Source organism: Anaerotignum sp. (assembly GCF_051877975.1).
In the GTDB taxonomy this organism is placed as follows: Bacteria; Bacillota; Clostridia; order Lachnospirales; family Anaerotignaceae; genus Anaerotignum_A.
In genome coordinates this window covers 1-51249 of the sequence record NZ_JBJEJK010000018.1, presented here as the reverse complement: position 1 = coordinate 51249, position 51249 = coordinate 1, and the positions used below count along the sequence as shown (strand labels likewise).

Below are 51249 nucleotides of genomic sequence, written 5' to 3'. Positions count from 1 at the left end.
TGCAAAAAGCTGCTCTTTTAATGACATATCATCATCCCTTTTCGCCTAAGTAAACTATCAATCATCTGAATTTACGTTTTCTAGCGGCTTCGGATTTCTTTTTGCGTTTTACGCTGGGTTTGTCATAATGCTCTCTTTTGCGTACTTCGCCCATGATACCGTCTCTGGCACATGTTCTTTTGAAACGACGCAGTGCGCTGTCCAAGGATTCATTTTCTTTAACTTTTACCTCTGACATTGAATTTCCCTCCCTCCCAGTGCGAGATTCGTTGATGGCAAGAAAAGTGCTTTTGCGCCTTTTTTTACCATACATCTAAGAATTATACACAAAAACTTTCGCAACGTCAATAAGAACAAAGAGAAATTCTTCAGAAAAATCATGCCAAATCTTCTTTAGCCGCGGATTTCTTTGTTTTTTTTGCAGTGCCCTTCTTTTTTACAGGAATTTTTTTAGGGATTTCCCGTTCCAAAATGATCATCCCCAAAGGAGGAACATCCACATGAATGCTAAACTGGCAGCGGTTGCAGGGGGCTGCGGTGCTTTCCATAGGAGATGTATTCACCACATTGCTGCCGCCGAAGCGTTCTGCATCGCTGTTCAGGATCTCCCGATAAACGCCTTCCTTGGGTACCCCCAAGGGGAAGCCTTGATGTACCACCGGCGTAAAGTTGCAGACAAAGATCAATTCCTTCTCCCTGCTTCTGCGGATAAAGGATACTACAGAGCTGTCCGCGTCATCACATTCGATCCACATAAAGCCATCAGGGTCGAAATCTTCTTCCCAGAAGGCGCTTTCTTTGGCGTACAGATGGTTCAGCTCTTTCACATAGGCCTGCATATGCTGATGATCGGCATACTGCAGCAGATGCCAATCCAAAGAACGGGCCTCGCTCCATTCCTGATACTGTCCAAATTCACCGCCCATAAACAGCAGCTTCTTACCGGGGTGCCCCATCATAAAGCCATAGGCCAGGCGCAGGTTGGCAAAGCTCTGCCAGGTATCCCCGGGCATTTTGCCGATCATGGAGGATTTCATGTGTACCACTTCATCATGGGACAAAACCAGAATAAAGTTTTCGGAATAATGATAAGCCATGCCGAAGGTCAGCTTATTATGGTGATACTTCCTGTAGATCGGGTCTTTCTTGATATAGAACAGGAAGTCGTTCATCCAGCCCATATTCCATTTCAGAGTGAAGCCCAGGCCGCCTTCTTCCGCATCCCTAGTGACGCCTTCCCAAGAAGTGGATTCCTCGGCAATCATAACCGCACCGGGCTCTCTTTTTGCCATGATGGAATTCATGTGCTTCAAAAATTCCACTGCTTCCAGATTTTCTCTGCCGCCGTATTTGTTGGGCAGCCATTCCCCGTCATTCTTGCAGAAATCCAGATACAGCATGGAAGCCACCGCATCTACCCGCAGGCCGTCGATATGATAGGCATCTACCCAGAAAAGGGCATTGGCCAGCAGGAAATTCATGACTTCCTTTCTGCCATAATTGAAAATATAGGTACCCCATTGCAGGTGTTCGCCCATGCGAGGGTCTTCATGCTCATAGAGGGCTGTGCCGTCGAAACGGGCCAGGCCAAAATCATCCTTGGGAAAATGAGCAGGCACCCAGTCCAGAATGACGCCGATGCCGTTCTGGTGACAGGTATCGATAAAATATTTAAATTCATCGGGACTGCCGTAGCGGCTGGTAGGGGCATAATAGCCCGTTACCTGATAGCCCCAGCTGCCATCGAAGGGGTGTTCCTCCACCGGCAGGATTTCGATATGGGTATACCCCATTTCCTTGACATAGGACACCAGCTGTTCCGCCAATTCTGTATAAGTCAGGAATCTGTTTTCCTCTCCCCGCTTCCAGCTGCCCAGATGCACCTCGTAAATATTCATAGGAGATGTTTTGAAATCATATTTCTTTCTGGCAGTCATCCAGCGGCGGTCTTTCCATTTATACCGCTTCAAGGGATACAGCACAGAGGCCGTCTTAGGTCTCAATTCGGCAGAAAGACCATAGGGGTCTGCCTTATCCACATGCCTGCCGTTGCACTGTACCACATGGAATTTGTATTTATCCCCTTCCTTCAGGCCGGGAATGAAAATTTCCCAGATGCCGGAATTGCCCAGCCTGCGCATCAAGTGTCTGCGGTGATCCCAATTGTTGAAATCCCCCACCACGCTGACTGCCTTGGCATTGGGCGCCCATACGGAAAAGGCTGCCCCCTTGACACCGCCATGGGTCATCAGCCTGCCGCCCATCTTTTCATAAATTTCATAATGGGTACCGGCACCGAAAAGATGTCTGTCAAATTCAGACAGGGTCGGCGCAAAGGAATAGGGATCGTATGCCTTCCAGCTATGGTCGCTGTAATCGGTATATTCCAGCTGATAGCGGAACCACTCTTCCCGGTCTTCGATGGTCACTTCAAAGAAGCCATCCTGATGGAGCAGCTCCATGGGATATTTTTTTCGCTTGTTGGTTTGATCGATCACGGTGATGGCTTTGGCGCCGGGCAGGAAGGCACGGACAGTCACCATTTTTTTGCCGTCCTGTTCCACCTCATGCATCCCCAGCACCGTATGCGGGTCACCATGTTCCCCATTTACAATATGGAAAATATCATAAAGTTTTGTGGTTGTGAGCATATTCTCATCCCCTTTGCTGTCTTTCTTCGTCGAAATCAGGATTTCGAATTAAAATGGATATTTCCCCATTTTCCAGTATCTTTATTATAGCATATTTTGCCTATATTGCCACACCAAAAACCAAGCCAGATTTTGCCATAAAAAGGACTTATTTTACGAAAAAAGAAAGAATCCTGCAAGGGCTTGTCATAAGAAAAGAAAACAGATATACTGTTTACATAAAGACATTTGTCCATATTGCTAAAAAATCACATCTCTAAGGAGGGAATCTCTATGAAACTGATGTTTTTAGGCGCTGCCCATGAGGTAACCGGCAGCTGCCATTATATCGAAGCCTGCGGCAAGAGCATCCTTTTGGACTGCGGCATGGAACAGGGACGGGATACCTATGAAAATCAGGAAATCCCCGTATCCGCATCGGATATTGACTATGTTTTCCTCTCCCATGCCCATATCGACCATTCCGGGCTTCTTCCTTTGTTATACAAAAACGGCTTCAAGGGTGAAATTTACGCCACCGAAGCCACCACAGACCTTTGCCGCATCATGCTGCTGGACAGCGCCCATATCCAGGAATTTGAAGCCCAGTGGCGCAACCGGAAAAACAAGCGTGCCGGCAAAGAGCCCTTTGAGCCCCTTTACACCACAGAGGATGCCATCGCCGTGCTGGATCATTTCGTGGAATGTGATTATATGAAGAAAGTACCTGTCTGCGACGGAATCCAGATACGTTTTACCGATGTGGGGCATCTTTTGGGGTCCTCCAGCATAGAGATCTGGCTGACGGAGGATGGTGTCACGAAAAAAATCGTTTTCTCCGGGGATATCGGCAACATCAATCAGCCCATCATCCACGATCCCCGCTATACCTCCGAAGCAGATTACGTTATCATGGAAAGTACATACGGCGACCGCTACCATGCAGCACCCCCCGATTATGTGGCAGAACTGGCCCGGCATATTCAGGAAACCTTCGACCGGGGCGGCAATCTGGTCATTCCTTCCTTTGCCGTGGGGCGTACGCAGGAAATGCTTTATTTCATCCGGGAAATCAAAGAACGGAAGCTGGTGCAGGGGCATGATGGTTTCAAGGTCTATGTAGACAGCCCCCTCGCCATCGAAGCAACAAAGGTTTTCGTGGAAAATTACTTAGACTGCTATGATACCGCTGCCATGGCACTGGTAAAACAGGGCATCAACCCGCTGGAATTCAACGGCCTGGAAGTGGCAGTCACTCCTGATGATTCCATGGCCATCAATTTTGATAAAAGCCCGAAGGTCATCATTTCCGCTTCCGGCATGTGCGAAGCGGGGCGCATCCGCCATCATCTGAAACACAATCTCTGGCGGCCGGAATGTACCATCCTCTTCGTTGGCTATCAGGCAGTGGGTACGCTGGGCAGAAATATCATCGACGGCGCCCGTGAGGTACGGCTTTTCGGCGAGACCATTTCCGTCAATGCCCATATCGAAGAACTGGCCGGGGTCAGCGGTCATGGAGATAAAAAAGGTCTGCTGAACTGGGTAAACCATTTCGAGCAGAAGCCCGAAAGAGTTTTTGTTGTCCACGGGGAAGATATGGTTTGCGAGGATTTCACCAAATGCCTGCAGGAGGAATATGGCTACAATGCCTTCGCCCCCTATAGTGGTGCCTGCTTCGACCTGCTGACGAACCAGATGATTTCCGAAGGGGTCAAGATTCCTGTTGCGCCCAAGGAATATCCCAAGGCACGGGCTCAATCTGAAGGAGGCAAGCGGGCCATGTATCTGGCAGATCAGCTGGACGAAGCCGGCAAACGGCTGCAGCGCATCATCAGCCAGAACAAGGGCGGTGCCAACCGGGATATGGAAAAGCTGCTGAAGCAGATCAACGAGCTGTGTGATAAATTAGAAAGCTAAGTTCTCGGGGCTTTCCAGCAGGGGATCATCCCCTGCACTCGATATAAAAAAACAGACCGTACTATGTACAGTCTGTTTTTTTGTTTAGTTGCCTGCAATATCAAGACTAGGAACCAGAACAGAAGGCGAACCCACGCCGCCGGAGCCGAAATACAAATCATCTGCAAGTTCCTCCACCATTTCCAGCAAATGATAGAAATTCCCCGCAATGGTAATCTGCTCCACAGGCCTGCCAATCTTGCCAGCCTCCACCCGGAAGCCCTCCGCCGAAAGGGAGAAATCCCCGGAAACGGCATTGGTGCCTGCGTGAAGCCCCATCAGGCTGGTGATAAACAGGCCATTCCCCATCCGGCGGAACAAATCTTCTCTGCTGATTTCACCCTTTTGCAGATAAAAATTGGTGCATCCCGTTTTCACAGAGCCCGTCAGCCCTGCCTTGAAGCCATTGCCCGTGGATTGGACGCCGTCTTTCTTCGCAGAGGCTCTGTTATACAAAAGGGTTTTCAACACACCCTTTTCAATGACAGCCTTATTTTTCCCGGAAACCCCTTCGCTGTCAAAGGGGATAGAGGCATAGCCCCCTTGCAACAGGGCATCATCCCGCAAAGTTACCTTTTCCGATGCAATTTTTGCACCCGTTTTCTCCTTTAATAAAGAAAAGCCCTTCTGCACATTTTCCCCGAAAAAAATGCCGCAAAATGCCCCCAGCAGAGCAACCATGGCTCTGCCATCCAGCACCACATCATATTTTCCACTGGGCACAGAGGCTGCCCCCAGATGAGCCGCCGCACGGATGGCTGCTTCTCTGCCCGTTGCTTCCGGGTCGAAGCCCTTCCAATCCTGATCCTTCCAGAAATAAGAGCCTGTTTTCGTTTCCTCGCCTTTTTTGGCGATGGCGGAAACATATGCGGTAGCAAAGTTTTTCGCAAAGGAAACATCCAATCCCTTTGTATTTTTGATCGCCAGCTCCGCCAGGCCTGTCCCCAGGGCGCAGTAATCCAAAGAAGCCACTTCCTCCGCCCCCGCCAGAGCCGCCTGCTCCATCCGCATAGCCGCATGGATTTTTTCTTCTACCTGCAGCTGCTCCAGTTCTTCGTTGACGCCTTCCAAAAGGGGATAACTTTCTTCCCCTTCATAAAGCTCCTCCATATCCTCCGGGGAAAGGAGGGCCGCATTTTCCTTGGCCGTTTCCACCAGATAAGGGATGGCCGCTTCTGTCAGCTGCTCCGTATAGGCATAACCTGTCCGTCCATGGATATTACCACGGAAGGAAAGCCCCTCCTGTCGGCTGTTTTCATAATTGGCGACCTCGCCTTCCAAAACCAGCACCTCGAAGCTTTTGCCGCCCCGATAAAATACTTCACATTCGGCGAAACCTTCCTTCGTGCCATAGGCAAGGACTTTTTCCAAAAATGCATTTCTATCCAAAGTGCTTACCCCCTTCCGCCTACGGTCATACTGCTGACACGGATCATGGGCTGCCCCACATCGGTGGGAATAGAGCCACTCTTGCTGCCACACATGCCCTGAGCCCGTTTCAGATTATTGCCTACCATATCAATATCCCTGAGGACTTCTGCCCCCTTGCCGATAAGGGTCGCCCCTCTGACAGGCTCGGCAATTTTGCCATTTCTTATCATATATCCTTCCAGTACAGCAAAGTTGAATGAGCCCGTGGCAGGGTCTACACTGCCGCCGCCCATCTGCTTTGCGTAAAGGCCAAATTCCGTATTGGCGATGATTTCCGCCGGCGTGCTTTTGCCGTTATCGATGAAGGTATTAGTCATACGGCTGGTGGGAGCATAGTGGTAATCCTGCCGGCGGGCAGAGCCGGTGATGGCTGCCCCCATCCGTCTGCCGTTCATGCGGTCTACCAAGTAAGATTGCAGAACGCCGTCTTTAATAAGGATATTTCTGGCGGTGGGTGTGCCTTCGTCGTCCATTTCTGCGGAACCCCAGCCGTTTGGAATGGTGCCATCATCAATGGCTGTCACCAAGGGAGAGGCAATCTGCTGCCCCAGCTTTCCTGCGAAAACGGAAGCATTTCTTGCCACTGCCGTTGCCTCCAGGCCATGGCCGCAGGCTTCATGGAAGATGACCCCGCCGAAGCCATTATCGATAACAACAGGCATCTTCCCCGCAGGGCAGGGCTTTGCCCCCAGCATCGTGACAGCAATGCGGGCCGCCTCCCTTGCCGTATCCTCTACGTTGATGCGGTCGAAGAGCTCATACCCTTCGGAGCCGCCGGGCCCCAGATGGCCGCTCTGCTTTTCCGTAGCGGAAGAAGCCACCGCTTCCACCGTAAAACGGCTGCGGGTGCGGTCTTCTTCCCCCCAGATGCCTTCACTATTGGCAACCAAAACGTGTTTCATCACTTCCAAGTAGCCTGCTCTGGTCTGGGTGATCAAAGCATCAAACTCCTTCGCCGCCTGAGAAGCCAAGCGAAGCTGCTCCGCCTTGGCGGTTTTGGCGATACTGCCAGGCAGGATGCGGATGGGGTTGATACATCTTGCCGCCATCTCCTTCCAGCCCTTCACCTGATAGATGCGGTCTCCCTTCAATGCCGCCGCCCCTTCTCTGGCGATGCGGATGAGGTTTTCCTCGGAAAGGTCGTTGGTAAAGCCGTAAATGGTCTGATTGCCAAAAAACAGGCGCACCCCCGCACCATAATCCATGCCGCCTAAGGCTGTTTCCACCCTGCCGTTGACCATGGCAATATTGCTGCGCTTGGTTTCTTCTGCATAGATCTCCGCAAAATCCGCGCCGCTTTCCAATGCCGCCGTCAGTATATTTTCCACTGCTGCTTTTTTCAGCATGTTTTCTCACTTCCTTGTTTCTTTTTCTGTTTCCTCCAAATACAGGCTGACTGCCTCCAGATAATGGAGGAGGCTGCCGTTCTGTCGGATACGGTATTTTTCCTCAAATGCTTCATAGGGGATGGATTTCCGCCCCCCTTTTTCCGCATTTTCCCAGTATAGTTTCAGTGTTTCAAAGGGCAGCAGAAAATATTCATCCCCTGCGGAAAAATGTACCAAAAGGAAGGAAAGCCCCCGCTGCTGCCTGAATTCCTCCATAAATGCCATCTGATGGGCATGGATATTCTGCAAAGGCAAGCTTTTCCCCGCCGTTTCCTTGGCATCGAAGGCCACAGGAACGCCCTGGGCCACGCCGATATAGTCGATGGTGGACTGTTTTTCAAAATAGGCCAACGTAATGGTCTTTGTCTCCGCATCCATCCGCACAGGGGTGATAGGAGTGGGGATTTTCTGGAGCAGCGCCAGCCCCTCCTGCCTGTAGCGTTCATTTGTAAAATTGATGATTTCTTCAAAGGTGCTGCCCCGCAGCCCTCTGGAATTCCAATGGGACATTCTGCTTCCTCCAAAATACTTACTTAAAAAATAAGTATAGCACACTCTGTCCTATTTTGCCAATTCGGATACGGTCACAAAGGTGATGCCCGCCTGCTCCAATTCGGGAATCAGCTCTTTGATGGCTTGGGCAGTCACTTTCCCGCCCTCGGGCCCCACATGGCCGATGGCAAGGGCCTCCCCTTTTTCCAGAGCTACCTCCGCCGCCTTGCGGAGATTGGATTTCACCTGTTCCAGAGAATCGGTGCTGTCCAGAAATACATCCCGCCCCAGGAAGGGTACGCCCTTTTCCTCTGCAAGGGTCTTGCCCAAGCTTTTCGCCGTCGTCATGCTGTCCACAAAAAGAACACCTTTTTCCTGCAAAACATCCATGACGGCGGAGAGGCTTCTCTCATCCTCCATGATGGCAGAGCCCATGTGGTTATTCATCCCCACAGCATCGGGCAGGATGGAAAAGGCCTCCTCCACCCGCAGACGAATTTCCTCATCGGTCATGGTGCGGAACACCCCCTTCTTCCCCACCCATTCTTTTTTCCCCGTCAGGGATTCCATGGGCATATGTATAAAGATTTCCTTTCCCGCCTGCCGCACCATTTCCGCATCGGAAACTGTGCAGGCGGAAAAGGGCATGATGGCCGCCGTGAAAGGGATAGGCAGCGCCAGCATTTCCTCCGTCCCCTCTCCGCAATAGCCGAAGTCATCAATCAAAATCGCCAGTTCGCCCCTTTTTTCCCCGCTGACGGTCACAGCTTTTTCCGCCTGCTTTGCCGCCGCCGTTCTGCCCCCCAAAAAGCACAGGCTGAACAGCATCAAATAACCGACACCCTTTTTCCAGTTCCATTTCATTCAAATCGCCCCTCTTTTTTCCGTTACTCTATTCCTATCCCCTTTTCTTGTCCCCTATGTGAAAAACTATTCGTAAGGCTTCGCCTTACGCATGTGTTTGCTCCGCAAACTTTTTGAGGGATACTATAGCCCATAAACCTGTAAACCGTTTCATAGACTACAGTATCCCTCAATTTTTCTCCGCTATATCACACATCGAAAACCGATGCCTGAACACTGTATATTTTCTTTTAAGAAACCATTCCTTTTTCCTTCCAGCCTTTCAATTCTTTGCCCAGCAGTGCTACCGCCAGCAAAAAGGTCAGCCCATCGGCAATGGGCGCCGCCCCCAAGGCACCATCCAGCCCAAAACGGGAGGACAGCAGCAATGCCAGGGGAATCAGAAAAAAGACCTGACGGGACAAAGATACTGTCAGTGCCTTTGCAGGGCTGCCAATGGCCTGAAAGAAAGATGATGTCACATTGGGCAGGCCATAGACGAAAAACCCCAGCATATACAAACGGAAGCAATGCACGGCAAATTCCTGATACAGAGGTTCTTCTTCCACAAACAAAGCCGCCAAAAAGCCACCGCCAAAACGGAATACACAGAACCATACCACAGAAATGATGATAGAAGCCTTGGCCCCCATTTTGATTGTCTGCTTCACCCGTTCAAACTGCTTTGCCCCGAAATTGTAGCCATTGATGGGCTGTGTGCCGGAAGCCAGCCCCACAAACATGGCATGGGCAATCTGATAAATTTTCATCATCAGCCCATAACAGGAAAGGGCAATATCACTGCCGTAAATAGTCATGGCACCATAATGACGCATCAGGTTATTCATGACGATCTGCGTTGCCGCCGTTGCCGTCTGGGTACAAAAGCTGGGAAACCCCAGCTGCACGATATCCCGCACTGTTTTGCCCCTCAAACGAAGGTTTTCCTTTTTCAGGCGGAAATGCTGAAATCTGGGCAGGTATGCCAAGGCGATACAGCCGGAAACAATCTGCCCGATGATGGTTGCCAAGGCCGCCCCCGTAATGCCCCAATGGAACCCGAAAATAAAAATAGGGTCTAAAATAACATTCAGCACTGCCCCAATCATCATACTCCGCATCATATATTGAGGGTTGCCATCGGCACGGATGATGGCAGTAAAGGCCATATTGCACATGCCAAAGGGCTGCCCCAGCAGGATGATACTCATATACCGCACCGATTCCGCCGCCACCCCGGGGGATGCGCCAAAAAATATCACCAGTTTTTCCGCAAACAGCCGGCCAAAAAAAGCCAGCAATATTCCTGTGCCAAATAAGAGAACGACCCCATTGGCAAAGGCACGATCCGCCTCTTCCTGCTCTTTTCTGCCAAGGTGCAGGCTGATATTTGCCGCACAGCCATCGCCGATCAAAAGGGCCAAAGAGGCCGCTATGGTAGAAATGGGAAAGGCGACATTGGTAGCCGCTATCCCGGCGATGCCCGCAGCATGGCCGATAAAAATCTGGTCTACAATATTATAAAGGCAATTCACCATCAGCGTGAGGGCTGTTGGAATGGAAAATTTCAACAGCAGCCGGCCGATGGGCTCTGTCCCTAAGATATTCTGTTTTGTTTCTGTCATGCTGTTTCCTCCTTCCAAACGGTCCGTCTTCAGGGAAAAGCAAAAAAAGCGCCCCGCAAGTCACGAAACGCTTTTCCTTTCTTCTTCCACAAAAAACAGTTTCCTAACCGCTTTTCTTCTCCCATCCAGACCGTCTGTCGGCTTCGTAATCGAAACGAATTCTGCAGGAAAGATTCCTGCTCGCGGGCTATACCGCCGGTAGAGATTCCCTCTCGTTTCCGAAGAAATTCTTTATCCGAAAATCAATGCATTATGCCACGGGCTTACCACAGGAGCCGCAGAATTTCTGGCCTTCCGCCAAAACTGCGCCGCATTCCGCACAGACAGGAACGGGATCTTTTTCGATGCCTGCCTTTTCCGCCGCCTGTTCCGCTTCTGCCGCCTTTTCCGCTGCCTTACGTTCTGCTTTTTCTGCTTCCCGTTCAGCTTTTCTGGCTTCGCCTTCCGCTTTGATCTGGTCGATCTGTCCTTCCAGATCCCGGATTTTATCCTGCGCGGCAACGATCTTATCGCAAATCAGCATTGCTTCTTCTTCCAGTTTTTCACCAACTGCAAATTTCGCCCAGTAAAATTCCCCTAATTCTCTCTGATATGCCTGAATATTGCCTTTGGTCAAATTGATTTCGCTGATCAGTTTATTGGTTTCCAGGCTGTCGTTCGCCTTTTCCGATACAGTTTTTGCCATTTCGCCTAATTTGTCAAAGAAAGCCATCCTTATTCCTCCTCGCTGTTCCGTTCGTTATCTATATGATATATTTTCGCTTTTTTTCCTAAAATTCCTTTTTCTGTCCGCCTTTTTTCTGCATGAAAAAACAAAATCTCTTCATATTAAAAAGGAGGTGATAGCTATGGATTGGTTTCGCAAATGGGACACTTTGCCGGAGGAAGTTGCACAGCTGATTCTGCATAACAGCAGGGATATGAACCGTTTTTACACCCTTTCCACGGAAGAACGGCAGGAAGTGCTGAATCGGATCCACATGGCAAATACCCCAGATGAACTGGAAAAAACAGCCAAGCGAAAATAGGCGTGCCCTTTGGCACGTCTATGCTTTTAAAAAAATTTTTTTCTTTGCACGCAAAATTCCCAAAACTTTTTTAAAAAAAAGAAACTTTCTATTCAAATTCCCAATTCTCCCAGAAAACAGACTTTTTGGCAAATCCCTTATTTACATTGGTAAATGCAAGCCGTATAATAAACGAAATGTCTTTTTGAGATTTGAGAAGGAAAGAAGTAGAGAGGAAGCCGCAGCATGGATTTATTAAAGAGAAGAATTGTCCAAGACGGGACAGAAGTGGGTACAGAAGTCGTAAAAGTAGATTCTTTTTTGAATCACCAGCTTGATATTGGTCTTTTTATGGCTATCGGGAAAGAGATCCATCGTCGTTTTGCACATCTGGGCATTAATAAAATCCTGACCATCGAATCTTCCGGCATTGCTATCGCTGCCATCACATCCATGTATTTCGATTTGGTTCCCGTTGTATTTGCAAAAAAAACACAGCCCAATACCATGTCTGATGATTTCTACGGTGCCTCCGTAAAATCCTTCACCAAAGGTACCGTTTCCATTGCCCGGGTGGCAAAGCAATATTTGAAGGAAACAGATAAAGTCCTCATTATCGATGATTTTCTGGCCCACGGCGAGGCTGCCATGGGGCTTTGTTCTCTGGTGGAGCAGGCCGGCGGCACTGTCTGCGGCATCGCAGCTGTGATCGAAAAGGAATTTCAGGGGGGCAGCGCAAGGCTGAGAGAAGCCGGCTACCATGTGGATTCTCTGGCTGTCATCACCAAAATCGAAAATGGTCACATCACATTCAAGGATTGATCTTCCGTAAAAAATATTTTTCCCTGCCGAAACGGCGGGGTTTTTTATTTATTTTTTTCTATTTTGACATTTTCACACAAATTTTGCACAAAAAACTATTGGAAAAATCTGCATTTTCACGATTGAGAACTGGCATCCGCTTTGTTATGATAAGCAGGCGTGCTTTGTCTCGCCAAAAAGCTGCAGCAAAATGTGATATTTGCTGCTTTCCATAAAAATCAGCTACAGATATGAACGATACGAAAGGGGATTTTGAACATGCTGAGCGCTTTCATCAGCAGCTTGAAAAATGAATTCCGCGGCTATAATGCAGCCGCATTGACAAAAGACTTGATGGCCGGGCTGACCGTTGCCGCCGTTGCCCTGCCTTTGGCGTTGGCCTTCGGTGTCAGCAGTGGTGCCGATGCTGCCGCCGGGCTGATTACTGCCATTATCGCCGGCCTGTTTATGAGCTTGCTTTCCGGCGGATATTATCAGATTTCCGGCCCTACCGGTGCCATGTCTGCCATTTTGATTCCTTTGGTAGCTTCCTACGGTATCGATGGTGTGTTTATTGCTACTCTGATCGCCGGTATCATCCTGCTGCTGGCAGGCATCCTGCATCTGGGCAAGCTGACATCCTTTATCCCTGCCCCTGTTATCACCGGCTTTACCTCCGGTATCGCTATCATCATCGCACTGGGGCAGATTGATAACTTCTTTGGCACCTATTCTGAAGGTTCTTCCAATATCGCAAAGCTGTTCAGCTATGCCCGCCTTGGCTTCTCTCCCAATATGACTGCTGTCGGGATCGGTGTCTTTGTCGTTCTGTTCATGGTATTTTTCCCGAAAAAGTGGAATGCGGTAGTTCCCGCTTCCCTTTTGAGCATCATCATCGCCACAGCTGCCTCCATCTCTATGAAGCTGGATGTTGCAGTAGTTGGGGAAATCCCTAAAACACTGACACCGGAAAATCGCCTGCTGTTCAGCGCCTTGGATTTGAAAACCATCAGCGCACTGGTAACCCCTGCTTTCTCCATTGCCATTTTGGGCATGATCGAAAGCCTGCTCTGCGGCGCTTCTGCAGGACGAATGACTGGGGTGCGTCTGGATGCCAATCAGGAATTGATCGCCCAGGGTATCGGCAATATCTTCCTGCCCTTCTTCGGCGGTATCCCTGCCACAGCGGCCATTGCCCGTACCAGCGTAGCCATCAAATCCGGCGCAAAAACAAGACTGACCGGTGTATTCCATGCTGTCGGCCTGCTGATCTCCATGTTCCTGCTGGCTCCTGTTATGTCTAAAATCCCTCTGGCGGCTCTGGCCGGGGTTTTGATGGTAACTGCCTGGAGAATGAACGAATGGGAATCCATCCGCTATATTTTCTCCCATAAATTCAAAGGTGCCATGCTGGAATTTGTTGCAACTATGCTGGCAACCATCGTATTCGACCTGACCGTAGCCATCCTGATTGGTGTTGTAATCGGTCTGGTATTTCTGGTATCCCGCCTGTCCTTCATCGAAATCAACTATGAAGATGTGGATATGAACCGTATGCATGTAACAGATCCCGTTCTCTGCGAGCGCTACAGCAATGCGAAGGTTGTTTACATCACAGGCCCTATGATCTTCGCAAACACACAGTCCATTGCGGATATCGCCCTGAAGGTGGAAGGCTATGACACGGTCCTGTTCTCTATGAGAGGGGTATCCAACATTGATATCTCCTGCGCCCAGACTTTGCGGGAACTGGTGGAAAGCCTGCGGAAAAAAGGCGTGGACGTTGTTCTCTGCGGTCTGCCCACCCATGCAATGAAAATGATGGATCGTACCGATCTGCATGATATCATCGGTGACGAAAACTTCTACTGGAGTGTAGAACGGGTTTTGCTGACAAACAGACCCAGACCCGCTGCAAAAGCATAAAATCAGAAAATCAGCCCGTATCCAAAAGGATGCGGGCTTTATTGATGCTTCCCCAACCGTTCCGATATTAGAAAAAACAGTGTTTTTGTTTATCCGAAATCGTGTCTTTCCATTACACCCCTCCCCCAATTTCTCGAAAACAGAAATGATCTTTTCGATACGCTCAAAACAATCGATGTCATCTAAAGCTTCCTCATCCAAAATTTTTTTGATTTCATTCAATGCCTGATAACATTTTAGTTTCATCATTTTTTCAACGTCCATTTTCCACTTGGGCAGTAAACTCTCAAATTCCTCCGACTCCAATATTCTGCATAACATATCACGGTACAATTCCATCTTCATCACCCCAAACAAATAACATATATTATAGCCAAATTGCAATCATAAACTATGTGCAGGGAGGCGGTTTTGTGAAAAACGAAAATTTGATTGTGCGGCCGAAAAAACCGAAGGGGGAAGATGGGCATAAGGTATTTTCTATCCGTGTAAAAGATGAAATCGTAGCACAGTTGGAAGAAATTTGTGCAAGAACGGGGCATAACAGAAATGAATTGATTGGCATGCTTTTGGAGTATGCATTGGAAAATTGCGAAGTTGAGGAAACGGATGAAGAAGAATCCTAATTTTTTTAAAGACAACGCCCCTGCATCATGCGGCAGCTGTTTTCATTTATGGCTATTTCGGTAGACCTGCAAGCTATGACAAAAACGACAGGCAGAAATTTATCTGCGATGCCCCTGCAAAATTGGTTGTGCGGAGAGCGGCAAAAAGAAAAGACCTTGCATTTGCAAGGCCCTCATATTTATGAAAACGATTTTATTTTTTGGTTTTATCCAGTTCTTTTAAATGTTCAGTCAAAACCAAATTGACATACTGAGAAAAGGAACGTTGCTGTTCTTCGGATAATTCCTTCACTCTTTTTACGATGTCCTCATCTAACGTAACACTTACTTTCTGTTTTAGTGGTCTCATTTCCTTTTCACCTCTAGTAAAACAATACTACATTATCCTTCTTCGTATTGACAATTCGCTTAAAGTAGTATAAAGTAGGATAAAATTATGGGGTGATTCTATGTCGGATTTTGCAAAAAATCTAAAAAAATATAGAAAACAGAAAAAGTATTCTCAAACAAAATTGGCGCAGTATATCCACTATGGCTATACTGCAATCGCAAATTACGAAAGCGGCAGGAACGAGCCTTCTATAGATGTTCTGATCCTGCTTGCAAATGCTTTGGATGTAACAGTTGATGAACTAGTTGGTGCCGAGAAAAACGAAATCGAAGGGGATCCCCATCAAAATAGAATTTGAGGGGGATTTTCGTTCAACTTAGATGTATAAAAGCCACAGGATTTCCTGTGGCTTTTATACATTATTATTTTATACATTAAATATTACTTTAAATTTTCCGGATTCAGGCATTCCAATTCAGGCACAACGAAGATGCCATCCTTGCGGATCAGTTTATCATCGAACCAAATCTCTCCGCCGCCGTATTCCGGTGTCATAATCAGCACCAAATCCCAATGGATGGCAGATTTATTGCCGTTGGGGGCATCATCATAGCAGTTGCCGGGGGTGAAGTGGATAGAGCCGGCGATTTTTTCATCAAAGAGGATGTTATTCATAGGCTTAGTGATATAAGGGTTCACGCCAATGGCAAATTCCCCCACATATCTCGCCCCTTCATCGGTATTGAATACCTTTTCCAGACGTTCTTTGTCATTGCCGTCGCATTCCACAATTTTCCCATCCTTAAAGGTCAGCTTCACGTTTTCAAAGGTGAAACCATTGTATTCGGAAGGGGTATTATAGGTAATCACGCCGTTGATGGAATCCCGTACAGGGGCAGTATAGACCTCGCCATCGGGAATATTGCAGGCACCGGCGCATTTGATAGCGGGGATATCTTTGATGGAAAAGGAAATATCTGTATCCTTTGCCACCAAACGCACTTTGTCGGTCTTGTTCATCAGTTCCACCAGATTATCCATGGCTTTGCTCATTTTTCCATAGTCCAGATTGCAGACATTGAAGTAGAAGTCCTCAAAATCCTCCAGAGAGGTCTTTGCTGCCTGTGCCATGGAATTGGTGGGGTAGCGCAGAACGACCCATTTGGTATGGGGCACGCGGATCTGATGGTGGACAGGGTCATCATACAGGCGGTTCTGCATATCGATTTTATCGGTTGGCACATCGTAATGTTCTGTCAGGTTATCCTCGCCCCGTACGCCGATGAAGGCATCCATCTGTTTCATCAGGTGGCAGTCCACCTCTGCCAGCATTTTCTGCTGTTCTTCTGTTGCACCCAGAAGCAGTTCCCGTTCCAGAGAGTTTGTCATCAGCTGTACAAAGGGAATGGCCCCAACCTGATAGACTTCTTTGATGATCTGTTTCACCAAAGGCATGGGGTGGATGCCGTTGCAGGAAATCCAAACCTTTTCTCCTTTTTCCAATCTACAGGAATAATGCACCAAATTATATGCCAGTGTTTTGATTCTTTCGTCCATTTTCAATTCTCCTTTCAAGACCTTGGGGGTTTTACCCCCAATACCCCCACAAGGGACTTGTCCCTTAACCCGATTTGAAAATCAAATTTCTTTGAAATTTGATTTTCGTATAAAGTTACGGTCAAGCCTTTTTAAAGGCTTGCAGGGTTTGGGACAGAGTCCCAAGGTTTTCTTCCATAGTATTGTACACCGTTTTGGAAAAATACGCAAAAAAATTGACAAAGAGATACGGTTGATTCTAAAATATAAGAAAGTATGTTACAATGGGGTGAGTTTTTATGCGTGTCGCCATTCCTACAAAAAATGGCAGGATCGACCAACAGTACAGCCGTGCGACAGAATTTACGGTTTATGAAGTGGAGATCGAGCTGGTGAAGAAAAAAGAGATCATCCCTCTAGGAAAGACCACTGTGTCGGATTTCCTGACGGAGCAGGATATCAACGCCGTCATCTGCGGCAATATCCGTTCCTCTGCCCGCAATACGCTGCGTACAAAGCGCATCGAGCTGACCTATGGCGTCATGGGCGAGGCGGATGATGTGATGATCCGGTATCTCAGCGGGGAACGGCTGGGGGATATTGATGAAAACGCCTACTGGAGAGCAGGCAGAGAAGAGGAGTAATTTATGGCATTACTGGAACGTTTTTTTCCTGATATTTATGTGAAATCTGTATTCGAACTGCCTTTGGATGATCTGAAAAAGCTGGGCATCCGCGGGCTGGTGTTCGATATTGATAATACTGTTGCGCCCTTTGATGTGGCAGAGCCTGATGAAGCGATCGTAGAGCTCTTCGAATATCTGCGGAAACAAGGGTTTAAACTTTGCATTTTGTCCAATAATACAAAGGAGAGAGTGCATCTGTTCAACCAAAAACTGGGGGCTCTGGCCATACATAAGGCAGGCAAGCCCGGCATCAAAAAGCTGAACAGAGCCATGGAGATCATGGGGACAACGCCCAAAAGCACCGCCATGGTGGGCGATCAGGTTTTTACAGATATGTGGTGCGGCCACAAGGGCGGTCTGCTCTGCATCATGACGGCGCCCATCTGCGATAGGGATCAGCTCATCACCAAAGTGAAGCGGGGCGCGGAACGGCAGGTTATGAAGGTATATTTCAAAAAATATGGCGAATAAAAAACGAATTTATGGCGATTTTTTAATTTTTTATTGAAATATATAGCCTAATCTATTAAAATATAAAAGGATAAGCAGGCTTGGCGCAGCCAAACTGCGATGGCGGCTTTTGCAGGAAACCGTCATAGGTGCTTGTTTTAATAGAAAAAAGCATTGAAATTTGGAATTATAAAATGATAAAGCATTTGAGGAGGAAATACTATGATTTCTGCAGGTGAATTTAGAAACGGCGTAACAATGGAATATGAAGGCGATCCCTATGTAATCGTGGAATTCCAGCATGTAAAACCCGGTAAAGGCGCAGCTTTTGTTCGTACAAAAGTGAAAAACCTGAAAACAGGCGCAGTTCTGGAAAAAACATTCAGACCTACTGAAAAAATGCCCAGAGCTCACATCGACAGACAGGATATGCAGTATCTGTACAGCGATGGCGATCTGTTCCATTTCATGAACTCTGAAACATTCGACCAGATCGCAATCAATGCGGCAGATGTTGGCGATTCTCTGAAATTCGTAAAAGAAAATGATGTTGTAAAAGTTCTGTCCTACGCTGGCAAGGTGTTCGGTATCGAACCTCCCCTCTTCGTAGAACTGGAAATCACAGATACAGAACCCGGCTTCGCTGGCAATACAGCACAGGGCGCAACAAAACCCGCTATTGTTGAAACAGGCGCACAGGTACAGGTTCCTCTGTTCATCAACCAGGGCGAAAAGATCAAAATCGACACAAGAACAGGTGAATACCTGGGCAGAGCATAATCCGTTTATTTGCTGAAACAGCAGGGAGGCGTGACCAATGGAATATTTTGAAAAGAAGATCACTTATTTAAGAGGACTTTGCGATGGAAGCGGTTTCCCCGAAGAAAGCAAAGAGGGAAAAATCTTCCATGGTATTCTGGATGTTCTGGATGACATGGCTTTCATGCTGGAAACATTCATGGATGATGAAGACATGGTGATGGAGGAAGAAGATCTGGATGAAGCAGATGAACCCATTTTCTTCTATTCTTTCATTTGCCCCAACTGCGGCGAAGAAATCGATGTGGATGAGGAGACCATGGAAACGGAAACGGAAATCGAATGTCCCGGCTGCGGCGGCAGCATCCCTATGGGGACAGCCGATATTGACGAACTGAAATTTTGATTTAAAAAAGATGGCTTGCAGAAATGCAGGCCGTTTTTTTGTTTTCTTCCGTTTTTAATAAATGTAAATTTTTGAAAAAATAGATTTAAAAAATTCAGTGATAAGAACAAAATATAAAAAATATCGTCATTATTTTTATGAAAAATATACCAATACAGCCGCATTCATAAGAAAAAGAAACAGACGTTTCTGCCAAAATTGCCCATGGTGTATTGACAAATGTCCTTGAGAGAGATATCATAAGCCCATCAAAAATAAACCAACGAAGGAGAGGAAGTACTTCCCTGACGGAAACAACAGAGAGCCGCTGGTGGTGGAAATGCGGTGTGGATGCAAGGAAGGAATGGGCTCCCGAGGGCGAGCGGAAATGCAAGCCGGAGAAGGCTCCGTTATCAACGAAGTGTATGTCAGTACACATGAGAGGGTACATTCGTACCAAGCAGGGTGGCACCGCAGGAGTGAGCTCTTGTCCCAGCAGAGAAAGATGTTGTTGGGTCAGGAGTTTTTTGTTGTTTAAAAAAAGTTCCGCCCGCCAGATGAGACAGACGAGAAAAAAGAAAAGACGAGAGGAGAAATGTAAAATGAAACAGGACAAAAATATCCCCTATAAAATTTATCTGGAAGAACAGGAAATGCCCAAACAATGGTACAATGTGCGGGCAGATATGAAAAATAAACCCGCTCCCCTGCTGAACCCCGGCACATTGCATCCCATGACAGCGGAAGAATTGGGTGCGGTATTCTGCGATGAACTGGTACAGCAGGAACTGGATAACGAAACAGCTTATTTCGATATCCCCCAGGAAATTCAGGATTTCTATAAAATGTACAGACCATCTCCGTTGGTTCGCGCTTACCGTTTGGAAGAAAAATTACAGACACCCGCAAAGATTTATTATAAATTTGAAGGCAACAATACCAGCGGCAGCCATAAGCTGAATTCCGCCATTGCCCAGGCTTACTATGCGAAGAAGCAGGGGCTGAAAGGCGTGACGACAGAAACCGGTGCCGGCCAGTGGGGGACAGCCCTTTCCATGGCCTGTGCATATCTGGGGCTGGACTGCCATGTATATATGGTAAAAGTATCCTATGAACAGAAACCCTTCCGCAGAGAAGTGATGCGTACCTATGGCGCAGATGTAACTCCCTCCCCTTCTATGACAACAGAAGTGGGCAAAAAGATTCTGGCGGAACATCCCGGCACTACTGGCAGCCTTGGCTGTGCCATTTCTGAAGCCGTAGAAGCGGCACTCAGCAAGGAAGGTTATCGTTATGTTCTGGGCAGCGTGCTGAATCAGGTATTGCTGCATCAGTCTATCATCGGTATGGAAACGAAAGCGGCTCTGGATAAATACGGCATTGAGCCGGATGTGATCATCGGCTGCGCCGGCGGCGGCTCCAATCTGGGCGGTCTGATCTCTCCCTTCATGGGTGAAAAGCTCCGCGGCGAAAAGGATTATCAGATCATCGCTGTAGAACCTGCATCCTGCCCCAGCCTGACAAGAGGGAAATTCGCTTACGATTTCTGCGATACCGGTATGGTAACGCCTCTGGCGAAAATGTATACCCTGGGCAGCGGTTTCATCCCTTCTCCCAACCATGCAGGCGGTCTGCGGTATCACGGCATGAGCCCCGTGGTTTCTCAGCTGTATCATGATGGCCTGATGGAAGCTCGTTCTGTAGAACAGACAGCCGTATTTGAAGCGGCAGAACAGTTTGCCCGTATCGAAGGCATCCTGCCGGCACCGGAAAGCTCTCATGCCATCCGTGTAGCCATCGATGAAGCCTTGAAATGCAAAGAAACCGGCGAAGAAAAGACCATCGTATTCGGTCTGACCGGTACAGGCTATTTCGATATGGTAGCTTATGAAAAATTCAATAACGGCGAAATGGGCGACTATATCCCTACAGATGACGATTTGGAAATCGGCTTCAAGGGTCTGCCTAATGTCCCTGAAAAATAAAAAATGAGAACACTCCGCTCATTCAGCGGGAAAAACCAATCTATCAAACAGCCCGGACAGTTAACTGTCCGGGCTGTTTGCTTTTCGCAAAGGCGCTCTCGGCCTGTCCTTTTTCCCTTCCAGCGTAAATTCCATATTTTGGAAAGCAAGAACTCTTACGGAAAGCCAAAATCTCCCCAATAATCCCTTCTTTTTCCCCTGTATCCATTGACAGAAAAGCGGGAAATATAGTAAAATATTTTCTATTAAAACAAACAGCTATGAAAAGGAGAGTACGTGATCTCCTTCTGCTGACAGAGAGCCCCGGCGGCTGAAAAGGGGCGCAGAAGAATCACCGAAGATGGCCTTGGAGCTTCGCCCCGAGTGTCTGCCCCGGCAGGCATTAGGCTGCGACGGGTTCGCCCGTTATTGCGTGGAGGTAAATATCCTTTTGGGTATTTACTCGCTGAGGTTTTTTTCGTGAGAAAAAAGCGAAGTTAGGTGGTAACACGGCAAATCAGTCCGTCCTTTCAGAAGGATGGACTTTTTTTGTAACAAAACCATTTTCATTCAATCCTTAACTTACAAAGAATGCCGGTTAAGGCTTGAATGAAGGTGATTTGCGGAGCAAATACATTCCTCATGCTGTGCATGAGGAATGGTTTACCTATATATTTACCTAATTATAATCAAAAAGGAGAGATAATTGTGGCTAAAGAAAAATTCTACATCACCACACCCATTTACTATCCCAGTGATAAACTGCACATTGGTCATTCCTACTGCACAGTAGCAACAGACACAATGGCTCGTTACAAAAGACTGCGCGGCTATGATGTTATGTTCCTGACAGGGACAGATGAACATGGTCAGAAAATCGAACGTATCGCAACCAGCCAGGGCATGACTCCCAAGCAGTACACAGATAAAGTCGTTGCAGGCATCAAAGAACTGTGGGAAACCCTGCATATTTCCTATGACAGATTTATCCGTACCACAGATGACTACCATGTAAAAGCTGTACAGAAAATCTTCAAGCAGCTCTACGATCAGGGTGATATCTACAAAAGCGCCTATGAAGGCTGGTACTGTACCCCCTGTGAATCTTTCTTCACAGAAACACAGCTGAAAGACGGCAAATGCCCCGACTGCGGCCGCGATGTTGAACTGCTGAAAGAAGAAAGCTACTTCTTCCGCCTTTCCAAATACGGCGACAGAATCATTAAATATTATGAAGAAAACCCCGAATTCCTGCAGCCCAACACACGCCAGAATGAAATGATCGCAAACTTCCTGAAACCCGGTCTGGAAGATCTGGCTGTTTCCCGTACCTCCTTCAAATGGGGCGTACCTGTAGAATTTGACCCCGGTCATATCGTATATGTTTGGATCGACGCATTGTCCAACTATATCACTGCTATGGGCTACGGCAGCGATGATGACAGCGACTTCAAAAAATACTGGCCCGCAGATGTACACGTTGTCGGGAAGGAAATCGTTCGTTTCCATGCCATCATCTGGCCCGCAATGCTGATGGCTCTGAATATTCCTCTGCCCAAAAAGGTATTTGGCCACGGCTGGCTGGTTATCAACGGCGGCAAAATGTCCAAATCCGTTGGCAACGTAGTAGACCCCAACGTATTGGTTGATAAATACGGTGTAGATGCTATCCGCTACTTCCTGCTGAGGGAAATCGCTTTCGGTCAGGATGGCAACTTCAACAACGAAGCCCTGATCCAGCGCATCAATTCCGACCTGGCAAATGACCTGGGTAATCTGGTTTCCAGAACCGTAGGCATGATCGAAAAATATTTCGGCGGCAAGCTGCCTGCGGACAGAGCTGCAACAGCATTTGATGCAGACCTGCAGGCAATGGCAGCAAACACCATTCCCAAAGTAGAAGAAAAAATGGATAATATGCTCTTCTCCGATGCCCTCATCGAGATTTGGAACCTGATCCGCCGTACCAACAAATATATCGATGAAACACAGCCTTGGGTTCTGTGCAAGGATGAAACAAAGAAAGCAGAGCTGGCAAACGCTCTGTATAATGTGGCAGAAAGCATCCGTATCATTTCTATCCTGATCCAGCCCTTCATGCCTCTGACCCCCGAAAAGATCTGGGCGCAGCTGAACATCACGGCCGGCGAACTGACAGAATGGGAAAGCACAAAGAAATGGGGCCTCCTGCCCGCAGAACTGGCTGTACAGAAAGGCGAAGCCCTCTTCCCTCGTATCGATATGGAAAAGGAACTGGCAGAACTGGAAGCTGCGATCAAGGCTTCTCAGGCAACTTCCATTGCAAACCAGCAGAAGAAGGAAGAAGCGCCCCAAAAAGAGGAACCCAAAAAAGAAGAAGCCAAGAAAGGCCATGAAGAACCCGAATACCCCGCGGAAATTACCATTGATGATTTCTGCAAGGTGCAGCTGAAAGTGGGCGAAGTGCTGGAAAGCAAGGAAGTGCCCAAGTCTAAAAAACTGCTGCGGAATATCGTAAAGATTGGTGATGAAGAAAGAGTCATCTTCTCCGGCATCAAACACGCCTATGCCCCCGGCGAATTGGTTGGCAAACGTGTTGTCGTTGCTTACAACCTGAAACCCAGAAAGATGATGGGCGAAATGAGCTACGGCATGCTCCTGTGCGCAGAAGACAGCGACGGCAACCTGTCCATTCTGACCACAGATGATAAAGACTTTGAAAGCGGCAGCGGCATCAGCTAATGAACTATTTTGAATCCCACGCGCATTACGATGATAAGCGATTCAAAGAAGACAGAGAGGAGCTCCTGCGGGAGCTTCTCCCTGCTTCCGGGGTCAATCATGTCATCAATATCGGCTGCGACGTAAAAAGCTCTGAAATGAGCATCCGTCTGGCGGAAAAATATGACTATATCTACGCTGCCGTCGGCGTACACCCCCATGAACTCTATGATATGTCCTCTCAGACCATCGCCAAGCTGAAAAAGCTCAGCGAACACCCGAAGGTAGTTGCCATCGGGGAAATCGGCCTGGATTATTATTACGACACCCACCCCAGAGAATTGCAGCGATTCTGGTTTCGGCAGCAGCTGCGCCTAGCGGAAGAAGTAAATAAGCCTGTTGTCATCCATTCCCGGGAAGCTTCCCAGGAAACCTTTGACATCATCCAATCCACCAATATCCGCCGGGGTTCCATCCACTGCTATTCCGGCTCTGCCCAAATGGCGCAGGATTATGTGAAAATGGGCTTTCATATCGGCGTTGGCGGTGTGGTGACTTTTTCCAATGCGAAAAAACTGGTGGAGACAGTGGAAGCCATTCCCATCGAAAGCATCCTTATCGAAACAGACTGCCCCTACCTGGCGCCCAACCCCAACAGAGGCAAACGGAATGACTCTACCAATCTGAAATACATCGTGGAAAAAATCGCGGAAATCAAAAATATGACGCCCGAAGAAGTGGCAAAAATCACAGAGGAAAACGCAAAATCTTTATTTTTCAAATAAAAAATCAAAAAAATTTTGCTCCCTTTCCAGAAAAAGTATAAACCCCGAAAAACCCTGTAAAATCAAGGCTTTCCGGGGTTTTTTATTGCAAAATAATTGCATTTTTTTGCCATTTATTTTAAGAAATTCCGTTAAGATTTTTAAAAAAGGTTGCGTAATTGTTACAAATGTGTTAATATATTCACTGTACGAAGCATAAAGATATATCAGAAATGATATGTCTTTTCTTATGCGATGAAAGCATTGGCAATGAACGCAGACAGGATGGCTACTTGCAGATCATCCTCCGCGGACACCAGAAAGGTTGCTTTCATGGCATACATGCAGTCAAAAAAAGAAAGCGTAATCATTATGCGGAAGTGACGACTCCCCGTGTAAATACGACTGCGACCGTCCCCCATTCAAGGACGGGAGAAAGGCATAAAATCTAATGTCTATCATCTATTACTAACAGGAGCGACATCCCCTGCCATTCCCACAAAAACGGCAGTACGGCTCGTTCAAGGAGGAAAAAATGAAAACACATCTTAGAGTATTTGCTATCGTGGTATTTATATTGGTAATCGGCTGCGGAACAGCATCTGCTTACAGCAAAACAAATATGCAATCTGTAGTCATCAACATCGACGGTGCTCCCAGAATGGTCTCCACAGATAAGGAAACTGTGGGCGAACTGCTGGAAGATCTGGCAAACACCATCGACACAGACTATATCCTGGAGGACGCAGAGGAAAGCGACCCCATTGAAGCAATGATGACACTGTCTCTGACATCTGTAACAGAAAAGACAGTCGCATCTACAGAAACTGTCCCTTACAAAACCATCGAACGGGAAAACGCCAACCTGGAATACGGCGAAACAAAAGTGGTTCAGGAAGGGAAAGATGGTGTATCCACCATCATCAGCAAAGAAATTTATCATGGCAATGAACTGATCGATACAAAATTCGTGGAAGAAAAAGTGGTAACAGCAGCGCAGGATAAAATCGTTGAAGTCGGCACAGCCCATACCATCAACGGCATGAGATATTCCAAAGCCATCAACGCAAAGGTAACTGCTTATACCCCCTACGACGCAGGCTGCAGCGGCATCACAGCCTCCGGCACAAAAGCTGGCTATGGCACCATCGCTGTAGACCCTAATGTCATCCCCTTAGGCTCTAAAGTTTATATCCCCGGTTATGGTGTAGCAACGGCTACAGATACCGGCGGTGCCATCAAGGGCAACCGTGTAGACGTTTGTTATGGCTCCCAGAGCGAAGCTTTCGGCTGGGGCGTCCGGAATGTAACTGTATATGTTTTGAGCTGATCGAAGCATAGAAATATTGAAAGCAAAAACAAAACCACGACAAAGCAAAAGCCATCCCGATGGGATGGCTTTTTTCATTGCAGAAAAAATTTTTTCTCTATTAAAACAAATATTATCTGGCATTCACCTTTCCGGAAAGGGTCTCTATATCAATGCGGACAACACCGGTCTTATCCATTTTCGGCAGGATATACTCGTCAGAATCCTTGAAGGAATGGGGCGCATATTTCCTGCAAATCAGCCGCAAGGCATGCAGCTTTTCTTCCCTGTCCGCAACAATAGCTGCCATTCCCTCCGCCAAGGCGCTTTCATAGCGATGGGTAAACTTTTCCTGATCCACATAAGCATTGGAAACAAAGCTCATGCAGACCTTCGGGTTTATGCGGATATTCTCCAGCTTTCTGCCCTCCAACGCACAGTGGAAATAAATCCGATCCCCTTCCATAACAGGAGACACCGCGACCCCGTAAGGCTGCCCCTCCCCATCGGCTGTCATAAGGATGCCGTATTCTGCATTTTTCATAATTTCTCTCGCCCGTTCTTCAGAAACCAGCCTGTCCTGTCGGCGCATTTTCTGTCCTTCTCTCATCTTTTTCCCTCCCGATTCGTTTTTTTCAGTCTAACATAAAATTCCGCAGGAAAAAAGGGTATACTAATCCCATCAGCAAAGCGTCCCCCATTTCTGCGGATTTTCATTGTGCTTGCCGCAAAAAAATGATAAGCATTCGCAAAAGTATGGATTTTCTGAAATCCCACGCCCCTTTCTGCTTTTTCTTGCCCTGCTCATCTCATTATTGACATTTGTCATAAAACGGTCTATACTGCAATAGAATAGAAAAGTTTACCTAAACTAACTATAACGATTCACCGGAGGTGTTCCAACGTGAAACAAAAATTCGACGTGACAGGGATGACCTGCTCCGCTTGCTCTGCCCATGTAGAAAAGGCAGTGAGAAAGTTGGAAGGGATCCAGACTGTCAATGTCAACCTTTTACAAAACAGCATGGTCGTGGAATACGACGAAACAGCACTGCATACAGAAGATATCATTAAAGCAGTGGAAAGCGGCGGCTACGGCGCATCCCTGCAGGGTGCCAAGGCAGCATCCTCTGCCGCGGAACCGCCGAAAAACGTAGCTTTAGAGGAAATGGCAGTCATGAAAAAACGACTGATTTCTTCCTTTTGCTTCCTCATCCCCCTGTTCTATATCTCCATGGGGCACATGATGGATGCACCCCTGCCGGCTATTTTGCTGGGGCATGAAAATATGATGATTTTCGCTCTGACCCAGCTGCTGCTGGCAACGCCTGTTCTTATCATCAACAAAAAATTCTTCATAGTAGGGTTCAAAGCCCTCTGGAACCGTGCGCCAAATATGGACTCCTTAGTGGCGCTGGGCTCCGCTGCTTCCTATCTATACAGCCTCTTTGCTATCTATGCTATGGCATATTACATGGGCCATGGTGATCTGGAAACAGCCCATCAATACGCCATGGAGCTGTATCTGGAAGGGGCAGCCATGATTCTGACCCTCATCACCGTAGGGAAATATATGGAGACCCGCTCCAAAGGCAAGACTTCCGAAGCTATCAGCAAACTGATGGATCTGGCGCCGAAAATGGCAACTGTCCTGCGGGGCGGCGCAGAGCAGGAGATTCCTATAGAGCAGGTCATCGTGGGCGATATCATCCTCGTTCGCCCTGGGCAAAGTATCCCTGTGGACGGGAAAGTCATCGAAGGCTTCTCTGCCGTGGATGAAAGTGCTATCACCGGGGAATCTATCCCTGTGGACAAGCAGGTAGGCGATACAGTCATTGGCGCAACGGTAAATAAAAATGGCTTCTTCAAAATGGAAGCCACCCGTGTGGGCAACGACACCACCCTTTCTCAAATTATCACGCTGGTAGAGGAAGCTGGTGCCTCCAAAGCGCCCATCGCCAAGCTGGCAGATAAGGTCAGCGGCATTTTCGTGCCTGTGGTCATTACCATCGCCATCATTGCCACCATCGTATGGATGCTCCTGGGGCAGCCCTTCTCCTTTGCCCTTTCCATCGGTATTGCCGTTCTGGTCATTTCCTGCCCCTGTGCTTTGGGTCTGGCAACGCCTACGGCGATCATGGTTGGTACCGGGAAAGGCGCAGAATATGGGATTCTGGTAAAATCTGCAGAAAGTTTGGAAATTGCCCATCAAATTGATACAGTAGTTCTGGACAAAACAGGCACACTGACGGAAGGACATCCCGTTGTAACAGATATTCTCCCTGCTCCCGGCGTTTTGCGGAATCCCTTCCTGCGGATGGCCGCTTCTCTGGAAACCCTTTCGGAACACCCTCTGGCAGAGGCTGTGGTCAGCTATGCCAAGGAAAAGGAGATCAGCCTGAACCCTGCGGAAAACCTTTCGGCAACGGCAGGACAGGGCATCGAAGCCGATGTGGATGGCAAACATATTTTAGGCGGCAACCTGAAAATGATGCAGGAACAGGGCATTGATCTGCAGGGCTTTGCGGAAAAAGCAGAAACCCTTGCGGAAGAAGGCAAAACCCCCCTCTTCTTTGCCGAAGGGAAAAAACTGCTGGGCGTCCTTGGTTTAGCCGATACCTTGAAGCCCACCAGCAAGGACGCTGTCGATGCCTTTCATCAAATGGGCATTGACGTAGTCATGCTGACGGGGGATAATAAACGTACAGCCAACGCCATTGCAGATAAACTGGGCATCCATGCCATTGCAGAAGTTTTGCCCCAAGATAAGGAAATGGAAATCCGCCGCCTGCAGGAAAGCGGCAAAAAAGTAGCCATGATCGGCGACGGCATCAACGATGCCCCTGCCCTGACCCGGGCGGACGTAGGCATCGCCATCGGCGCAGGCACAGACGTTGCCATGGAATCGGCGGATATCGTTTTAATGAAGAGCGACCTGCTGGATGCGGTAACAGCAGTGCAGCTGAGCCACGCTACTATCAAAAACATCAAGCAAAATCTATTCTGGGCATTCTTCTATAACGTCTGCGGCATTCCCTTGGCGGCGGGGGTATTTTACTCCGTTCTGGGCTGGAAACTGAATCCCATGTTTGCGGCGGCAGCCATGAGCTTCAGCTCCGCTTTTGTAGTAGGCAATGCCCTGCGGCTGAAATTATTCAAGCCCACCTATGCAGAATACAACGCTGCACCGGCGGCACAAACCATACAGGAAAATAACAATGTTCCAAATAAGGAGGAAATCAAAATGAAAAAGGTATTGAAAATCGAAGGCATGATGTGCAGCCACTGCACAGGCAGAGTGGACAAGGCTCTGAATGAAATGGACGGTGTATCCGCAACCGTTTCTCTGGAAGGCAAATGCGCAGAAGTGGAACTGAGCAAGGATATCAGCGATGAAGAACTGGTGAAAGTGGTAACAGACGCTGGGTATGAAGTGGTAGATATTCAGTGATTTTCTTGAGGGTTTCACCCTCAAACTCCCACAAGGGGAATTGGTCAAGCATCTTCCCTGCAGGAAGACGGCTGCGCCGCCGCCTTCGTCTTGGCGGTGCACAAATCCCTTTGACCCCGATTTTTGCAAAACTATGTTTTGCACGATAATAAAAAATAAAGGGTTTCTCTCATATTCTTGTAGAGAAGCCCTTTATTTTTTTCTAAGATAGTTCATTTTTCCGCACAAAACTTTGTTTTGTGCAATTCGGGTTCCAAGGGAGTGACTCCCTTGGCAGGGTGTGGGACAGCGTCCCACGGTCTTACAGCCGTTTTTCATAATAGCGGAACAGCACGATCCCCATCACATACTGGGCCACCCACAGCAAACATACAATGGCCGTAATCCACCATTCCACCCGCAGCAGGGCAAACAGAAAGCTCGCCGCCAGCAACAGAAAAAACATGATCTGATAGGACTTGTGCCCTGCCATCTGCCGCAGCATGATCTTTCTTTCGTCTTTCAGGCCGATGCGCCGCTCTGTCTGTTTTTCCTCATATTCCGCCTGATGCTCCGGTTTGGAATAGTAAAAATATTGCCTCAGCTGCAGGAAGCCGTTGACCACCCACGCAATGCCCCACGCCCGCAGCATGTTTGCGTAATACTCATCCTTTAAAAAAAATGACCCGAGCACACAAATCGCTCCCGCAATGAAAATCACAAAACTGCCTTTTCCTTTTGGTTTCATCCCTTTTCCTCCTCTTCATAAATAAAAATCTCTTCAATAGACATTCCAAAATAACGGGCGATTTTAAAGGCCAGTATGATGGACGGGTTATATCTGCCGTTTTCCAAAGACCCGATGGTCTGTCGGGACACCTCCAACGCCGCCGCCAGCTCTTCCTGTCGGATGCCCCGTGCCTTTCGGATCTCCTCCAATCTATTTTTCATGGGCTTTCTCCTCCAAAATGTAAAGCTTACTTTCCATAAACCAAATATAGCACCCCCATAGTAAAATGTCAAGCACGCTTTCCATTTTTACAAAAAAGAAGCCCTCAACAGGCAACATTGAAACATATCACCTATCGAGAGCCTTATTTTTATCTATGATTTTCCAAATATCCCTGCAAAAGGGCTTCCATTTCCGCCATGGTCTCGGCATAGTTCAGCTTGCCCCGCAGTTCCGCCGCGCCAGGCAGCCCCTTCATATACCACGCCATGTGCTTCCGCATTTCCCGGATGCCGATATATTCCCCTTTATAGGCAATCAGCATTTGGGAATGGCGCAGGGCCTTTTCCACCCGTTCCTCAGCAGTGGGTTCCGGCAGCAATTCCCCTGTTTTCAAGTAATGAAGAATACGCTTGAAAATCCAGGGATTCCCCTGGGCCCCACGGCCCACCATGATGGCGTCACAGCCCGTATGTTCCAGCAGAGCTTTGGCATCCTGGGGGGTAAAGATATCCCCATTCCCGATGACAGGAATGCTGACCGCCTCCTTCACCTGACGGATAATATCCCAATCGGCTTTCCCGCTGTAATACTGCTCCCTGGTGCGTCCATGGACAGCCACAGCGGAGGCACCATTGGCCTCGGCCACCTTGGCAATCTCCACAGCGTTCACATGATCATCATCGAAGCCCTTTCGGAATTTGATGGTCACAGGCTTACGCTGGCTTTCTACCAGAGATTTGACGATTTTCCCCACCAGTTCCGGGGTTTTCATCAAGCAGGAGCCTTCCCCGTTTTTCACAATTTTCGGTGCAGGGCAGCCCATATTGACATCGATGATATCAATGGGATACTCCTCAATCTTTTTCGCCATATTCCCAAGGATTTCCGGGTCGGAACCGAAAAGCTGCACCGCTACCGGGCGTTCCTCCGGGGATACTTCCAGCAGTTCTGTTGTATTTTTATTATCATATAAGATACCCTTGGCACTGACCATTTCGGAATAGACCAGACCGCAGCCCATTTCCTTGCAGAGCAGGCGAAAAGGAAGGTCGGTCACCCCTGCCATAGGTGCCAGAAACACGTTATTTTCCAATTCCAAATTTCCAATTTTCATATTTACACCTTCTTTCTTTGGGGCGTTGCACCAAACCCCCACTCGCTTTTTGAAAAAAGCGAGCCAAAAACTTTTATACGAAAATCAAATTTCTTTGAAATTTGATTTTCAAATGGGGGTTGAAGGGAATCATTCCCCTCACAGGATGTGGGACAGCGTCCCACGAAAGAAAAAACAGGCGAGGAATCGCCTGTTATTTGTTTTTCTCATAAAGTATGCGTAACCCCTTCAAAGTTAATACAGGGTCCAGCACATCAAAAATCTCATTATTGGGGTCGATGACCTTTGCCAAGCCCCCCGTAGCGATGACCTTCATATTGGGCAGATTCAGCTGCTCCTTCAGCTGCTCAATGATATATCTGGTCTGGCCGATATGCCCCAGCACCAAGCCCGCCTGAAAGCTATCCACCGTATTTTTTGCAATGATAGACTTGGGTGCTTTGATTTCGATTTTCGGCAGCTGTGCCGCTTTCTGATACAGCGCATCGGCGCAGGAAGAAATCCCCGGTGTGATAAAACCGGTGATAAACTCATTCTTTTCATTGATGACATCAAAGGTATTGGCTGTGCCATAGTCGATAACGATGGCAGGGCCGCCATAAATTTCATTGACTGCCACCAGGTCGACGATACGGTCTGCCCCGACAGTTTTTGGATCATCCCGTTTGATGATGATGCCTGTTTTCATTCCCACTCCGACAATCATAGGTTCTATCCCAAAATATTTGCGAATTCCCTGGGTCAAAGAATACATAATATCCGGCACAACGGAGGAAATGATGACTGCTTCTACCTTTTTGGCATCCAGCCCGGATGCATCGAACAGGCCATGGATGAAAATTCCTGTTTCATCGGCTGTGCGATTATCCCCTGTCGTCATGCGCCAGCAATTGATCAGGTTCTCCCCTTCGTATACGCCTAAAACAAAGTTCGTGTTTCCCACATCGATTACCAAAAGCATCTGCTTTCCTCCTACTTACCTTCTGTTCTTGTTCTTCTCATAAATCAGGCGCAGACCATGGAGCGCCAGAACAGGGTCATATACATCAAAAATACCTTTTTTCTCTTCATAAATTACTTTTCCCAGACCGCCTGTGGCGATTACTTTCATATCGGGGCATCGAAAGTGTTCTCTGATCTTTTCGATAATATACTTGGCTTCCCCAATATGACCTACCACAAGCCCCGCCTGCATGCTTTCCACGGTATTTTTCGTGATGATGCTGCTGGGGTTAACGATCTCAAATTTCGGCAGGTTTGCCGCCTTTTGATACAGCGCATCGGCACAGGTCTGCAAACCGGGAGCCGTGATGCCTGTCAGAAATTCACCGGTCTTGCTGACAACATCAAAGGTTGTCGCCGTGCTGTAATCCACCACGATGGCCGGGCCGCCATACAATTCATGGGCTGCCACCAGGTTGACGATACGGTCAGTCCCCATTTCTTTCGGGTTTTCCATCCGCAGGTTGATCCCTGTTTTGATGCCCGCCCGCACCACGATAGGGTCTTTTTTCAAAAATTTCTTGATACCGTTGAGGGTGGAATACATCACATTGGGCACAACGGAAGAAACAATGATCGCTTCGATCTCCTCTACAGAAACTTCGGAATATTCGAATAAACTGCGGATCAAAAGCCCCGTTTCATCGGAGGTTCGCCCGCTTTGGGTAGAAAGGCGCCAGTTTGCCACCAGCTCGTCCCCATCGAACACACCAAAAACCATATTCGTATTGCCTACATCAATTACCAATAACATTTGCCTTCTCCTATTCGGAATGGATTTTAAAAAGCATTTGCTTTTCTTGCTATGCTTCCCTGCATCGCTCCCGGCGAGCAAATCAATATAAGTACAGAAGAAAAATGCTTTTTCCGCTTTTATAAAAAAACGCGGGAAAATCCATCCCGCGCCGTATGCATTTCTGATTTATGTATCTTAAACTACCTTTTTATATAATGTTCTGCTGACTGCCTTGGAAACCACCCCGCCGACAATACAGCTTGCGGGCATTTCCAGCGCACCATTCACGCCGACAAAAGCAACCACAAACAGCAGAGGGTTCAGGCTGCCCAGTGTTTCATTGATGCCCTGGATAAATTCTGTGTTCCAGTAACAAAGAATGAGGACGGACATAAAGAACACCGTATTCAAAAACGCAGCAAAGAAACCGCCAATGAAAAAACATGCTGTTTTCTTTTTATCCAGCTTGTGTACTGCCTTGAAAATCACCCCTGTCAAAAAACCCATCAGCATTCTGGTGGGAATGCAGAGCAGGAAGGTATAAAAGGGGTTGATATTGAACAGCATCGTGCTGAAGGGGGAAGAACCGGACATGGACTGATAAAAGCTGGTGGCCCCAAAAATAAAGCCCAGCCACGCGCCCGCCTTCGGCCCCAGAAGCATTGCCCCAATGCCGACAGGAATCATCATCAGGGAAATATCCAGCCCCAGTGTGCGGAAATACCCCAGCGGTGTAAAGCTCATCAGAAGCAGAACCCCCGTCAAAAGCCCCAATGTCGTCAGATCACGGGCTGTCATGCCCTTCTTTTTCTTTTCAGCAGTTGTGTTTGTTATTTCGCTCATTTTAAATAGCTCCCTTCATTCTCATTCTTATCCCTTTGCCCGCCCAATGCCTGGCCGGGGCTTTCAGATACAAGATGATTTGGATCATATCATTTGCCGCATTTTTCCGCAAAAGGAAAGCCGATATACCTGCCCTGTCAGGGGTCATGCTATTGCTTTCCATCCCTTTTGCTTTTGCAACGCAATCAAATTCATTATAACAGTAAATGCGAATATTACAACATATTTTTCGATTTTTTCAGTGATTTTTGCCTGTTTTCACAGGGTTTTTCCCTCTTCCGCGGCTCTGCGCATCAATTCCTGCTTGGCAGGCTCCCCTTCTTTTGTGCAGAAAATCACATACCAAAGTTCAATCGCACGGAACAGTTCCAATTCTTCCTTCTGGATCTTTTTGATTTCCAGTTCTGCGCCGATATCATCAAAATCGCAGTCCCCTTCGTGCTTTACCGTTTCAAAATACAGGTCACCGTTCTCCTCGAACCCTACCACAAAGGTACAGTTCAGCTTTTCCGCCATATACACACAGATCTTTTTCAGGTCTTCCTTGATGGCATCAGGCAAAAAGCCAAAATTCTCTTCAATATAATATTTCTGCTGCTGATTATTGGCAGCCGCCAACACTTTTCTTGCCATGGTCAGTTCTCCTCTCCTCTGATGGATACTTCGCCGGAAAAAATCACTTCTTCCGCTCCGGTATCCTTTCTTTTTACAATCAGTTCCCCTTCGGGGGTAATATCCAGCGCTGTGGCAAGGAAAGTCTCCCTGCCTATGACACGCACCTCCTTGCCCATATTCAGGCATTTCCCACAGTAGCGTTCCCGGAAAGGGGCAAACCTGCCGCCTGCCGCCAAAAATTCACCATAGAGTGCCTCCATGTGGGCCATACTGCGGGCAACTACTTCACAACGGTCATATTCTCTGCCGCCTTCCAAATACAGGGAAGTGGCGATCTTCTGCAGTTCTTCAGGAAATTCCCTGGTATTCACATTGATTCCCATGCCCACAGTAACAGAATGGATGGTTTCCATATCACAATCCATTTCCGTCAGAATGCCTGCCAGCTTTCTGCCATTCAGCAGGATATCATTGGGCCATTTGATCCCGGGTTTCATTCCTGTCACCTCTTCCACCGCTTCTGTCAGGGCCATGCCTGCCAATAGGGTCAGCACCGATGCCTGCACAGGCTGAATATTTGGCCTTAAGAGCAGGCTCATCCAGACCCCTGTTCCCGCCGGTGCCTGCCACGGGCGGCCTTTGCGCCCACGCCCTGCCGTCTGCTGTTCCGCTATGGCTAATGTACCTTCCGGTGCACCTTCCCCTGCCAGGTCCCGAATACGGTCGTTGGTGGTATCGGTTTCCTCATAAAAATAAACAGGATGTCCCAGTTTTTCTGTTTTGATGGCTGTTTCCAATGCCTTTTGTGTATAGTGTTCCATCGGGATGCCCCTTTTCCTTGATTCTAAAAGAAAAGCCCCGTCTCCGCGGGGCTTGCATGTAATTTCTTATTTGTTGCCTTTTTTGTTTACACGACCCAGGAATTTATCCAGTTCGATGATGGCACGGCCATGGGTGCCTTCGCAGATCTTATCTACTTCATCGTAAGCCTTTACGCTGTATGTCAACAGTTTGCCCTTTACTTCGGTCACTTCTGTTACCACGCGCACCTTCATGCCAACGGGAGTGGCTGCCAGGTGGGACAGGTTGAAGGTTGTACCTACGGTTTCCCAGCCTTCGGGCAGGAAAGGCGCCACTGTGCCAATGGCTGTGCCTTCGATCCAGGAGATCAGTCTGGGGGAAGCGAATACAGGCACACGGTCGTTGCCGAAATGTGCTGCGGTATCGCCTTCTTCTACGATAAATTCTTTTTCAAATGTCATGCCGGGTACAATGTTTTTGAATTCCATGATTCGTTCTCCTCTCAGTTTTCCATATCTGTTGTTTCTGCGGATTCCGCGGTTTCTTCTTCATTGGCAATGCCCAAAATTTCATTGCGTACTTTTGGGTCAAACAGAGCACGGAATTCGTCCCCTGTCACCTTTTCTTTTTCTACCAGCAGCTTTGCGGTAGCGTGGAGCATTTCCATATTTTCTTTCAGGAGGCGTTTTGCTTCCCGATAAGCTTCTGTCACAATGCGGTTGACTTCCTGGTCGATGGTGGCTGCCACGCCTTCGCCATAGTTTCTGGCATGGCCCCAGTCTCTGCCGATAAAGACTTCATCGCTGTCTCCGCCGAACTGGATGGGCCCCAACAGTTCACTCATACCATATTTTGTCACCATATCTCTTGCCATGGCTGTGGCCCGTTCAATATCATTGGAAGCACCTGTGGTAATATCCTTGATGACCAGTTCTTCCGCCGCACGGCCGCCCAGCAGGCTGACGATTTCCTGTTCCATCATCATTTTTGTCATATACATCCGATCCTCACCGGGCAGGGGCATGGTATAGCCGCCGGCCATCCCCGTGGGGATGATGGAAATACTATGGACAGGATCCAATTCACTCAGCACTTCAAACAGAATGGCGTGACCGCCTTCATGATATGCTGTGATGTATTTTTCCTTATCGGAAATGACTCTGGTTTTCTTTTCGGTACCCACGCCGATCTTGATCAGAGCCTTCTGGATTTCTTCCATGTCAATGTGTTTTTTGCCGTCTCTGGCTGTCAGAAGGGCTGCTTCATTCAGCAGATTCGCCAGGTCTGCACCGGTAAAGCCTGCTGTGGTCTGTGCCACTACTTTCAGGTCAACCTCGGGGGCCATGGGCTTGCCCTTGGCATGGACACGCAGGATGGCTTCTCTGCCCTTTACATCGGGTCTGCCCACATAGACCTGTCTGTCGAAACGGCCGGGTCTGAGGAGGGCAGGGTCCAGGATATCCGCACGGTTTGTCGCAGCGATGATGATAACGCTTTCATTGATGCCGAAACCGTCCATTTCTACCAGCAATTGGTTCAGGGTCTGTTCTCTTTCATCGTGACCGCCGCCCAAGCCGGCGCCTCTGCGGCGGCCGACAGCGTCGATTTCATCGATGAATACGATGCTGGGAGAATTTTTCTTTGCCTGTTCAAACAGATCACGGACACGGGATGCACCCACGCCGACGAACATTTCTACAAAATCAGAACCGGAAATGCTGAAGAAAGGCACGCCCGCCTCACCAGCAACAGCCTTTGCCAGCAATGTTTTACCTGTACCGGGAGGGCCTACCAAAAGCACACCCTTGGGAATTCTCGCCCCCAGCTCTGTGAATTTCTGGGGTGCTTTCAAGAACTGCACCAGTTCTTCCAGCTCTGCCTTTTCTTCATCGCAGCCTGCCACGTTATCGAAGGTTACTTTATTTTCCCCTTCTACGCTCATCTTCGCCTTGCTTTTGCCAAAGTTGGCCATTTTGCCGCCGCCCCCCTGCATTCTGTTGAACAGAAGGGAGAATACGATGATCATCACGATGAGCATGATCAGGGAAGGCACAATCTGAGAAAACATACTCTGTCTCTGCAGATCTCCCACTTCTACTTTGATGCCGTTTTCCACGACTTTTTCATCCAATTCCGCCTGCAGGGTAGAGATGCTGGGTACATTTACGCTAATGATGCTGCCATCCTTCAGGACAGCTTCCGCAGTACCATAGTCGCTGACTTCCGTACTTTTTACCACCTCTACGGATGCCACATTATTGGCTTCCAGTTCCTTCATCAGGTCACTGTAAACATAGGCTTCCTGCGCCGCTTCCTTTTCCTGGGGAAGCATCTGGGGGCCGGTATAGGCCAAGGCCGCCAGAATGACGATAAACACCAGAGCATAAAGCCCTATGGATTTGAAATATTTGTTCAAGAGCGTTCCTCCTTATTCTCATAATACTTTTGACTGTCCGGCCTTCTTTACCCCATAGAAACCAGACCATATCAATTTATAATTGTAGCATACTTTAAAAAGAAACGCAACGCAGGATTTTGACAGAACAGGCGAAAAAAACACCGAAAAAAAGCCGCAAACCAAAGGGTTCACGGCTGTTCTCTGTCAGTCCTCATCAAAATGAAGCACGCCTACATAATTCAGATTTCTGTATTTCTGGGCATAATCCAAGCCATAGCCCACCACAAAAGCATCGGGAATGGTAAAGCCTGTATAATCTGCCTTGATATCCACCACACGGCGGTCGGGCTTATCCAGCAGTGTCACCAGTTTCAGCTTTTTGGGATTTCTGCTTTCCAGCAATTCTTTCAATTTTTTCAGGGTTCTGCCGGTATCGATGATATCCTCTACGATCAGCACATTTTTCCCGGCAATATCCTCATCCAAGTCCATCTTGATATTGATCTTACCGGAGCTTTCTGTACTGTCGCCATAGCTGGAAACGCTCATGAAATTCATGGTCACAGGCATTTTCATCTTCTTTGCCAGATCCACAATGGTCACAACGGCTCCCTTCAGGGCGCAGACCAGCTCTACCTGTTCCTCACCAAATTCCTGATATAATTCATCTGCCAGCTCTGCCAGTCTTTTATCGATCTGTTCCGCAGAAAGCATCACTTCTACTCTTTCTTTCATTCCTGTACCCTCCGTATTCGAATCCAAATCTTCCGAACCGTCTGTTCATCCACCCCTGCGGCCGCGGAAGCACGCAGACCGGGCACCCAAAGCACTTCCTCCCCCATAACAATGAGGGGATAGGCCGCACGCCGGTCTCTGGGAATCTTTTCATCGATAAACAGATCTTTGATTTTTTTTCTGCCATTTTGCAGAGGAATCCTATCCCCTGCTTTTCTGGTTCGGCAAAACAGCGTGTTTTTTATTTTATCATAATCGAATACGTTCGTACAGGTTTCCGCAGAAATTTCAGCTTTTTTTTCATCAAAATAAACGCCTACGGCAATGCCCCCTTCGGGGATGAGGACTTCTTCGTCCACAGGCAGTTCATAGCAGTAGCCTTCTGTATGCTTTTCTTTTTTGCGGGAAAGCACCAAGGCTTCATATTGATTTTCGGCATAGATGCCTTCGGGAAAATCACAGCTTTTTCCCGTTTCTTTTTCCAGCAGATCTGCCATGGCTGCAATCTGTGCCTGAGAAATATCAGTTTGCAGAAAATTTGCCATGGCTTTTCGCAGAACCCGCCGCTTCATGGCAGGATGGAGGGCTTTCAGCTTTTCTCTGGAAAGGCGGACTTCCCCCGGCCCGGAGGGCAGCCGCACCCGGGCAAAAAAAGCTTCCGCCTGCTGTTCCAGAAAATCTTCCTCCGCCGCCAGAAGGGAAGCCGTTTCCGCAATATGTTCCACCGCCTTGGGGTTGATCTCCTCCAGCAGGGGCAGCACCCGCAGGCGCAGCTTATTCCGGGTATATTTTTCCTGATGGTTGGTGGCATCCTCCCGCCAGGGCAGATGGTTTTCCCGGCAATACTGCTCGATTTCTTCCCTGCCGCAGAAAAGCAGAGGGCGGCAGATATCCCCCCGCACAGGGGACATGCCCGTAAGCCCTGTCAGGCCTGTCCCCCGGCAAAGGCGCATCAGCACTGTCTCCGCCTGGTCTTTCCGATGGTGGGCAACGGCAATGGGGCCTTCCCCGCCGGCTGCTTCCCGAAAGGCAGCATAGCGCAGGATGCGCCCCATTTCTTCCTCGCCAAGACCGCATTTCTTGGCCTCTTGCGCCACATCATACCGCTTCACCATACAGGGAATCCCCAGAGAAGCGCAGAAATCCTCCGCAAAACGAGCGTCCTCGTCAGCTTCCTTGCCCCGCAGGCCATGATGGATATGGACAGCGGTGATCTGCCAGTTCTCCTCTTCCTGCCAGCTATGCAGAAGATGCAGCAATGCCACGGAATCCGCCCCACCGGAAAGCCCCACAATGAGCTTTGCACCCGGGGGGAACATATGAAATTTTGCGATGGTCTTTCGTACTTTTTCCCGCATGATTCGTCTCCTTGTTTGGTCTGTCACCATAGTATCATCACTCTACACGAATTGGGGAAAAAACGCAAGTCCATCCTGTTTCAGGCCCGTTTTCGCCAGAAACGGCTGGCCAATACGGTCATATCGTCCCTTCTGCCTTCCTGCCGCTCCTTTTTGGCTTCCTGCAGGATATAATCCGCCGCATCCTTGGGGTTTGCCATAGGGAAGGAGGTCAGCTTCCCTTTCAGCCAGACGCCTGTCTGCTCTTCGCCCCCAAGGGCATCGGTTATGCCGTCGGTCACCATCAGAATCATATCCCCATCTTTCAGGAGTATCTCATTTTTCTCTGGGCTGACCTGCTGCAAAATGCCCGCAGGCAGCGTGATCGAGCGCAAAGAAATGATACGGCTGCCCCGCCAGATATAGGTTGCCACAGCCCCCAGCTTGATGAACTCCGCATGTCCGTCAAACAGGTCTACATGGCAAATATCCAGGGTAGCATAGGTCTCCTCGCCCCGCCGCAGCAGCAAAGCGGAATTGATCATGCGAACTGCCAGTTCACGGTCAAAGCCGGCTTCCGTGAATTGTTCCAGCAGTTCGATGGCAATGCGGCTTTCCTTCGCCGCCCGTTCCCCTGTGCCCATGCCATCGGAAAGAGCGAGGAGGGCATTGCCCCGCTCTGTTTCCAAAAAGGCCGCTGCATCCCCCGTAGGTTTGCCCTCCTCCGCAGGGGCAAAGGCCGTGGCAGTGGTCAGGGAAAAGGCCGGCTCCTCGCAAAAATGCAGGGTACAATCCCGCGCCATCCCATCTACAGAGCAAGTGCCTTCCTCCAATAAGACCATAGGGCAGCCTAACGTCTTTTTGACCAAAGGCAAAATCTTATCTCTGCAAATACCTTTTCCGCCGCAGGCAGGCAGTACCAGCCGCACCTGCCGGAAACCTCTGGTGCCCCCTCTGCTGTTTTTCTCTTCTGTGACGACTACCTGTTTCGGCCGAAATCCCTGTTTTTTCAGGGCATCCTTCAGTGCCTTTTCGGTGCCTTCCAGAAAGACACAGCTGAGCTCCATCTGTCCCGAAAGGGTCTGCATGATTTCGCCCACTGCCTGCAATTGCTGTCCTACCAACTCTCTGCATTCCGTCAGGCGGCTGAGCCAAAGGCAGTCCCTTCGATACATTTCATAGACCTCGTTGACTGTTTCCACGAACCCTTCCACCCGCGGGCAGTTCTCCCGAAAAGATTCCGGCAGTTCAGCTTCGGTGAACCTTCCCCGGCTGTCGCAGTGGGATAAAGCGGAAAAAGTCATACTGTAGGTCTTATAAAGGTCTTCTTCCCAGCAGTAATGGGCCAGCCCGCAGTCTTGACAAGCCCTTCCTGCAATGGTATCGACCAATCTTCCAATCTCTCCCTTGTCCTTTCGTTCCCCTTCCTTGACAAAGGTTTTTGCCAGTGCTTCGAAGGCCGCGGAAACCCCCAGCAGCTTCTCTTCTGTCAGCTCCTTCATTTTTGTGTATCTGTCCTGAGGGCTTTCCGTTTCCCGCATACCGCTGCATTTTTCCAGCAAGCCTTTGGGGAACAGGGAAAACAGCACCGCCCCGATTACCAATCCTCCCATCCAAATCGGTTCCAGCAACGTCATATCTATGTAAAACAGAAAAATGCAGGGCGCCAACACCAGAGCCAGAGCAGAGGCCAACCTGCCCAACCCTCTGACGCAGCCCGCCAGCATTCCCCCTAAAGAGAGGGCTACAAAAAGGGGCAGCTCCGCCCCATTGCAAAGAAAAAGCAGGAAGCCCAGAAACACACCGGCAGCCGCCCCGCCGCCAATGCCTTCCTGCCTTGCGGAAAAAAGAAGGAAGAAAGCCGCAGCCGCCGGCAGGAGTGTATCCCGCAAAAGGGGCTGTTCCAAGGATGCCAGCCCCGCCAGCGCGCCGCCGGCAAAAAGCAGCAGGGAAAGGGTTTCTTCCCGGGTCAGGATAAAATATTTTTCCCGTTCCAGCAGCAGAGAAGTGCCCTTCTGCAGCAGATAGCTGATGCCGAGGGTCAATGCCCCTTCCACTGCCGCAACGGCAAAATAAAACCCCAGCCCCTGGCGGCTGATGGCAAAGAAAATGCCTGCCAGAGCCGAAGCAAAGGTACCCAAAAGGGCTTTCTTACCTATTTCTTCCCGCTGGAGGAAACGCCCCATGGTCAGCTGAATGGCAAAAGCGGCAGCCAGCCCCGCTCCTGTTTTCAAGGGCGCATGGGGGAAAGAACCCACGCCCACCGCCAGCCAAACCGCCCAGAAAAGCCATCCTTCCCCGAAAAAGGCAGAAAGATAGGCTAACCCCATGGGGCGCAGCAGCCCCAACAGCTCCACCCTGCCCCAAAGCAGCCCCACCAGGCAAAAGCCGCCGCCTTTCAGCAGGGCTTTCCAGGGAAAGGGTTTCTTTGGTTCCTTTTTCGGCAGGATCATCTTCCCAAAAGCCGGAGCCTGTTCCGTATATTCCAATGTGATTTCTGTTTTTTCCATACTGCTTCCCTCCATCTATGCTCATTGTAATCAAATAGAACTGCTTTTTTTGTCAAACAGAGTCGAGAGGGAAAAGAAAATTTCGACAGTATTCGCATTTTCATATTGCAGAGAGCATCCATCAGCAGTAAGATAAGAAAAAAGAAACGGGTAAGCTGCTGTACAAGGATCCTTTCGTTTTTGTACAGCTTTTTTATTTGAAGGAGGAATTGTTATGTGGCAAATGCTTTGGCCTATTCTTATCGTCATCGGCGCAAATACCCTTTACCATACCTGCGCCAAATCCACCCCGGCGGATATCAACCCTTTTGCTTCTCTGGCTTTGACCTATCTCATCGCCGGCGGCGTCTCCGTGGTGATGTTCTTTTTGACCAGCGGGCAAAAAAATATCCTGCAGGAAATGACAAAAGCCAACTGGGCCACCCTCATCCTGTCCGCCTCCATCGTTTTTCTGGAATTCGGCTATATCTGCGTTTATCGGGCAGAGTGGCAGGTCAGCTTGGCTTCTCTTGTCTGCAATATCACCGTGGCCTGTATCCTGCTTTTTGTGGGCATTTTGCTGTATCATGAAACCATTACCCCCAAGCAGATGGCAGGCATTGCCGTTTGCGCCGCAGGGCTGTTTCTCATTGGCAAATAAAAAAGAGCCCTTTCGGACTCTACTTTTTGTTTATCGATTGTATTTTTTCTTCATGCGGATATCCTCCCCGAAGAATTTCAAGGTGGTATATTCGCCGATCAACCGGCTCATGACACGGTCGGAATACTGCTCCATCAACGCCTGATAATCCAGATTGGTGGAAATCACCACAGGGCGTTTGTGGAGCTTTCTGTCATTGATGATACGGAACAGTTCCGATGCTGTAAACATGGTGGCAAATTCCGTACCAAGGTCATCGATGATGAGCAGGTCTGCATCCAGCAGTTCCCCATCCCAATCCACAGCTTCTTCTTCCTCATCCCGATGGAAGCGCATTTCCTCCAGCTGCTTAAACAGCTGCCCCGCTGTCAGGTAAAGGACCGTCTTGCCCTGGGCCAGCACATCCTTGGCAATGCAGTTGCACAGGAAGGTTTTTCCCCTGCCCGCGCCGCCGTAAAGCAACAGATTATCCCCTGTGAAATCCTCCGCAAAGGCCATGGCCATTTTCAGGTTGCGCTTTGCGTTTTCCTTGGGAGAAATGCCTTCCGCAGGCACCACAGTATCGCTGAACAAGCGCAGATCAAAGGTATCAAAATTTTCCGCCTTGATGATATCCCGCACATTGGATTGGTCATAGAGCCGATCCATCAATTTATGCTTCATGCAGGCACAGGGAGTATTTCCCACATATCCCGTATCCTTGCAGGTCTCACAGATATATTCCATTTTCAGCAGACTGGGAGACAGGCAATTTTTCGCCATGATGCCCATTCTTTCCTCTTCCAGGTCCTGCTGTTTCTGTTTCATTTCTGCCACTGCCGCCTCCATGGCATCGGGGCTCAGCAGCACCAGCTTCGCCGTGGAAACCCCCAGCAGGGAAAGCTCCTGTTCTATTTCCGCCAGGCGGGGAAATCTTGCATACAGGCTTTCCTTCCGTTGGCGCAGCTCCGCCGTCTTTTGGGTGCGCAGGGCGTCATATTCCCGCAGCACTTCCCGATAAATTTGCGTTCTCGTTGCCAAGTTTCTCCCCTCCTATCAACGCTTTTTTTCTGTTACCATTTTTCCCTCTGTTCCCGTTCCAGCCGCTCCAGCTCCGCAAAATCCCATTCACTCTGGGTATAGTTGATAAACCGATTCTGCTTCGGTTTCGGCGGCTCTTTCTGGACAGGCTTCTGCCCTGTTTGATTATTCCGGTTCTTTTTCGCCGCAAAGGCTTTATCCAGCTCCGCCACCCCTGCGGCATCCTTCACACCTGCATCCCGCCACTGGCGCAGAATGCTGTCGGCATAGGGGAAGGAAGCCTTTCCCGTCTGCAAAACGGTACGTTCACAGGCCATTTTGATCAATTCCATGGGCAGCTTATATTCCTTGAGCCATTTTTTCATATAGGTTTCTTCCGCCGGCACAGGCAGGCGGTTCTGGCCAAAGGCCTGCAAAATGCTGCGGAAGCCTGTTTTTCTCAATTCGATGGATTCCGCGGCTTTTTCCACGGTATCGATGCCTTCTTCCGCCCAGCCTAGGGCAACTTTTTCGATATAGCGCATCCCCGTGTGCCCATTGGCGGCACAATAGGAAAGCAAGAGATCGATCACATCCAAGGGAAGCCCCAGCCAATCATGAAAACTGAACAGGAGGCTCATATCCTGATGGGAAAGCATTTTGCCCAGTTTTTTCTGAGCAGATTCAAATAGATTTTTGACATCCTGATTTTTTATGTACATAGACAATTCCGCCGGGGAATATTCCGGGCGTTCCGAAGAAACCAAGGTGCGTCTTTGGGGATGTTTGTTCTCCTCCCCCTTCTGCATCACCTTTCTGTCCATCCAATAGGCCCACGCCCGCAGGACATCGCTTTCTGTGGCATGCAATTTTTCCGCCACCTTTGCGGAATCCCGCCCTACCACAAGGGTCATCAAATATACAGAGACATACAAAGGAGGTGCCGCCGGCAGTTCTGTTTCGATAAATGCTTTGCTCAATTCAATTTTATCTGCCATTCTCACCTCTCCTTTCTTTGGGGGACTCTGTCCCCTCTCGTCCTCTGCGAGGGGGTCACTCCTCGACCCGATACTTCATCCCAAAACAAGTTTTGGGATGAGGATATTTAGAAAATTAGTATAACACGTCGACTGACGTCTCCGTGTTTTTTCGCCTTATGCCGATATCCGCCAGCGCACATCGGCGCAAGGCTTATTATATCATATTTCTAACGACAAAAACAGGGGAACGCAAACAAAAAAATCTCCCTGTTTTGGAAACAGGGAGAAAGCCGTTACTGTTTATCGCTGTCGTTTTTATTCCTGATATGGGCATTGAAATAATAGATGATAAAGCACAATACAATCACCGTCAGCACCATAACGACGATGGTACCGGAATCCTTAAAGCTGATAAAGATAGCCAAAAGCCCCAGCAGCAGGCTGATGGTATACATAATCAGCACCGCCTGTCTCTGGCTGAAGCCATGGTCGATCAGCTTATGGTGCAGATGGCCTCTGTCCGCCTGCATGATGGGCTGATTTTTCGCCATACGGCGCAGCATGGCGCAGATGGTATCGAACACGGGCAGGCCAACACACAGCACACTGACGATCAGCGCCAGCAGCGCATAGCCCTTGAATACCCCCAGGATACTGGTCACCGCCAGCACAAAGCCCAAGAAGGTAGAGCCGGTATCGCCCATAAAAATTTCCGCAGGGTTGAAATTTCTGGGAAGAAAGCCCAGACATGCCCCCGCCAATGCAGCCGTCAGCACCACCGCCGTGGTAGAGCCGGTCATAATGCAAAGCACCATCAGGCTCAGGGCCGCAATAGAGGTAACCCCCGCCGCCAAGCCATCCAAACCATCGATCAGATTTACGGCATTGGTCACCCCAACGATCCAAACCAGCGTAATAGGGATGCTGAATTTCTGCAGATAGGTCGTCACAGGCCAAAGCACCACCTGAATCCGCGTGCCGGACATAATAACGATCAGCGCCGCCAAAACCTGCACACAGAATTTCAGCTTCGCAGGCAGATTTTTCATATCATCCACCATGCCCAAGCCTGCAATCAGCAGCGCGCCGATCAAAAAGCCGGCAAACTGCTTGGCATCCATGCTTTTATCAAAATGATACACCATCAATACTGTAATGATAAACCCCAGCACGATGGCTACCCCGCCCATACGGGGCATCGGTTTTTTATGCACGCCTCTGTCCTTTGGATAATCGATGGCACCGCATTTCATGGAAAGCCATTTGGCAAAGGGTGTCGTCACCAGGGTAATGGCGAAGGCACAGGCAAAAGCTGCAATATACAATAACCAATTATGTTCTGTCAAAATGAATCTCTCCTCCCAGAATGGCGGCACAGCCACCATCCTTCGCCAAAATCAGGATTTTGGCGAGTTATAACAGAAGAATAAACAGACTCATTCCAGCGGCATAAATGCCTTGAAACTCGCTGTTTTCCTCGGCGGAAATATAGGCACTGCAAGCAGCAGCCTTCGGCCGCTTTGCCTTGCGAACTGCCATACCGCCTGCGGATTCCACTCGGGAAACTAACTCACCGCCCAAGATGGGGCAGCAGGCAGAGCCTGCTTTGCGGAGCAAAGTGATGGACACTCGTTTCCCGAACCCTTCCGCTTTTATGCCAATGTTACTTTGTACCGAAGATACGGTCGCCGGCATCCCCCAGCCCGGGCACGATATAGCCGTGTTCATTCAGCTTGCCGTCATAGGCCGCCGCATAGATATCTACATCAGGGTGGTTCTTCTGCAGGCGTTCCACACCGGTGGGTGCTGCCAAAATGCACAGGAAGATGATTTTCTGCACGCCTCTGGCCTTCAAAAAGCCAATGGCCGCATCGGCAGAGCCGCCGGTAGCCAGCATAGGGTCTACCAGAAATACCGTTCTTTCTGCCACATCGGCAGGCAGCTTGCAGTAATATTCCACAGGCTCCAGCGTTTCTTCATCCCGATACAAACCAATATGCCCGATCTTCGCCGTAGGCACCAGATGCAGGATACCATCTGTCATACCGATGCCTGCCCGCAGGATGGGCACCACTGCCAGCTTGGTATCGATAGTCTTGCAGGTGGCAGCAGCGATGGGGGTTGTTACCGCTACATCTGTCAGGGGCAGCTCTCTGGTGGCTTCATAAAACAGCAAAGATGCCACTTCCCCAATGATCTCACGGAATTCCTTTGTGCCTGTTTCCTTGCTTCTCAGCATCGCCATTTTGGTATGGATCAGGGGATGCTCAGATACGAAAAATTTGCTCATACTATGACCTCTCAGTCTTCAATCTGATTGATTCTTCTGATATGGCGTTCATCATTGGAAAACGGTGTTTCCAAAAAGACTTTGACGATTTCCAGAGCCAGCCCGGGGCCTGTCACTCTGGCGCCCATGGCCAGAATGTTGGCATCGTTATGTTCTCTTGTCGCTTTTGCGGAAAAAACATCCCCGCACAGGGCACAGCGGATACCTTTCACTTTATTCGCCGTAATAGAGATTCCAATGCCTGTACCGCAGATGAGGATGCCTTTTTCGCATTCCCCATCGGCCACTGCATGGGCAACGGCTTTGCCGTATACAGGATAATCCACAGATTCTTCAGAGAATGTGCCGAAATTTTTATATTCAATCTTGTTGTCTTCCAAATATTTGATGACTTCTTTCATCAAAGGGTAACCGCCATGGTCACAGCCCAATGCCAGCATATAAAACACTCCTTTTTATTTATCTAAATCAATGATCTGATAGCCTGCCGCCTTATTCAGGCGGTTCATGATGGCCATTCCTTCTCCTTCTTCGGAAAATACTTCGGAATAGACCTTTTCCGCTCCCAGAAAGTCAAATTTCCGCAATAATTTGAACAGGTTCGCCCCAATTTCCTCAAGGTTTTCCCTGCTGCCTAAAGAAAGGATGACATCTGCCTGGTAGAGGTCTTTGGTTTCCTCCGTCGCCATGACGCCTGTTTTCTTTCCGCAGGACATATCGACAGCCGCCAGACGATTGATCTCATCGGCAACCGCCTGTCTTTCCCCTTTCACCAGAACGACCTCCGCCTTAGGGGAATAGTGGGTATATTTCATTCCCGGTGCCTTAGGCTTCAAATCCGCCGCAGGCTTTGACAGGATCGTCGGGTCAATTTCCACTGTCCCAACGACTTCCTCCATCATTTCCTTTGTCACCGCGCCGGGGCGCAAAATCATAGGCACATCACCGGAAACATCCACAATGGTAGATTCCAGCCCCCATTCCGCCGCGCCGCCATCTACGATCATATCGATTTTCCCATTCAGGTCATATTCCACATGGGAGGCACGGGTAGGGCTGGGCTTACCGGAGGAATTGGCGCTGGGGGCTGCAATGGGCAGGCCTGCCGCCCGTATGATGGCTCTTGCCACCGGATGGCTGGGGAAGCGCACGGCAACCGTATCCAGCCCGCCTGTCGCCTTGGCAGGCACGATATCCGCCTTGGGGAATACCATCGTCAAAGGGCCGGGCCAAAAGGCATCCATCAGCTTTTTTGCCGCTGGGGAAATCTCCCGCACAATGGCATTCAGTTCTTCAAATTCGGAAATGTGTAAGATCAAAGGGTTGTCCGAAGGGCGCCCTTTGGCAAGGTAAATTTTTTCACAGGCCGAACCATCCAGTCCATTTCCGCCCAAGCCGTAAACGGTTTCTGTCGGAAAAGCAACCAGACCTCCTTCCTGCAAGATTTTTGCAGCCGTCTGGATGACTTTTGCAGATTCGGGCTGGCTCAGGTCGACCTTTGCCAGTATCGTCTTCATGGTCTTATGCGTTTGCGCCGCAGCATTTTTTATATTTTTTGCCGGAACCGCAGGGGCAGGGATCGTTACGGCCGATCTTTTCGCCTTTTACGATTGTTCTGGATCTTTTCTGTTCCACTGCCAGTCTCTTTCTGGTTTCTTCATCGAAGATACCATCCCACTGGGGCAGGCTGGACAGGTGTTCTGCTTTGTATTCGATCATCAGTTTATACAGTTTTTCAAAATCGATATGCAGGCAGATATCGCTGTCTTCTGTCAGTTCTTTCATCTCGATCTGTTCGGGCAGGGCTGCATTGATGCCATCCACGAAAGCAACGATCTGTTCTGCTGTCATGTTGAAGCGTTCCGCCAGTTCGGAAATCTTGCCTTCTACTTTTTCCACCTTTCCGCCGATGATGTATTCATAAATTTTCTGTTCTTTGGGCAGATATTCTTCCCAGATGGCTTCGATGCTGCGCCCTTCCTGAGAAAATGCCTTTTTCATCCAATTTTCATATAAGCTCATGATTGTCTCTCCTTCGAAATTCTTATTTTTTCACAGATTACTCCATTCTTTCAAATAATACTATGATTTCCCCCCATTTGCAACAAAAAAAGCAAATTCAGCAATGGAAAATCCCGTATTTCCAAAGAAAAGCCCCGGGAAACAACCCCCAGGGCCAGCATTTTTTATCCGATTTTTCGTCTGTCTGCCTGTTCCAGCTCCGCAGGGGGATACTGCAATACCTTTACCCCCTCCGGCAGGGCTGCCAGAATTTTTTCAAATTCGCTTTCTCTTTTCTTTTTGCCTTTTTTCCCTTCCGGCGCGGGCGGCTGCCCCAGGATCACCTGGGTCACTTCTTCCGCTTCGGCAAAGCGGCCGATATAGGCAGCCACATCTCCTTCGCAGGCAAGATGGAGGATGCCGCCCCTTCTGCAGCCATAATCCGCCAGATTCTGCAGCAGCTTCAGGCTGTCATTGCTTTGAAACAAACTATCGCCCTTCTGCACATGAAGAATGTGATATTCTCCTCCGCAGGACTGGGCAACCTCAAAACCATATTCGATCAATCGCAGAGAACTTTTCTGCGCTGTTACCAAAACCAAAATTTTTTCCAGCTTTTTCTCCATATAAAATTCCTCCTTTTTTTACACCGCCCCTTTCTTTTTCTATTGTATAGTGTAGCAAATGATTCTTAGAAATCTCCGACATTTTCATTAAGACTTTCTTACAAAAACAAAAAGCATGTCCTTTTTCCAGAACATGCTTCTTATTTTTTTATTCTTCCATTTCCAGTTCATCCGCATCCCCGTCGAATTCTGTCTCCGGGGCTTCTGTTTCCGTCAACCCTGTTTCAGGGGCTTCTATGCCAATCTCTACCAAAGGCTGGCCATCTGGCCCGATGGAAAAAGTGAGATTTGTTTCATCTGCAAAATCCACGCCTTCCCAAATCATGGTTTCATGGTCATCGAAAGTCATCTGCACCTGCCAGCCGTCTTCTGCCACAGGCATCTGCCCTGCCATAGAAACGGGCATTTCATAGCTGTTTTTCCATTCTGCTTCTGTCAGGGTGATTTCAGACCAATCCACATCATCCGCATAGCGGATCTCCAGCTTGGAAACATCTTTCCCTGTCTGGTTTTCAAACATCATATCATATTCTACTTCCTGGGTAGCCACTTCCTTGCTGCCGCAGGCTGCCATGCCGACTGCCGCAAAAGCCGCCAGCATCATCGTCAACATTCTTTTTTTCATCTTCCCAAATTCCTTCCAGGCTTACTCTGCTGTATAGCTTTCAAATGTAATGCTTTCAATGGTAATATCTTCTACAGGCTTATCGTTTTCATCGGTCTCTGCCCCTGCAATGGCATCGATCACATCCAGTCCTTCAAATACCTGGCCGAAAATCGTATAAGGATTGCCGAAAACATATTCCAGATGGGCAGCGCCGCCCTGCTCTCTGTAGTAATTGAGCACCGCATCGGGGAACAGCTGGCTGAAGGTATAATATTGCCCATCCGTCAGGGTAACGCCCAGTTCTTCTTCATTGTTATCTCTTGCATCCTTCAAAGCTGTCAGGGCATCTTCCATTACATCTTTCTGCTGTACAATGAAGAACTGGCTGCCGTTTGTATTGGGGCCGCTGTTTGCCATGGCAACTGCGCCTCTGTAATAATGCAGCTTTGCGGAAATTTCATCTTCAAAAGGTTCTCCCCAACAGCTTTCGCCGCCTCTGCCTGTGCCTTCCGGGTCGCCGGTCTGCACCATAAAATTATCAATAACACGATGGAACAACAGGCCGTCATAATAGCCGCTTTTTGCCAGTGTTTTAAAATTTTCCACCGCTTTAGGTGCTTCTTCGGGATAGAACATCATCTTTACCACACCTGCAGAAGTGGTAATGACTGCAATTTCATCGCCTTCTTCCGGCATCTGTGCCTGCAAAATTTCTGTTGTATCTGTATCTGCTGCCTGGTCTGCATTTTCCGCGGATGTTCCGCCGCCGCAGCCAGCCAAAGCCAATACTGCCGCCAGAGCCAGCGCAAGGGTTCTCTTTTTCATATCAAATTCCTCCACTTTCCAATTTTTTCTTTATAGCCAAAGGCTATTGTACTCTATTGAAAGAAACCATGTCAATTTAGAAATTCTTAAAAATCTATTAACATTCGGAGCGCCCCCAAAACGATGCACCTCTTCCCCCTGGGCCATCGTCAAATGACTCTATAAAAATTTTTTCTGCAGACTGCTGCTTTCATGG

52 protein-coding genes, 1 riboswitch and 1 other annotated feature are annotated in these 51249 nt (G+C 48.7%); of the genes, 17 read left to right on the top strand and 35 right to left on the bottom strand.

Going from position 1 to position 51249, the window contains the following annotated elements:
• Positions 1-61: 61 nt before the first annotated feature.
• Together rpsU and glgB are read right to left on the bottom strand one after the other, a co-directional pair.
• Positions 62-238 carry a 30S ribosomal protein S21 gene (rpsU, locus tag ACI39P_RS03265; RefSeq protein ID WP_016406744.1) on the bottom strand — a complete coding sequence of 59 codons (177 nt, stop codon included), beginning with the start codon at positions 236-238 and terminating at the stop codon, positions 62-64.
• A 139-nt stretch (positions 239-377) separates the two neighbouring features.
• A complete protein-coding gene (gene glgB / locus ACI39P_RS03260) occupies positions 378-2651 on the bottom strand; it encodes a 1,4-alpha-glucan branching protein GlgB (RefSeq protein WP_439719262.1) in 2274 nt (757 codons plus the stop codon).
• Between the two features lie 273 nt (positions 2652-2924).
• Here glgB and ACI39P_RS03255 point away from each other — a divergent pair, with 273 nt between their 5' ends.
• On the top strand, positions 2925-4550 hold the full coding sequence (locus tag ACI39P_RS03255) for an MBL fold metallo-hydrolase RNA specificity domain-containing protein (RefSeq protein WP_439719261.1): 1626 nt from the start codon (positions 2925-2927) through the stop codon (positions 4548-4550).
• An 84-nt stretch (positions 4551-4634) separates the two neighbouring features.
• Here ACI39P_RS03255 and ACI39P_RS03250 read toward each other — a convergent pair whose 3' ends face one another.
• The 6 genes from ACI39P_RS03250 to ACI39P_RS03225 form a co-directional block, all read right to left on the bottom strand.
• On the bottom strand, positions 4635-5978 hold the full coding sequence (locus ACI39P_RS03250; RefSeq protein ID WP_439719260.1) for a metallopeptidase TldD-related protein: 1344 nt from the start codon (positions 5976-5978) through the stop codon (positions 4635-4637).
• A gap of 5 nt (positions 5979-5983) precedes the next feature.
• Positions 5984-7366 (bottom strand): metallopeptidase TldD-related protein, encoded by a 1383-nt coding sequence (locus ACI39P_RS03245; protein WP_439719259.1) that lies wholly within the window; start codon positions 7364-7366, stop codon positions 5984-5986.
• Positions 7367-7372: 6 nt separating this feature from the next.
• Positions 7373-7918, bottom strand: coding sequence for a Holliday junction resolvase RecU (locus ACI39P_RS03240; protein WP_439719258.1), 546 nt, complete (start codon positions 7916-7918; stop codon positions 7373-7375).
• 51 nt (positions 7919-7969) lie between these two features.
• Positions 7970-8764, bottom strand: coding sequence for a divergent polysaccharide deacetylase family protein (locus tag ACI39P_RS03235; RefSeq protein WP_439719257.1), 795 nt, complete (start codon positions 8762-8764; stop codon positions 7970-7972).
• 230 nt (positions 8765-8994) lie between these two features.
• The gene (locus ACI39P_RS03230; protein WP_439719256.1) at positions 8995-10368 is read right to left on the bottom strand and encodes an MATE family efflux transporter; all 1374 of its coding nucleotides are present in this window, start codon (positions 10366-10368) and stop codon (positions 8995-8997) included.
• A 109-nt stretch (positions 10369-10477) separates the two neighbouring features.
• Positions 10478-10598: riboswitch (FMN riboswitch) on the bottom strand.
• A gap of 20 nt (positions 10599-10618) precedes the next feature.
• Positions 10619-11080, bottom strand: a complete 462-nt coding sequence (locus ACI39P_RS03225) for a zinc-ribbon domain-containing protein (protein WP_439719255.1) — start codon at positions 11078-11080, stop codon at positions 10619-10621.
• A 136-nt stretch (positions 11081-11216) separates the two neighbouring features.
• Between ACI39P_RS03225 and ACI39P_RS03220 the strand changes: the two genes are divergently transcribed.
• The 5 genes from ACI39P_RS03220 to ACI39P_RS03200 all read left to right on the top strand — a co-directional run bounded on the left by ACI39P_RS03220 (position 11217) and on the right by ACI39P_RS03200 (position 14974).
• A complete protein-coding gene (locus ACI39P_RS03220; RefSeq protein WP_439719254.1) occupies positions 11217-11396 on the top strand; it encodes a hypothetical protein in 180 nt (59 codons plus the stop codon).
• Between the two features lie 225 nt (positions 11397-11621).
• Complete coding sequence (locus ACI39P_RS03215; RefSeq protein ID WP_439719253.1) at positions 11622-12197, top strand: xanthine phosphoribosyltransferase; 576 nt, start codon at positions 11622-11624, stop codon at positions 12195-12197.
• Between the two features lie 258 nt (positions 12198-12455).
• Positions 12456-14102: a SulP family inorganic anion transporter gene (locus ACI39P_RS03210; RefSeq protein WP_439719252.1), complete on the top strand. Its 1647-nt coding sequence runs from the start codon at positions 12456-12458 to the stop codon at positions 14100-14102.
• Positions 14103-14515: 413 nt separating this feature from the next.
• Entirely contained in the window at positions 14516-14728 is a 213-nt protein-coding gene (locus tag ACI39P_RS03205; protein ID WP_439719251.1) for a ribbon-helix-helix domain-containing protein, read from the top strand.
• 48 nt (positions 14729-14776) lie between these two features.
• Positions 14777-14974 (top strand): hypothetical protein, encoded by a 198-nt coding sequence (locus ACI39P_RS03200; RefSeq protein ID WP_439719298.1) that lies wholly within the window; start codon positions 14777-14779, stop codon positions 14972-14974.
• On the opposite strand, the gene ACI39P_RS03195 is transcribed toward ACI39P_RS03200, so the two are convergent.
• Positions 14922-15077 carry a ribbon-helix-helix protein, CopG family gene (locus ACI39P_RS03195; RefSeq protein WP_320792184.1) on the bottom strand — a complete coding sequence of 52 codons (156 nt, stop codon included), beginning with the start codon at positions 15075-15077 and terminating at the stop codon, positions 14922-14924. The genes ACI39P_RS03200 and ACI39P_RS03195 overlap by 53 nt on opposite strands.
• Before the next feature lie 100 nt (positions 15078-15177).
• Here ACI39P_RS03195 and ACI39P_RS03190 point away from each other — a divergent pair, with 100 nt between their 5' ends.
• Positions 15178-15417 (top strand): helix-turn-helix domain-containing protein, encoded by a 240-nt coding sequence (locus tag ACI39P_RS03190; protein ID WP_439719250.1) that lies wholly within the window; start codon positions 15178-15180, stop codon positions 15415-15417.
• Positions 15418-15500: 83 nt separating this feature from the next.
• On the opposite strand, the gene ACI39P_RS03185 is transcribed toward ACI39P_RS03190, so the two are convergent.
• Positions 15501-16616, bottom strand: coding sequence for an aminopeptidase (locus ACI39P_RS03185; RefSeq protein ID WP_439719249.1), 1116 nt, complete (start codon positions 16614-16616; stop codon positions 15501-15503).
• Positions 16617-16894: 278 nt separating this feature from the next.
• Between ACI39P_RS03185 and ACI39P_RS03180 the strand changes: the two genes are divergently transcribed.
• From ACI39P_RS03180 to ACI39P_RS03145, 8 genes are all read left to right on the top strand, one after another.
• Positions 16895-17239 (top strand): NifB/NifX family molybdenum-iron cluster-binding protein, encoded by a 345-nt coding sequence (locus ACI39P_RS03180; RefSeq protein ID WP_439719248.1) that lies wholly within the window; start codon positions 16895-16897, stop codon positions 17237-17239.
• Between the two features lie 3 nt (positions 17240-17242).
• Positions 17243-17752: a YqeG family HAD IIIA-type phosphatase gene (locus ACI39P_RS03175; RefSeq protein ID WP_439719247.1), complete on the top strand. Its 510-nt coding sequence runs from the start codon at positions 17243-17245 to the stop codon at positions 17750-17752.
• 201 nt (positions 17753-17953) lie between these two features.
• Positions 17954-18511, top strand: a complete 558-nt coding sequence (efp, locus tag ACI39P_RS03170; protein ID WP_439719246.1) for an elongation factor P — start codon at positions 17954-17956, stop codon at positions 18509-18511.
• A gap of 37 nt (positions 18512-18548) precedes the next feature.
• On the top strand, positions 18549-18896 hold the full coding sequence (locus ACI39P_RS03165; RefSeq protein ID WP_439719245.1) for a CD1247 N-terminal domain-containing protein: 348 nt from the start codon (positions 18549-18551) through the stop codon (positions 18894-18896).
• Between the two features lie 581 nt (positions 18897-19477).
• Positions 19478-20860 carry a TrpB-like pyridoxal phosphate-dependent enzyme gene (locus ACI39P_RS03160; RefSeq protein ID WP_439719244.1) on the top strand — a complete coding sequence of 461 codons (1383 nt, stop codon included), beginning with the start codon at positions 19478-19480 and terminating at the stop codon, positions 20858-20860.
• A 251-nt stretch (positions 20861-21111) separates the two neighbouring features.
• Positions 21112-21372, top strand: a binding site (T-box leader).
• A gap of 175 nt (positions 21373-21547) precedes the next feature.
• On the top strand, positions 21548-23560 hold the full coding sequence (metG, locus tag ACI39P_RS03155; protein WP_439719243.1) for a methionine--tRNA ligase: 2013 nt from the start codon (positions 21548-21550) through the stop codon (positions 23558-23560).
• Complete coding sequence (locus ACI39P_RS03150; protein ID WP_439719242.1) at positions 23560-24324, top strand: TatD family hydrolase; 765 nt, start codon at positions 23560-23562, stop codon at positions 24322-24324. The genes metG and ACI39P_RS03150 overlap by 1 nt, the downstream gene beginning before the upstream one ends.
• Before the next feature lie 514 nt (positions 24325-24838).
• Positions 24839-25633, top strand: a complete 795-nt coding sequence (locus ACI39P_RS03145; protein ID WP_439719241.1) for a 3D domain-containing protein — start codon at positions 24839-24841, stop codon at positions 25631-25633.
• A gap of 112 nt (positions 25634-25745) precedes the next feature.
• On the opposite strand, the gene ACI39P_RS03140 is transcribed toward ACI39P_RS03145, so the two are convergent.
• Positions 25746-26222, bottom strand: a complete 477-nt coding sequence (locus tag ACI39P_RS03140; RefSeq protein WP_439719240.1) for a pyridoxamine 5'-phosphate oxidase family protein — start codon at positions 26220-26222, stop codon at positions 25746-25748.
• A 294-nt stretch (positions 26223-26516) separates the two neighbouring features.
• Here ACI39P_RS03140 and ACI39P_RS03135 point away from each other — a divergent pair, with 294 nt between their 5' ends.
• A complete protein-coding gene (locus tag ACI39P_RS03135) occupies positions 26517-29063 on the top strand; it encodes a heavy metal translocating P-type ATPase (protein WP_439719239.1) in 2547 nt (848 codons plus the stop codon).
• A gap of 301 nt (positions 29064-29364) precedes the next feature.
• Here the strand turns inward: ACI39P_RS03135 and ACI39P_RS03130 are convergent, their stop codons facing one another.
• From ACI39P_RS03130 to spoIIE, 13 genes are all read right to left on the bottom strand, one after another.
• Positions 29365-29790, bottom strand: coding sequence for a hypothetical protein (locus tag ACI39P_RS03130; RefSeq protein ID WP_439719238.1), 426 nt, complete (start codon positions 29788-29790; stop codon positions 29365-29367).
• Positions 29787-29993 carry a helix-turn-helix domain-containing protein gene (locus ACI39P_RS03125; protein ID WP_439719237.1) on the bottom strand — a complete coding sequence of 69 codons (207 nt, stop codon included), beginning with the start codon at positions 29991-29993 and terminating at the stop codon, positions 29787-29789. Before ACI39P_RS03125 ends, ACI39P_RS03130 begins: the two co-directional genes overlap by 4 nt.
• A gap of 149 nt (positions 29994-30142) precedes the next feature.
• The gene (dusB, locus tag ACI39P_RS03120; protein WP_439719236.1) at positions 30143-31108 is read right to left on the bottom strand and encodes a tRNA dihydrouridine synthase DusB; all 966 of its coding nucleotides are present in this window, start codon (positions 31106-31108) and stop codon (positions 30143-30145) included.
• A 193-nt stretch (positions 31109-31301) separates the two neighbouring features.
• Complete coding sequence (locus tag ACI39P_RS03115; RefSeq protein ID WP_439719235.1) at positions 31302-32069, bottom strand: type III pantothenate kinase; 768 nt, start codon at positions 32067-32069, stop codon at positions 31302-31304.
• A gap of 15 nt (positions 32070-32084) precedes the next feature.
• Positions 32085-32864: a type III pantothenate kinase gene (locus ACI39P_RS03110; protein ID WP_439719234.1), complete on the bottom strand. Its 780-nt coding sequence runs from the start codon at positions 32862-32864 to the stop codon at positions 32085-32087.
• 177 nt (positions 32865-33041) lie between these two features.
• Positions 33042-33689, bottom strand: a complete 648-nt coding sequence (locus ACI39P_RS03105) for an ECF transporter S component (RefSeq protein WP_439719233.1) — start codon at positions 33687-33689, stop codon at positions 33042-33044.
• Positions 33690-33947: 258 nt separating this feature from the next.
• Positions 33948-34322, bottom strand: coding sequence for a DUF6145 family protein (locus ACI39P_RS03100; RefSeq protein WP_439719232.1), 375 nt, complete (start codon positions 34320-34322; stop codon positions 33948-33950).
• A 2-nt stretch (positions 34323-34324) separates the two neighbouring features.
• The gene (locus ACI39P_RS03095; RefSeq protein ID WP_439719231.1) at positions 34325-35125 is read right to left on the bottom strand and encodes a biotin--[acetyl-CoA-carboxylase] ligase; all 801 of its coding nucleotides are present in this window, start codon (positions 35123-35125) and stop codon (positions 34325-34327) included.
• A 66-nt stretch (positions 35126-35191) separates the two neighbouring features.
• Positions 35192-35593 carry a thioesterase family protein gene (locus ACI39P_RS03090; protein WP_439719230.1) on the bottom strand — a complete coding sequence of 134 codons (402 nt, stop codon included), beginning with the start codon at positions 35591-35593 and terminating at the stop codon, positions 35192-35194.
• A 14-nt stretch (positions 35594-35607) separates the two neighbouring features.
• On the bottom strand, positions 35608-37521 hold the full coding sequence (ftsH, locus tag ACI39P_RS03085; RefSeq protein ID WP_439719229.1) for an ATP-dependent zinc metalloprotease FtsH: 1914 nt from the start codon (positions 37519-37521) through the stop codon (positions 35608-35610).
• Between the two features lie 186 nt (positions 37522-37707).
• Entirely contained in the window at positions 37708-38238 is a 531-nt protein-coding gene (hpt, locus tag ACI39P_RS03080) for a hypoxanthine phosphoribosyltransferase (RefSeq protein ID WP_439719228.1), read from the bottom strand.
• On the bottom strand, positions 38235-39596 hold the full coding sequence (gene tilS, locus ACI39P_RS03075; RefSeq protein WP_439719227.1) for a tRNA lysidine(34) synthetase TilS: 1362 nt from the start codon (positions 39594-39596) through the stop codon (positions 38235-38237). The genes hpt and tilS overlap by 4 nt, the downstream gene beginning before the upstream one ends.
• A gap of 80 nt (positions 39597-39676) precedes the next feature.
• Positions 39677-42085 (bottom strand): stage II sporulation protein E, encoded by a 2409-nt coding sequence (gene spoIIE / locus ACI39P_RS03070; protein WP_439719226.1) that lies wholly within the window; start codon positions 42083-42085, stop codon positions 39677-39679.
• 214 nt (positions 42086-42299) lie between these two features.
• Between spoIIE and ACI39P_RS03065 the strand changes: the two genes are divergently transcribed.
• Positions 42300-42725, top strand: a complete 426-nt coding sequence (locus tag ACI39P_RS03065) for an EamA family transporter (RefSeq protein WP_439719225.1) — start codon at positions 42300-42302, stop codon at positions 42723-42725.
• Between the two features lie 30 nt (positions 42726-42755).
• On the opposite strand, the gene ACI39P_RS03060 is transcribed toward ACI39P_RS03065, so the two are convergent.
• The 11 genes from ACI39P_RS03060 to ACI39P_RS03010 all read right to left on the bottom strand — a co-directional run bounded on the left by ACI39P_RS03060 (position 42756) and on the right by ACI39P_RS03010 (position 51053).
• A complete protein-coding gene (locus ACI39P_RS03060) occupies positions 42756-43745 on the bottom strand; it encodes an ATP-binding protein (protein WP_439719224.1) in 990 nt (329 codons plus the stop codon).
• Between the two features lie 32 nt (positions 43746-43777).
• Entirely contained in the window at positions 43778-44722 is a 945-nt protein-coding gene (locus tag ACI39P_RS03055) for a DnaD domain protein (RefSeq protein WP_439719223.1), read from the bottom strand.
• Positions 44723-44997: 275 nt separating this feature from the next.
• On the bottom strand, positions 44998-46050 hold the full coding sequence (locus ACI39P_RS03050; RefSeq protein ID WP_439719222.1) for an MraY family glycosyltransferase: 1053 nt from the start codon (positions 46048-46050) through the stop codon (positions 44998-45000).
• A gap of 67 nt (positions 46051-46117) precedes the next feature.
• On the bottom strand, positions 46118-46333 hold the full coding sequence (locus tag ACI39P_RS03045) for a hypothetical protein (RefSeq protein ID WP_439719221.1): 216 nt from the start codon (positions 46331-46333) through the stop codon (positions 46118-46120).
• A 34-nt stretch (positions 46334-46367) separates the two neighbouring features.
• Positions 46368-46994, bottom strand: a complete 627-nt coding sequence (gene upp, locus ACI39P_RS03040) for a uracil phosphoribosyltransferase (RefSeq protein WP_439719220.1) — start codon at positions 46992-46994, stop codon at positions 46368-46370.
• Positions 46995-47005: 11 nt separating this feature from the next.
• Positions 47006-47434, bottom strand: coding sequence for a ribose 5-phosphate isomerase B (rpiB, locus tag ACI39P_RS03035; protein ID WP_439719219.1), 429 nt, complete (start codon positions 47432-47434; stop codon positions 47006-47008).
• Between the two features lie 15 nt (positions 47435-47449).
• Positions 47450-48511: an L-threonylcarbamoyladenylate synthase gene (locus ACI39P_RS03030; protein WP_439719218.1), complete on the bottom strand. Its 1062-nt coding sequence runs from the start codon at positions 48509-48511 to the stop codon at positions 47450-47452.
• A 4-nt stretch (positions 48512-48515) separates the two neighbouring features.
• Positions 48516-49016, bottom strand: coding sequence for an SEC-C metal-binding domain-containing protein (locus tag ACI39P_RS03025; RefSeq protein WP_439719217.1), 501 nt, complete (start codon positions 49014-49016; stop codon positions 48516-48518).
• Positions 49017-49180: 164 nt separating this feature from the next.
• Positions 49181-49621 (bottom strand): hypothetical protein, encoded by a 441-nt coding sequence (locus tag ACI39P_RS03020; protein ID WP_439719216.1) that lies wholly within the window; start codon positions 49619-49621, stop codon positions 49181-49183.
• 148 nt (positions 49622-49769) lie between these two features.
• Complete coding sequence (locus ACI39P_RS03015; protein ID WP_439719215.1) at positions 49770-50246, bottom strand: hypothetical protein; 477 nt, start codon at positions 50244-50246, stop codon at positions 49770-49772.
• 21 nt (positions 50247-50267) lie between these two features.
• Positions 50268-51053, bottom strand: a complete 786-nt coding sequence (locus ACI39P_RS03010; protein WP_439719214.1) for a peptidylprolyl isomerase — start codon at positions 51051-51053, stop codon at positions 50268-50270.
• Positions 51054-51249: the final 196 nt, after the last annotated feature.

What these genes read in the sequence shown, in the direction of transcription:
- ACI39P_RS03115 (WP_439719235.1), bottom strand. Translation starts at nt 32,069, where the DNA reads ATGCTTTTGGTAATCGATGTGGGAAACACGAACTTTGTTTTAGGCGTA.
- ACI39P_RS03030 (WP_439719218.1), bottom strand. Translation starts at nt 48,511, where the DNA reads ATGAAGACGATACTGGCAAAGGTCGACCTGAGCCAGCCCGAATCTGCA.
- rpsU (WP_016406744.1), bottom strand. Translation starts at nt 238, where the DNA reads ATGTCAGAGGTAAAAGTTAAAGAAAATGAATCCTTGGACAGCGCACTG.
- ACI39P_RS03015 (WP_439719215.1), bottom strand. Translation starts at nt 50,246, where the DNA reads ATGAAAAAAAGAATGTTGACGATGATGCTGGCGGCTTTTGCGGCAGTC.
- ACI39P_RS03010 (WP_439719214.1), bottom strand. Translation starts at nt 51,053, where the DNA reads ATGAAAAAGAGAACCCTTGCGCTGGCTCTGGCGGCAGTATTGGCTTTG.
- ACI39P_RS03180 (WP_439719248.1), top strand. Translation starts at nt 16,895, where the DNA reads ATGCGTGTCGCCATTCCTACAAAAAATGGCAGGATCGACCAACAGTAC.
- tilS (WP_439719227.1), bottom strand. Translation starts at nt 39,596, where the DNA reads ATGCGGGAAAAAGTACGAAAGACCATCGCAAAATTTCATATGTTCCCC.
- ACI39P_RS03225 (WP_439719255.1), bottom strand. Translation starts at nt 11,080, where the DNA reads ATGGCTTTCTTTGACAAATTAGGCGAAATGGCAAAAACTGTATCGGAA.
- ACI39P_RS03210 (WP_439719252.1), top strand. Translation starts at nt 12,456, where the DNA reads ATGCTGAGCGCTTTCATCAGCAGCTTGAAAAATGAATTCCGCGGCTAT.
- ACI39P_RS03125 (WP_439719237.1), bottom strand. Translation starts at nt 29,993, where the DNA reads ATGAAAAATAGATTGGAGGAGATCCGAAAGGCACGGGGCATCCGACAG.
- rpiB (WP_439719219.1), bottom strand. Translation starts at nt 47,434, where the DNA reads ATGCTGGCATTGGGCTGTGACCATGGCGGTTACCCTTTGATGAAAGAA.
- ACI39P_RS03100 (WP_439719232.1), bottom strand. Translation starts at nt 34,322, where the DNA reads ATGGCAAGAAAAGTGTTGGCGGCTGCCAATAATCAGCAGCAGAAATAT.
- ACI39P_RS03240 (WP_439719258.1), bottom strand. Translation starts at nt 7,918, where the DNA reads ATGTCCCATTGGAATTCCAGAGGGCTGCGGGGCAGCACCTTTGAAGAA.
- ACI39P_RS03185 (WP_439719249.1), bottom strand. Translation starts at nt 16,616, where the DNA reads ATGGACGAAAGAATCAAAACACTGGCATATAATTTGGTGCATTATTCC.
- ACI39P_RS03145 (WP_439719241.1), top strand. Translation starts at nt 24,839, where the DNA reads ATGAAAACACATCTTAGAGTATTTGCTATCGTGGTATTTATATTGGTA.
- ACI39P_RS03160 (WP_439719244.1), top strand. Translation starts at nt 19,478, where the DNA reads ATGAAACAGGACAAAAATATCCCCTATAAAATTTATCTGGAAGAACAG.
- ACI39P_RS03245 (WP_439719259.1), bottom strand. Translation starts at nt 7,366, where the DNA reads ATGCTGAAAAAAGCAGCAGTGGAAAATATACTGACGGCGGCATTGGAA.
- dusB (WP_439719236.1), bottom strand. Translation starts at nt 31,108, where the DNA reads ATGAAAATTGGAAATTTGGAATTGGAAAATAACGTGTTTCTGGCACCT.
- ACI39P_RS03065 (WP_439719225.1), top strand. Translation starts at nt 42,300, where the DNA reads ATGTGGCAAATGCTTTGGCCTATTCTTATCGTCATCGGCGCAAATACC.
- ACI39P_RS03190 (WP_439719250.1), top strand. Translation starts at nt 15,178, where the DNA reads ATGTCGGATTTTGCAAAAAATCTAAAAAAATATAGAAAACAGAAAAAG.
- ACI39P_RS03165 (WP_439719245.1), top strand. Translation starts at nt 18,549, where the DNA reads ATGGAATATTTTGAAAAGAAGATCACTTATTTAAGAGGACTTTGCGAT.
- ACI39P_RS03095 (WP_439719231.1), bottom strand. Translation starts at nt 35,125, where the DNA reads ATGGAACACTATACACAAAAGGCATTGGAAACAGCCATCAAAACAGAA.
- ACI39P_RS03200 (WP_439719298.1), top strand. Translation starts at nt 14,777, where the DNA reads ATGGCTATTTCGGTAGACCTGCAAGCTATGACAAAAACGACAGGCAGA.
- ACI39P_RS03140 (WP_439719240.1), bottom strand. Translation starts at nt 26,222, where the DNA reads ATGAGAGAAGGACAGAAAATGCGCCGACAGGACAGGCTGGTTTCTGAA.
- hpt (WP_439719228.1), bottom strand. Translation starts at nt 38,238, where the DNA reads ATGAAAGAAAGAGTAGAAGTGATGCTTTCTGCGGAACAGATCGATAAA.
- ACI39P_RS03025 (WP_439719217.1), bottom strand. Translation starts at nt 49,016, where the DNA reads ATGAGCTTATATGAAAATTGGATGAAAAAGGCATTTTCTCAGGAAGGG.
- efp (WP_439719246.1), top strand. Translation starts at nt 17,954, where the DNA reads ATGATTTCTGCAGGTGAATTTAGAAACGGCGTAACAATGGAATATGAA.
- ACI39P_RS03230 (WP_439719256.1), bottom strand. Translation starts at nt 10,368, where the DNA reads ATGACAGAAACAAAACAGAATATCTTAGGGACAGAGCCCATCGGCCGG.
- ACI39P_RS03235 (WP_439719257.1), bottom strand. Translation starts at nt 8,764, where the DNA reads ATGAAATGGAACTGGAAAAAGGGTGTCGGTTATTTGATGCTGTTCAGC.
- ACI39P_RS03110 (WP_439719234.1), bottom strand. Translation starts at nt 32,864, where the DNA reads ATGTTATTGGTAATTGATGTAGGCAATACGAATATGGTTTTTGGTGTG.
- ACI39P_RS03105 (WP_439719233.1), bottom strand. Translation starts at nt 33,689, where the DNA reads ATGAGCGAAATAACAAACACAACTGCTGAAAAGAAAAAGAAGGGCATG.
- ACI39P_RS03175 (WP_439719247.1), top strand. Translation starts at nt 17,243, where the DNA reads ATGGCATTACTGGAACGTTTTTTTCCTGATATTTATGTGAAATCTGTA.
- ACI39P_RS03150 (WP_439719242.1), top strand. Translation starts at nt 23,560, where the DNA reads ATGAACTATTTTGAATCCCACGCGCATTACGATGATAAGCGATTCAAA.
- ACI39P_RS03220 (WP_439719254.1), top strand. Translation starts at nt 11,217, where the DNA reads ATGGATTGGTTTCGCAAATGGGACACTTTGCCGGAGGAAGTTGCACAG.
- ACI39P_RS03255 (WP_439719261.1), top strand. Translation starts at nt 2,925, where the DNA reads ATGAAACTGATGTTTTTAGGCGCTGCCCATGAGGTAACCGGCAGCTGC.
- ACI39P_RS03215 (WP_439719253.1), top strand. Translation starts at nt 11,622, where the DNA reads ATGGATTTATTAAAGAGAAGAATTGTCCAAGACGGGACAGAAGTGGGT.
- ACI39P_RS03020 (WP_439719216.1), bottom strand. Translation starts at nt 49,621, where the DNA reads ATGGAGAAAAAGCTGGAAAAAATTTTGGTTTTGGTAACAGCGCAGAAA.
- ACI39P_RS03055 (WP_439719223.1), bottom strand. Translation starts at nt 44,722, where the DNA reads ATGGCAGATAAAATTGAATTGAGCAAAGCATTTATCGAAACAGAACTG.
- upp (WP_439719220.1), bottom strand. Translation starts at nt 46,994, where the DNA reads ATGAGCAAATTTTTCGTATCTGAGCATCCCCTGATCCATACCAAAATG.
- glgB (WP_439719262.1), bottom strand. Translation starts at nt 2,651, where the DNA reads ATGCTCACAACCACAAAACTTTATGATATTTTCCATATTGTAAATGGG.
- ACI39P_RS03195 (WP_320792184.1), bottom strand. Translation starts at nt 15,077, where the DNA reads ATGAGACCACTAAAACAGAAAGTAAGTGTTACGTTAGATGAGGACATC.
- ACI39P_RS03130 (WP_439719238.1), bottom strand. Translation starts at nt 29,790, where the DNA reads ATGAAACCAAAAGGAAAAGGCAGTTTTGTGATTTTCATTGCGGGAGCG.
- spoIIE (WP_439719226.1), bottom strand. Translation starts at nt 42,085, where the DNA reads ATGGAAAAAACAGAAATCACATTGGAATATACGGAACAGGCTCCGGCT.
- ACI39P_RS03090 (WP_439719230.1), bottom strand. Translation starts at nt 35,593, where the DNA reads ATGGAATTCAAAAACATTGTACCCGGCATGACATTTGAAAAAGAATTT.